Origin of the sequence: Amycolatopsis sp. MtRt-6 (assembly GCF_017308975.1) — a bacterium.
Taxonomy (GTDB): Bacteria; Actinomycetota; Actinomycetes; order Mycobacteriales; family Pseudonocardiaceae; genus Amycolatopsis.
Genome location: NZ_JADWPD010000026.1, coordinates 1 through 57,671 on the forward strand (window position 1 = coordinate 1; position 57,671 = coordinate 57,671).

Below are 57,671 nucleotides of genomic sequence, written 5' to 3' on the forward strand. Positions count from 1 at the left end.
CGAGGGCTTCACCCATCTCCAGGTTCGCCACGCTGGTCCCGGCACCACTTCCTGCCACCACAGGCAACCACCACCAACCCAACACCCCCGACCAGCCACAACCACGATGAAACAACCCCAATGTGGCCTTCGGTGCGTTGAGCGCACCGAAGGCCACCTTGGGTGCGTTGAGCGCACCGAAGGCCACATTGGGTGCGTTGGACGCACCGAAGGCCGCCTTGGGTGCGTTGGACGCACCGAAGGCGGCCTTGGGTGCGTTGAGCGCACCCAAGGCCACCTTGGGGCGCTTGGGACGCTTGAGCCGGGCCAGCGGAAGGCGGACCGGGGCGGAAGGCGGGCGGGACGGCGGGCAGGCTCAGCGCAGCCGGACTTCCAGCGCGACCCGGTGCCGGCCCCGCGGCAGCGGCACCCACTCCGGCTCACCCACCGGCTCCACCGCCGGAAAGCGCTCGAACAAGCTCCGCAACGCCACCTCGGCCTCCAGCTTCGCCAGCGCGACACCCAGGCAGAAGTGCGGCCCCCAGCCGAATCCCACGCTGCCCTCGCGGCCGCCGTGCTCGGCCTGATGGCGGATGTCCGTCGTGTGGGGGCAGGCGAACTGGGCCGGGTCGCGGTTGGCCGCGCCGAGGACCGCCTGGACCGGGTCGCCCGCGCGGATCCGGGCGCCGCCCAGCACCATGTCCGTTGCCGCGTAGCGGAGGCGGGCCAGCTGGACCGGGCCGTCCGTGCGGACCAGCTCGCGCACCGCCGCCGGCCACAGCTCGGGCTCGGTGCGCAGCAGCGCGAGCTGGGCGGGGTCGCGCATCAACGCGAGTGCCGCGTTGGACAGCATGTGCGCCATCGTCTCGTGTCCGGCGAGCACCAGGAACACCACCAGCGCCACCGTGTCGACGTCGGTCAGGCCGTCCTGGGCGACGACCTCGCTGAGCAGGTCCTCGCGCGGGTCCGCCCGGCGCCTGTCGACCAGGTCGTGGCAGTAGGCGAACATCTCGCCCAGCGTCGGCGTGATCCGCGCCGGGTCGCCGTCGACCAGCACCTTGCCCCAGCGCCACCAGGCCGCCCAGTCCGGCTTCGGCACCCCCACCAGCTCGCACACCACCGCCATGGCCAGCGGGTAGGCGTACTCGTCCAGCAGGTTCGCCGTCGCGCCGAGGCCGTCGAGCAGCTCGTCGACGATCTGCTGCACCCGGGGCCGCAGTGTGGCGACGCGGTTCGCGCCGAAGGCGTGGCTGATACTGCGGCGCAGCCGGGTGTGCTCGGCGCCGTCGAGGCTCAGCAGGCTCGCCCGCAGGTACGGCAGGTGCTCCGGCGGTGTGCCCAGCGCGAGGAGCGCCTCCTCCTGCGTCTGCGCGCCCCGGCCCGGCAGGCCGGCCGGATCGTTGCGCACGGCCGGGTCCGCCAGCACCGCGCGGACCTCGGCGCTGCCGGTGACCAGCCAGCCCTCCCCGCCGTCCGGCAGCCGGGCCCAGCAGACCGGCCCGGCGGCGAGGACGCGGTCGTAGCCGCGGATCGGGTCGGCGAGGACGGCCGGGTCGCGGACGTCCACCACGGGTTCGGACATGAGGCTCCTCAGCCCTTGAGCGGGCCGCCGTTGATCGCGACGCGGTGGCCGAAGCGGGTGTGCGGGTAGTAGTCGTACGTCGCGTGGTGCTGGACGCAGCGGTTGTCCCAGAACACCAGCGTGTTCGGCTCCCAGCGCACGCGGCAGGCGAGCATCGGCCGGTTCGGCACCATCGAGAACAGCAGGTCGAGCACGGCCTGGCTCTCGTCGGCCGACAGCTGCGGGATGCGCGAGGTGTAGGCCGGGTTGACGTACAGCAGCGGCCGGTCGGTCTCCGGGTGCCGCACCACCACCGGGTGCTCGCTGACCGGGGGCTCGTAGCCGTCCGGGATCTTGTGGCCGCGGAAGGCGTGCGCGCCGTCGTGGATCGCGGTCAGCCCGGCCAGCAGCTCCTTCAGCTTCGGCGACAGCATGTCGTAGGCGAGGTGCATGTTCGCGAAGAGCGTGTCGCCGCCGCTGCCCGGCTCGGGCACGCGCGTGATGTGGAGCATCGAGCCCAGCGACGGCTCGGCGTCGGCGGTCCCGTCGGCGTGCCAGCCGTTGCCGAACACGTTCGCCGACTCCGGCGCGGTCGCGACCTCGAGGATGTACGGGTCGCCGTGCTCGGGCGGCGGGTTCACCGGGCGCAGCTCACCGAACGCCGCGGCCAGGCGCTTGTGGTCGTCGACCGAGATGTCCTGGTCGCGGAACACCAGCACGTGGTGGTCGAGGAAGGCCGTCTTCAGCTCGGTGAGCTGCTCGTCGGTCAGCTCCCGCGTCAGGTCGAGGCCGGTGACCTCGGCGCCGATCACCGGGGTGAGGCCCCGCACCGCCAGCGTCCGGTAGCCGCGCGCCGGCCGCGTCGTGATCCGCTTGACGGCGTCGAGTTCGTACTGCTCCATGGTTTCCTTTCCTCCGTGGGTCTCACGGTCCGATGGCCGCGGCCACCGCGGTGACGTGCGGTGTGCGCACGATGCCGTAGTGGGTGGCGGGCAGCGCACGCCAGTGGCTCGGTTCGGGCAGCAGCGCGCGCCAGCCGTCACGCTCGGTCACCGGCAGGCCGGGTTCGGGTTCGGCGGCGAGCCAGACGTGGCTGGGGGTCGCGGCCAGGCGGGGCAGTTCGTGTCCCGCCATGCTCTCCAGGTTGGCCCGGCAGGCGCGGGCGAGCCGCCGGGCGTGCTCGCCCGCGGTGCCGCCGGACGCGCCGAGTTCCCGCTCGAACACCGTTTCCACCTGCGTTTCGCTGTAGTCCGCGGCGCTCGCGCCGGGCGGCGGCGGGTCGATGAGGTGCAGGGCCCGCACCGGTTGCCCGGCCGCCTCGGCTTCGGCGGCCATGCCGGCCGCGACCCAGGCGCCGAACGACCACCCGGCCAGCTGCCGGACGTGGCCGGGGAACCGCTGCGCCAGCGCCGCGTGGTAGCGGCGGGCCCGGTCCACTATGGACCATCCGGGTGGTTCGGGCCTGCTCAGCGCCGGATCGGCGATCACGCAGACGCCGAGCGCCGGGTCCAGGGCTTCGACGAGCGGGCGGTAGGCGTGGACGTCCCCGCCGACCGGGTGCACGAGGCAGACGACTTCGCGGCCCGCCCCGGCCCGCCAGACCTGCACTACGACGTCGCCCGTGTCGGCGGCTTCGGCGAGCTTGGCCAGCAACGCCGCCATCGTCACCTCCGGGCCGAGCCAGGCGAGGTCGAGGTCGACACCGTAGAGGCGTTTCACCGAGTCGACGACGTCCAGCAGCGTCAGGGAGTCGGCACCGAGGTCGTACAGCGGGACGTCCGGGTCGAGCTCCGCGACGCCGAGGAGGGCACGGACTTCCTCGGTCAGGTTCGCTTCGGCCGGTTTGACCGCCGGGGTGGTGTCGCGTTCGTGGAAGGCGCGGGCGGTTTCGAGGCCGGTGGTCGCGATGAGCACCTGCGGCAGCCCGGAGGCCAACGCGCGGGCGAAGGTGCGCCGTCCCTCGGCGTCGTGCAGGCCGACGGCCAGGTGGGCCTGGTGCCGGGCGTCGGTTTCCCGGGCGGTGACGGCCATGCCGGTGTCGCGCCAGACGTCCCAGCCGATCGAGAGCCGGACGGTCGGGCCGTCCCGGTGGGCCAGGGCGTCGAGGAACCCGTTGGCGGCCGCGTAGTCCAGCTGGCCGATCCCGCCGAACTGCGCGGACAGCGACGAGCAGTAGACGGCGTAGGCGGGCCGGTCGCGTTCGACGAGCTGCTCGGTGAGGAGGGCCCCGGCGAGCTTGACCGCCTGCGTGCCCGCGCCGCGGGTGGCGATGAGCCCGCCGTCGGGGACGCCGGCCGCGTGCACGATCCCGGCGAGCGGGCCGGGCACGTCGGCGGCGGTGATCTCCGTGAGGTCGGCGGCGAGCAGGTCGACGCGGTCCGCCCACGGCTTGAGCGCCTCGGGCAGGAAAGGACGGCGCGCCAGCAGGATGACGCGGCCGGTCGTGCGGGTCAGGAGTTCTTCCGCGACGGCCGTGCCGATACCGCCGGTGCCGCCGAGGACGAGGTGCGTCCCGTCGGCGGCGACGAGCTCCCCGGCGGTGACGGGGGCGCTGTCCTGGGCCCACCAGAAGCCGTTCCGGAGGGCGACCCGCTCCGGTGGGGGCGGACCGGTGAGCAGATCGGCGAGGGGGTTCAGCTCCGGGCCGGGGAGGTCGACCCAGTGGCCGGGCACGCCGGTTTCCTGCGGGCCGACGGCGGTGACCCCGGCGAGCAGCCCGGCCTCCGGGCGGGTGACGGCGGTGGTCGCGGGCGCGGCGCCGGCGGAGACCCACCACGTCCTCAGTGGACGGTCACGCGCGGCCCGCAGGAGCGCGGCGGGCGTGTCGAGGCAGGCCCAGGTCGCGTGGCGCACGGACGTTTCGCCGAGCGGGCCGGTGATGCCGAGCGGGAGGGTGTGGAGCCAGTCGATCCCGGTGTCCGGGAGGGCGTCCAGGACTCGGCGCAGGTGGGTGGTGTCGGCGGGGTCGGCTTCGAAGGTGTCGGGGCCTCGGCGGGCGAAGTGGTCTGCGGTGTGGACGCGCACGACACGCGGGTAGGCGGCGTCGAGGGCGGGTGCGGTCAGCGGGCCGTCGCCGCTGACGACGAGGGTGCGGTCGGTGCGGGTCGCGGTCGTGGCCCGGCGCAGGCGCACCCAGGTGGGCTGGTGCAGCCACTCGGCTTCGGGCAGCCGCGCGGTGGCTTTCCGCGGGAAGTCGAAGTCCCGCGCGTCGAACGCGGGCGGCGGGAAGTCCCACGGCGCGGGAGCAGGGGACTGCCCCCAGTCGACGACGGCGCCGGTCGCCCAGGCGGCCGCCAGGGCGGCGGGCTCCGGCGAACTCGCGGCCGAGCGGTCTGCCGCGACCTCGGTCGGGACTTCCCGGGGCTCGGCCGTGCGCAGCCACTCGACCGCCGTGGCCGCGTCCTCGCACGCCGCCGCCAGGCGCCAGGGACCCTCCGGGCGGCCCGACTGCAGGTGGCGAAGCACGTCCACATAGGACGACGGATGTGCGGCCAGGTAGTCCGCCACCCGGGCCGCGGCCAAGCGCAACGCCGTCGCGCTGCGGGCCGAAAGCACCACGCACCGCACCGGGTCCGGGCGGGCCGGCGGTACCGGGCGAACCGACTCCAAGACCACGTGGGCGTTCGTCCCGCCGATGCCGAAGCTGCTCACCCCGGCCACCCGCGGGCCCGCGGGCCAGGGTTCGGCCGACGCCGGCACCCGGAACGGCCCCAGGTCCAACGCCGGGTTGGGGGCGCGGAAGTCCACGGTCGGCGGCAACACCCCGTGGTGCACCGCCAGTGCCGCGCGGATCAGCCCCACCACCCCGGCCGCCGCGCCGAGGTGACCGATCTGGCTCTTCACCGACGAAAGCGCGCACGCCGACACCTCGGGCATCGCCTCGCGCAGGGCCGCGACCTCGATCGGGTCGCCCAGGCGGGTGCCGGTTCCGTGCGTCTCCACGTAGCCGACGTCGGCGCCCGAACGCCCGGCCCGCCGCAGCGCGGCCCGGATCGCCGAACGCTGCCCCGCCGGGGACGGCGCGCTGTAGCCCTGCTTCACCGCGCCGTCGTTGCTCAGCGCCGACCCCGTGATCACCGCGTACACCGTGTCGCCGTCGCGACGGGCCGCCGAAAGCGGCTTCAGCACGACCACGCCGACGCCGCTCGCGCCCACCGTGCCGTCCGCGTCGTCGCTGAACGGGCGGCAGTGCCCGTCCGGCGAAAAGATGTGCTGCGGCCGGTACCGGTACCCCTCGGCCAGGGTGACGTCGACGAGCACGCCGCCCGCCAGCATCACCTCCGCCTCGCCGCCGCGCAGCATCCCGGCGGCCTGGTGGACCGCGACCAGCGAACTCGAACACGCCGTCTGGGTCGTCAGCGCCGGACCCGTCAGGTCGAGGTGGTAGGCCACCTTCGTCGCCAGGAAGTCCTTCTCGTGGTGCAGGGCCAGCTGGAAGCCGTCCGGCAGCGCCGCCGGGTCGGCCTCGCGCAGCAGCTCCTGGAAGTATGTGTTCTCGCCGCAGCCCGCGATCAGCCCGACACCGGCCCCCGACGTGATCCCGGCGTGCGACAGCGCCTCCACGCACGCCATCAGCAGCTGCCGTTGCTGCGGGTCCATCAGCGCCGCGTCGCGGTGGCTGATCCCGAAGTACGCGGGGTCGAACGCCAGCGGGTCGGCCAGGAGACTGCGCGCCCCGACCAGGCCGCCGGCGGCCGGGAACTCCTCGATGCCACGCCGGCCCGAGACGACGAGGTCCCAGAACGCCGCCAGGTCCCGCGCGCCGGGCAGCCGCACCGCCATGCCGACGACGGCCACCGGCTCGTCGGTCGCGGACCGGGAAACCGCGGCCGCCGCGGCCGGGCCGCGCTCCAGGTGCCGGGTCAGGTCCCGCAGGGTGACGTGCTCGAAGAGGTCGGCCACCGTGAAGCGGTAGCCTGCTTCCGCGCAGCGCAGGTGGAACCGCATCAGCGACAGCGAACTGGCCCCGGCGGCGAAGAACGTCTCGTCGGGACCGATCGGCGTGCCGGTCACCTCCTCGAACAGCGCCGCGAGCTCGCTCGAGGGCCGCGTGGCCGTCCGGTGCAGGTCCGTGCCCGCCGTGCGGGGAGCGGCGTCCCGGTCGAGCTTCCCGCTCGGCGTGCGCGGCAGGGCGGCGACGACGCGGAAGCGGTCGACCCGCGCGTGCGGCGGCAGCAGCGGCACGAGGTGGTCGGCCAGCTCGGCCGCCGACGGCGTCCGGCGGCACTCCAGGAACGCGGTCAGCCGGCCGTCTTCGGCGGCGACGACGGCGTTGACGACGTCCGCGTGCCGCAGCAGCGCCGCCTCGACCTGCCCGAGTTCGAGGCGGTGCCCGCTGAGCTTGACCTGCCGGTCGGCCCGGCCGTCGAAGTGCAGCAGCCCGGCGCGGTCGAAGTGGGCGAGGTCGCCGCTGCGGTAGTACAGCTCGGGCAGCTCGGTGAACTTCTCCGGCGCCGCGTCGCCGAGGTAGCACCGGTTCGCCGGCAGCCCGCCGATGAGCAGCTCACCCACCTGCCCCGGCGGCAGGGGCGCGCCCCCGGCGCCGGCGACCCGCAGGACCGCGTTCGCCACCGGACGGCCGATCGCGGGCCGGTCGGGCCAGTCCGCGCTGTCGCCGTCGAGGGTCAGCGCGCTGACGACGTGGGTTTCGGTCGGCCCGTAGTGGTTGTGCAGGCGCGCGCCGGGCAGCCCGGCGAACCAGCGGCGGATCGCCGGCGTGCACACCAGCTGCTCGCCGGCGGTGATGACGTCCCGCAGCCGCGCGGGGTACCGGCCGAGCCGGACGCCGTGCTCGGCCAGCAGCTGCAAAGCCACGTACGGCAGGAAGATCCGTTCGATCCCGGCCGTGTCCAGCTGGGTCAGCAGCGCCGGGACGTCGTGCCGCCACTCGGGGCGGATCAGGTGGAGCCGGCCGCCGCCGCACAGCGTCGTGAAGATCTCCTGGAACGACACGTCGAACGACAGCATCGAGAACTGCTGGGTCGCCGCGGGCGGCGCGGCCTGCCACTGCAGCAGGTTGGCCAGGGTGGCGTCCGGGACGCGCACGCCCTTGGGCACGCCGGTCGAGCCCGAGGTGAACAGCGTGTAGAGCGGCCGGCCGGCGTGCCGCGCCGGGACGTCCGGCACCGGCCCGCCGGTGAGCGTGACGAACCGCCGTTCGACGTCCGTGTCCAGGGTTTCCCCCGGCGCGAGCAGGACGCACCGCGGCCGGACGCGGTCGAGCATGACGCGCAGCAGCTCCGGCGGGTACGCGGGATCCAGCGGCACGGCGGTGATGTTCAGCCGGGCCAGCGCCAGCAGCGCGACGACGTGTTCGGCCGACGGCCGGAAGTACAGCGCGATGTCGGTGGCGTCGGCGGGCAGGGTGGCGGCGAGCCGGGCCGCGTGCGCGTCCAGTTCGGCGTAGGTCAGGGTGGTGTCGCCGGTCAGTGCCGGCGCGCCGGGCGTCCGCGCGACCTGCCGCGCGAAGCCGTCCGCCACGGTTTCCCACGTCAGTGCGGCGTCGGCGCCACGGCCGTGGTCGCGGTGGTCCGGGATCCGGGCGTCGCCGTGCAGGGCGCGGTCGAAGACTTCGCCGAGGGCCGTCGCCTCCGCTTCGGTGAAGTGGCCTTCCCCGTACTCCCACAGGCAGTCGAAGCCGTCCGGCCGTTCCACGACGGACAGCGTCAGCGCGCACTTCGCCTCGGCCGCCTCGATCCACTGTGGACTGACCGTGCACCCGGGCAGGCGCAACGCGCCGAAGTCGGTGTTCTCCAGGACGAACAGGTAGTCGAAAGCCGCGTACCCGGGATCGAGGTCGGCGAACGCGACGTCCTGGTGGTCCAGGGCCGATCCCGCCGCTTCGCCGAGCCGCCGCAGCTGGGTTTCCAGGTCTTCGTCCGGGGCCACGGCCAGCGGCAGCCGCACGGTGTTGGCGAACATCCCGACACCGTCTTCGAACTCCCGCACCGGCCGGTTCGCGACCGGTGCGGCGATCCGCGGCCGGGTCCGCCCGGTCACCGCGTACAGGCTCCAGGCGAACACGCCGAGCAGGAGCTGGAACCGCGTCAGGCCCAGTTCACCGGCCCATTCGTCGACGCGCTCTCGGTCGATGCGGGTCGTGTGCAGCCGCCCTTTCAGCGACGCTTCGCCGAGTGGCTCGGCCTCGTCGGACCGGTCGGTCAGCTGGGCGCGGTAGGCGGGGGAGGCGAACCAGCGGGACTGCCAGGCGGCGAAGTCGAACGGCGTGTGCGCGCCGGGCCGTGGTGGCTCGCCGGACAGCTCGCGGAAGAGGACGTTCAACGACCAGCCGTCCACCGCGATGTGGTGCAGGCACAGCAAAAGCGTCCCGTCCGGGCGCCAGGCCGCCCGCAGCAGCCGGCCCGACGCGAGGTCGAAGGGCGCGGTGAAGAAGCCGTCGCCCGGTTCGGTCCACGGGTCGTACGGCGCTTTCGCCACCTGCCGCAGGCCGTCGGGCGTTGCCTCGAAGGCGGTGCGCAGCGCCGGGTGCCGCGCCACCAGCCCGCGCACGTCCCGGCGCAGCGCGTCGACGTCGGGCGAGCCGGTGACGTGGAAGGCGAGTGGCACGTGGTAGGCGGTGGAAGCCGGATTTCGCTGCTGGAGCAGCCAAAGCCGTTGCTGTTCGCTGGTGGCCGGCGCCGCGGTCGCGGTGGTCGGCGGGCCCGGCTCCGGGTAGGCCGCCCGGCCCGCCGCCGAGACCGCGGCGGCGAGATCGGCGAACGTCCCGCGTTGCACCACCGAGGGCGCGAGGTCCGCGCCCCAGCGCTCCCGGAGCGCGAACCGCAGCCGCAGCGCCTTGAGCGAGTCGCCGCCGGACCGCAGCCACGTGTCCAGCGGCCGCGTGTCCGAAACCCCGAGTACCTCTTCGACGACGTCGAGGACTTCGCGTTCCCACGGGGTCGCTTCGCCGCCGGTGTCCGGCCGCCACGCCGGGAACCCGCCCGCCAGCAGCGCGGCTTCGTCGACCTTCCCGTTCGCGTTGCGGGGCAGCTCGCCGACGCGGAAGACGTGGTGCGGCCGCATGTAGGCCGGCACGGTCTCGGCCAGGTGCGCTTCGAAGTCCGCAAAGGACAGTTCACCGGCGACGACGAAAGCGAGCAGCTCGGCCGTGGCCGCGCGGCGCACGGCCACGTGGACCTGGCGGATCTCCGGGTGGCCCAGGAGCCGCTGTTCCAGCTCGCCCGGCTCGATCCGGAACCCGCGGACCTTGACCTGCCGGTCGGTGCGTCCGACGTAGGCATAACGCCCGCCCGGCAGCACGCGGACCAGGTCTCCGGTGCGGTAGAACCGCGCGCGGCCTTCGTCCAGCCACGGCAGCCGGACGAACCGCTGCCCGGTTTCCGCGGGCAGGCCGCGGTAGCCGAGGGCGACCCCGGCGCCGGAGAGGTACAGCTCGGCGACCTCGCCTTCGACGGCCACGCGCTCGTCCGGCGTGACCGCGACCGCGCCGGTGCCGGGCAGCGGACGGCCGATCGGCACGACGTCCCCGTCGAAACCGCGTGGGATGGCGTAGCTGAGCGCGAACGTGGTCGTCTCGGTCGGGCCGTAGCCGTTCTGCAGCCGGGTCGGCGCGTCCGGGTTGGCCCGGTACCAGCGGCGGATCAGGGGGGCGTTGAGCTGCTCGCCGCCGATGACGACCCGCCGCACGGTGGCGAAGGCGCCCGGCACGGTCTCGGCGACCGCGTTGAACAGCGTCGCGGTGACGAACATCGTGTCAATGCGCTCGCGGACCAGCGCGTCGGCGAAGGCCCGCGGATCACCGACGGTGTCCTCGCCGAGGATCACGCACGTGCCGCCGGTCAGCAGCGGCACCCACACCTCGAAGCTGATCGCGTCGAACGCCGGGTTGGCCAGGCAGGCGTACCGCGTGCCGTGGTCGAGCCAGCCGGGTTCGGCCAAGCGCAGGACGCCGGCGTCGCGGACCTCGACGCCCTTGGGCCGCCCGGTCGTGCCGGAGGTGGAGAAGAGGAACGACGCCGGCGCGGGCTCGGCGGGCACCCCGGCTTCCGCGGGCGTCGAAGCGGGCAGGTCGGCTTCGATCACCGCGACCGCACCCGCGTCGGCGAGGATGACCTCGCGGCGCGCGGGCGGGCTCTGCCGGTCCAGCGGCACGACCTGGCCGCCGAGGCGCAGCACGCCCAGCATGGCCTGCACCAGCTCCAGCGAGCGCGGCAAGGCGACGGCGACCGCGTCACCCGGGCGGACACCCTGGCGCGACAACGCTTCCGCGACGCCGGCGGCCCCCGCGTTCAGCTCGGCATAGGTCAGCCGGCGGTCGCCGTCGGACACGGCGAGGGCGTCCGGGTGCCGCAGGGCCCGGTCGTGGACGCGGCGGGCGATCGACGTCATCGGGCCGCCAGCTCGGCCGTGATCACCTTGGCGACCAGGGGGAGCGCGTCGCTTTCGAGCATGTCCCAGTGCCCGCAGCCGGCGGGAACCACCTCGAACCCGCCGCGGGCGCGGCGGCGCCAGAACGCCACGGAGCCGGGAATCGGGTCCTCGCCGACGGCCTGCACGAACACCACGCGCGCGGCCGTCTCGCCGGGGTCGTGGTCGCGTGCGGTCCGCCGGTTGTGGTTGTAGGTGCGGTGGTAGCGCTCGATCTGCGCGTCCTCGATTCCGGGGTACATCCCGTTGAAGCGGACCAGCTTTTCGCGGAACTCGGCCGCGGGCACCGGCTCGATCGCCGCCTTCGCGGCCGGGTCGTCGGTGGCGGTGGTGTCGAGCAGGACGACGCTGACCCGCGGATGGTGTTCCGCGAGCCGGCGGCCCATCTCGTAGGCGACCAGCCCGCCGTAGGAAAGTCCACAAAGGACCAGTGGCTCGTCCGGCCGCGGGTCGACCAGCCGCAGGTACTCCTCGGCCATCGCCTCGACGCTCGGCAACGGTTCCTCGCCGGGGTTGAGGCCGGGGGACTGGATGCCGACGACACCGGTGTCCTCGGGCAGCAGCGCGCTGAGCGGCAGGTAGCAGAACGCGGTGCCGCCCGCCGGGTGCACGCAGACGACCCGGCCTTCGCCGGCGCCGCGGCGGAACTCGACCAGGCTGCCGCTGCCCGGCGGGCTGTCCGCGCGCAGCAGCGCGGCCTGGGCCTCGACGGTCGGGTGCAGGATGACGTCCTGGATCGGCAGCTCGCGGCCGAACTCGGTGCCGATCGCGTGGGCGAGCTTGATGGCCGAGATCGAGGTGCCGCCGACGTCGAAGAAGTCGTCCGAGACGCCGATCTCGGGGTGCAGCAGGAGCGTGCGCCAGATCCGCAGCAGCGCGAGTTCGACGTGGTCGCGCGGGGCGGTGGTGTTGACCGGGTTGGTCGACGCGCTCGTGCGGGCGCGCGCCAGGACGGCGTCGCGGTCGAGCTTGCCGTTGCGGCTCAGCGGCAGCCGGTCGAACTCGGCGAAGACGGACGGGATCATGTAGTCCGGCAGCCGGCCGGCCAGCGCGGCCCGCCACTCGTGCGGGGTCCGGCCGCCCCTGCCCGCGACACCGGCGACGAGCCGCGGCTCGCCTTCGCGGTCGACCAGCACGGCGGCCTCCCGCACCCCGGGGACGGCGAGCAGCGCGGCCGTCACCTCGCCGGGTTCGATCCGGAAGCCGCGCAGCTTGATCTGGTCGTCGCGGCGGCCGGCGTACTCGGCGGCGCCGTGGGGCCGCCACCGGGCGAGGTCTCCGGTGCGGTACATGCGCTCGCCGGGCGTGAACGGGTCGGCCACGAACCGCTCGGCGGTCGGTCCCGGCCGGTGCAGGTAGCCGCGGGCCAGGCAGTCGCCGGCCAGGAAGACCTCGCCCACGACACCCGGCGGCACCGGGCGCAGCCGGTCGTCCAGGAGGTACAGCCGCGAGCCGGGCAGCGGCCGTCCGATCGGGGCCGGGCGGTCGACGGGCTCGGGGTCGAAGTGCGCGGTGGCGTAGAGCGTGGCTTCGGTCGGTCCGTAGCCGAAGCAGATCCGCAGGCCCGGCAGGGCGGTGGTGAGCCGGGCGAGCGCGGCGTCGGGCAGCGGTTCGACGCCGGTCAGCAGCTGCCGCAGCGCGAGCCCCCGGACGCGGGAGGGATCTTCGTCGATCCACCGGACGTAGGCGGGCGGCAAGAACGCCTGGACCACCTGGTGTTCCCGCAGCCACGCCATCAGCGCCGCCGGATCGGGCCGGACGTCCTCGGGCACGACGTGCAGCACGGCACCGGTCGTCAGGGGCAGCAGCAGTTCGTGCACCGAGGCGTCGAAGCCGATGCTCGACCACGCCGACGTGGCCTCGCCGGGGGTCGCGCCGAAGCGGTCGAGCCACTGGTCGAAGAGGGCGAGGACGCTGCGATGGGTGACGGCGACCCCCTTCGGGCGCCCGGTCGACCCCGACGTGTAGATCACGTAAGCGGTCTCGCCGGGGTCGGTCGTGACCGGTCTGCGCGTTTCGCCGCCGTCGGCCTCTTCGATCTCTTCGGCCTCGAGGACGAGCACGGGACGCGCGTCCTCGACCATCGCGGCCCGCCGCGCGGCCGGTTGGGCGGGGTCGAGCGGCAGGTAGGCGGCCCCGGCCTTCAGTACCCCGAGCACGGCGACCACCAGCTCGGCGGACCGTCCACTGTGGATGGCGACAACGTGCCCGGGCCCGGCCCCGCGGGCACGCAGGGCGTTGGCGAGCTTCGTGCTGCGGCGGTCCAGTTCCCCGTAGGTGAGCGTCCGGTCGTCGCAGACGAGCGCGGGGGCGTCCGGGGTGGCATCGGCGTGGGCGGTGAACCGGTCGACGAGCCCACCGGGACGCCGGGTGGCGCGGGGAGCTGTGGTGAGGATCTCGCGGCGCTCGCGGTCGTCGAGGAGTTCGTAACTCGCGATGGTGGCGTCCGGCCGGGTGGCCAGCTGGTCGAGCAGGCGGACGAGGTATCGGCCGTAGCGTTCGGCGGTGGCGTGGTCGAAGAGGGCGACGGCGTAGTCGAGGTGCCCGCGTACGTCGCCGTCTTCATTGGCCAGGTTGAGCGCGAGGTCGAACTTCGCGGGCGCGTCCTCGACGTCGAGGGGGGCGACGGTCACGCCGGGCAGCTCGAGGAGGGCGTGCTGCGTCGGCACCCAGGCGAACATGGTCTGGAACAGCGGAGTGTGCGCCGGACTGCGCGGCGGGTTGACCAGCTCGACAACGCGTTCGAAGGGCAGTGCGGCGTGGTCGATCGCACCCCGCAGGGCGGCGCGGACGTCCTTGAGCAGCGCGGCCCCGGTGCGGTCGCCGGACAGCTTCGCCCGCACGGCGAGGGTGTTGACGAAGAAGCCGAGCGTGGAAGCGTTTTCGTCGCCGCGATTGCCGGTGGGCACGCCGACAACGATGTCAATTTGCGTGGAAAGTCGGTTCAAGAGGATGAACCAGCAGGTCAGGATGGTGGAGTAGAGGGTGACACCGTGCTCGCGCGCGGTCGACTTCAGCCGCGCGGTGAGATCGGGCCCGAGGGCGATGGGTACCCGAGCGCCCCGGAAGTCCTGCCGCGCGGGGCGCGGCCGATCGGCGGGCAGGTCGAGCACCGGAGGGACGCCGCCGAGCCGTTCCCGCCAGTAGGCCTCGTGTGGTTCCGGACCGTCGCCGGCGAGCCAGGTTCGCTGGGCCACGGAGTGCGCGCGGTAGGGCTGCGCGGGCGGCAGATCGGCGGTGGTGTGGTTCAGTTCCGCGGCGTAGAGGAGACCGAGTTCGCGGAGGAGGAGGGTGCGGGACCAGCCGTCGAAGACGATGTGGTGGACGGTGATCAGCAGGATGTGGGTGTCCGGGAACTGTCGGTGGTCGCCGGTAGCGTGGAGACCGGGGGGCGCCCCCGCGAGCAACCGAGCCCGCGCCAGCGGCGCCCGCGTCAGATCGAACGGCGCCAACGCCTCCCGCCGCCGCAGTTCGGCTGTCTCCTCCGGGCGCCCCGTGACGTCGCAAACCACGCACGGAAACCCATACCCGGCAGGCTCCACCACCTGCACCGGCCGGCCGTCCTCGACGACGATCCGGGTCCGCAGCGCCTCGTGCCGGCCGGCCAGTGCGTCGAAGGCCCGCTGCAGGGCCGCACGGTCCAGCGGCCCGCGCAGCTCGAAGGCCATCGTCTCGTTGTAGGCCGGCCCGGCACCGTCCAGCTGGGAAACCGTCCAAAGGCGCTGCTGACCGGACGACAGCGGGGCGGACACGCGCATGGACGGCCTTTCCGGGGCGGGGCAGGGCAAATGGGGCGAACCAGGCCGAGTCGGGGAAACGCTCTCTGTCTTGCGCCAGTTAACACCACACCATCGGGTGAAGACAAAAAGTCTGCCCGGAAGTCCCTTCACCGGTGGGAGATCCGGCCGAGCGAACCCCGATGTCGCGAATGAGTCATTCGCGACGTTCGGACCCGCCTCAGGCGTGGGAGTCCGTCCAGCCCGTGTGGAGCCACGCAGCGAGATCGGGCGGTGCCAGCTCGGCCACGCGCCGGTGGTAGTGCTCGACGGCGGCCTCGTCGAGCAGGTCGTGCCACTGGCCGCTGGTGCCGGACCGGAAGAAGCCCGTGTTGCTGCGCCACAGCTTCGCGTCGACGCCGGGGGCCAGTTCGTCGGCCCGGCTCCGCATGTGGTCGAACGTCGCCGCCGCGGCGAGCTGATCGAGCCGTTGCGAGGAGATCGACAGCACCGCCGCCAGGCGCCGCAGCTGGCCGGGCAGGTCCGCTTTGAGGTCCGCGTAATGGAACAGGGCCACCCGCGGCTCGTCGCGGTGGTCCCAGAACGTCCGCACGTGGTGGACCAGGTTGGCCAGGCTCACCCCGAACCCGTCCGATTCGGGCGTGGGCTCCGCGTCCGCCCACAGCCGGAACCGCTCGAGCGGGTCGGCCGGGGGCGGGGCGACGACCTGGAGGCCGCCCGCGGTGATCGCGTCGGGGTGGATGTTGGCCGCCGCGTGCTCGAACGACAGCATCGCGTCCCGCGGGTCACGGCCGACGCAGACGTACGTCACCCCCGGCTCGGACGGCAGGCCGTCGAGCGGGGTGTGCGTCTTGACGAACCGCCGGTGCTGCTGTCCTTCGAGGTCGGCCAGGATCGCCGGGGTGTCGTACGTGGTCGCGTCCAGCCACGGGGAGAGCTCGGTGAGCGGCCGCGGGAGCTCGGCGGTGTCGAACACCAGCAACGCGCACAGCATCTGCATCCACGTCGTGCCGCACTTCGGCGGCGTGCTGATGACGATGTCGCCGGCGCGGAACCGGAAGCCGGCCCACAGCGCGCTGTCGGACACCACTGTGCGGTACCGCCGCAATTCGCCCATTCCGGCCACCCCCGGGCCAGAATCCCACGGTTCGGGTCGCCGAGGCTATCCGCGAGCCGGACTAATCACCAGGCCGGCGTGAACTTCACCGGCAGCGCCGCCAGGCCGCGGAACAGCGGTGACGGCCGCCAGGCCAGCGTGTCGGCCGGCACCGCCAGCCCGACGTCCGGCAGCCGGTCGAGCAGGACCTCGATCGCCGCCCCGGCGATGACCTTGGCGATCTCCTGGGCGGCGTACGGGCAGCGGTGTTCGCCGTGGCTGAACGACAGGTACGCCTGGTTGCCGGTCGAGGCCTGCGGGACCGGCCGGACGAGCGGGTCCTGGTTGGCCGCGGCGAGCCCGAGGATGAGCAGGTCGCCCTTGCGGATCTGCCGGCCGCCCAGCCGGAGGTCGTGGACGGCGAACCGGCCCGGGAAGTTCTGGGTCGGCGTGTCCTCCCAGAGCACCTCGTTCAGCGCCTGGCCGACGCTCCGGCGGCCGCCGGCCAGTGTCATCGCGAAGCGGTCGTCGGTGAGCATCAGCCGCAGGGTGTTGCCGATCCAGTACGCGGTGGGCAGCTGGCCCGCGTTCATCAGGTGCAGCAGGTCCTCGGTGATCTCCTCGTCGGCGAGCGCGGCCGGGTGGGCCAGCAGCCGGGAGGTGACGTCCGGCCCGGGGTCACGACGGCGGGACTCGACCAGCCGCCGCACTCTGTCCCGGACGCGCGCGTACGCCTCGTTCGCGCCCTCGCCGGCGGCGTGCGTCCGGTAGACGTCGCGGACCAGGTCCGCGGTCTCCGCGTCCGGCACGCCGATCATCCGGGCGACGACGGGCAGCGGTATCCCGTCGGCGTACTGCGTGATCAGGTCGGCCTCGCCGCTCCCGGCGAAGGCGTCGACGAGCCCATCGGCCACCTGCTCGGCCCGCGCGCCGAGCTCGAACTGGTCGACGGCGCCGAGTGCCTCGTCGAGCGCTTCGGCCCGCCGCCGGTGCTCGGCGCCCTCGGCGAACATCATCGTGGGCTGGTAGGCCAGCAGCGGCAGCAACGGCCAGTCGGGCGGGACGCGGTCCCAGGCGTTCCAGCGTCGCGAGTCGCGTCCGAAGACCTCCGGGTTGCTCACGACGTACTGCACCTCGCGGTAACCCAGCACCAGCCACGCCGGCACGTCCCCGTCGAGCAGCACGGGGGCCACCGGCCCGTGCGTGCGCCGCAGCTCCGCGTAGAGGTCCGCGGACGTCTGCTGGAACCGCGGCCCGGACAACGGCGTGGCGAGGGCGGGCTGAGGGGTGCTCATGACGCGGTCTCCCGGGCGGAGGACAGGGCGAACAGGTGGTGGACGAGGGAAAGCAGGACGGTCTTGCTGGAGTCGCGCCGCCGGGCGTCGCAGTCGATCAGGGGCACGTCGGCGGACAGGTCGAGGGCCTGGCGCACCTGGTCGAGGGAGTGCTCCGGCTCGCCGAAGTTGTTGCGGGCCACGATGAACGGCGTCCCGTGGTGTTCGAGGCGGTCGATGGAGTACCAGGAGTCGGCCAGCCGGTGGGTGTCCACCAGCACCACGGCCCCCAGCGTCCCGGCGAACAGGCGGTCCCAGAGGAACCAGAACCGTTCCTGGCCCGGGGCGCCGAACAGGTAGAGCACCATCTGCTCGTTCAGGCTGATCCGCCCGAAGTCGAACGCGACCGTGGTGGTGGTCTTGCCGGGCGAGGCGCCGTCGTCGATCCCGACGCCCGCCTGCGTCATGGTTTCCTCGGTGCTCAGCGGGCGGATTTCGCTGACCGAACGGACCATGGTCGTCTTGCCGACCCCGAACCCGCCGACGATGACGATCTTCAGGCCCTCCCGGGCGGTGCTCGGCAGCGGGGTACGGACGTCCTGGTCAGAGCTTCTGCAGTCCAACGAGTACCTGCTTCAGGGTTTCGAGATCGGGCAGATCGGTGTCGGCGGGCGCCGGGGAGGGGTGGCGGGCGGTGACCCGGCCGGTGTCGAGCAGGTCGCACAGCAGGATCTTCACGACGCTCACCGGGAGGCCCAGCTCCGAGGCGACCTCCACCAGCGCCGTCGGAAGCCGGCACAGGCGCAGGATCTTGACGTGCTCGGACTGCATGCCCGGGACCGGATCGCCTTCGCTCACGATCAGCGTCACCAGGTCCAGCGCGCTCTCGTTCGCGCGGCTGCGCCCGCCGGTGACGGTGTACAGCCGGTCCGGGTCCTCGCGGCGGAGGTGTTCCCGGGTCATGTCACCGGGCCGCGCGGGGCGGGGCGGTCAGGTGTTCGCCGAGCTGCTCGACGAGCTCGTTCATGGTGTGGCCGATGTGGCCCACGTCCGCGTCGTCGGCGGCGATCACGGCGAGGTGGGCGCCGGCGCCGGCCTCCACGATGAACAGCATCCCGCCGTGGAACTCCGTCATGGACTGGCGTACGCCGCCGGTGCCGTCGCCGAACTCGATGGACGTGCCGTACGCCAGGCTCTGGATGCCCGAGGCGATGGCGGCCAGCTGGTCGGCCTGGTCGATCGTGAGCCCGCGGGTGTGGCAGAGCTTGAGGCCGTCCTTGGACAGCACCAGGGCGTGCCGGGTCCCCGGGGTCTTGCCCAGGAGGTTCTCCAGCAGCCAGTCGAGGTCGTGCTCCGTGGTGTTCATCGGCTGTCCTCCGAGGCAGCAGAAGGGCGGGCTTCCCGGCCGGCCGCGTGGAACGCGCTGAACCGCGCGCCGGCGTCGGCACGGGCCGGCGCGGGGCTCGCCGCCGGTGCCGGCACCGGCTTGGGTGCGGCTGCCAGCGTCTGCCCGCGACGTCGTTGCGGCAGCCCGGAAGCGCCACTCTCCACTTCGGACACCGCGGGCGCGGGAACCTTGGCGGGCGGGGTGGCTGCCGCCGTGGGGATCGGCGCGTCCGGCTCGGGCTGGGTGATCAGCAGCCGGGGGATCATGACCACCACGCCGGTGCCGCCTCGCGCGGACGGCCGGAAGTGCACGGTCAGGCCGTGCTTGCGCGCCAGGCACCCCACCACGGCCAGGCCCAGCCGGGTGCCGGACAGCGTGGTCAGGTCCAGCGGCTCGGCGGACACCGCGCGCACGGCACGCTCCAGCGCCGCCGGGCCCATGACGAGGCCGCTGTCCTCGATCGTGACGACGACGCCCGCGTGCACCTCCTCCACGTACACGTGCACGTCCTCCGACGGCGGGGAGAAGCTGGTGGCGTTGTCCATCAGCTCGGCCAAGGCGTGCATGACCCCTTCGGCGGCGTACCCGGCGACCGCGACGGTGCTGGTCGAGTGCGTCCGGACCCGCTGGTAGGCGCTGATGCGCCCCATCGCGCCGCGCAGGATGCTTTCCATCGTGATCGGCTTGGTCCAGCGCCGGCCGGACCGCGCGCCGGTCAGCACCGCGATGCTGTCCGCCAGGCGGCCGGCCTGCGCGGTGCGGTGGTCCAGTTCGAGCAGGTCGCCGAGGACGTTTTCGTCGTAGCGGCCTTCCATCTCCCGCAGGTCGGCCAGCATGCTGGTGGCCAGCGCCTGGACGCGGCCGGCGGCGTTGGCGCAGGCCGCCATCGTGGCCGCGCGCATCCGCTCGCTCCGGCCGATCTCCTGCGCGATCGTGTCCAGCAGGCGCCGGTGGGCGTCGCCGGCCGCGCCCGGCACTTCGGCGAGCGCGGTGTCCACCGACGCGCCGTCGCGCACCCGCCGGACCACGGCGGGCAGCGTGTCGTCGGCGAGCCGCGCGATCTCCGTGTCCAGCGCCGTGATCCGGCCGCGGTAGTGGCGGGCGGTCCGCATCCAGTGGGCGGCGACGGTGACCGCCGCGCACACCACGGCGGCCGCGATCCCGCCGTACCAGGCCACGAACGTCCGGTCCGCCGCGGACACCCCGGCTGTCATCCACCACACCGCCGCACCGGTGACGACCACGGCGACCGGCAGAACGGAGCGGGCGGGCAAGTGCACTGACATCGATCAGGTCCTCGGGGCTTTCGGAGACAGGACAACGGCGCGGCGGAACCCGGAAATCGGGCTGCGCCGGGGCTTCGCGCGGATTCGGGAAAGGGCAGAACGAGCGGCGGGCTCCTCATTCCCCGGCGACCGTCGCCTGGGGCGACGACGACCCTAGCGCCGATCTTTCCCATCCGTAAGAGTCAATCTTCGTCGGCACAACTTCGCCGGCCGCCGTCGATTCAAGTCAATTCCCAACGGGGTGCTCCGCCTATTGGTGAATGGCGGGGAATGGGTCACCGGGCGCGATTCGGCCGCCCTCGCGCAGGTGACCTCTTCCGCGCACGGCATGTGAGCGCTAACATACTGCTCGCACCGGGCCTGAGCAGGTCGGCAGCGTGATCGAGGAGGACACAGGCATGCGCGGGTTCCGGATCCTGGTCTCGGTGTTGCTGATCGCGGTGGCGCTGGCGGCGCCCGCGGACGCCGGTCAGTCGCGGTACGCCGGTTACCTGTTCACCTACTTCACCGGCGAGGGCACGCCCGACGGCGAGCAGGTCTACTTCGCGTTGAGCCAGGGCAACGACCCGCTGCGGTGGCAGGCGCCCAGCGGCACCCCGGCGTTGCGGTCCACCGTCGGCACCCAGGGCGTGCGGGACCCGTTCGTCATCCGGTCACCGCGGGGCGACCGGTTCTACCTGATCGCGACGGACCTGCGGATGTACGGCCGCGACGACTGGGAGCAGTCGTGGCGGCACGGCAGCCGCTCGATCGTGGTGTGGGAGTCGGCGGACCTGGTGCGGTGGAGCGCGCCGCGGCTGGTCCAGGTCATGCCGGAGACCGCCGGCAACGTGTGGGCGCCGGAGGCGTTCTACGACCCGGCGCGCGGGGCGTACGTGGTGTTCTGGGCATCCAACGTCTACCCGGCCGACGACCCCGGCCACGTCACGACCTCCCACAACCGGATGATGTACGCGACCACCCGGGACTTCCGCACCTTCAGCGAGCCCAAGACGTGGTTCGACCCGGGGCATTCGGTGATCGACTCCACGGTGATCCGCCACGACGGCAGGTACTACCGCTTTTCCCAGGACGACCGCGGCCCCGGCGGCGGTGGCTCGACCCCGTGCGGCCGGTACATCACCGAGGAGAAGTCCCGGGCCCTGCTGAGCCGCGGCTACGACCTGGTGAAGGAGTGCATCGGCAAGGACGCGATCGTCGGCGGCGAGGGCCCGCTGGCGTTCCGGTCGAACACCGAGAAGAAGTGGTACCTGTTCATCGACGAGTACGGCGGCGCCGGGTACCGGCCGTTCGAAACCACGGACCTCGACTCCGGCGACTGGCGGCCGTCGGCGAACGCGCAGCTGCCCGGCAAGCCCCGGCACGGCACGGTCCTGCCGGTGACCCGCGCCGAGTACAACCGGCTGGCCGCGGCGGCTCGCCCGTGATCCGGGAGGTGCGGTGCCCCGGCGCGCGGTGATCGTGTCGATCGTGGCGTCGCTCGCGGTGGCCGCGACGGTCGTCGTCCTGGTGGCGACCCGCGCGGACGGCCCGGCCCCGGCCGAAGCGGCGGCCAGGGCGACCGCCGCCGCCGTGATCGGGACGGCGGCCACCACTGCGCCGCCGCCGACGACCGCCGCGGCCTCCTCTTCCGCCAGTGCCACGCCTTCGACGTCCGCGCCCGCTCCGACGTCCGCGGCCGCGCCGCTCGCCGGACGGATCGAGCCGGGCGTGACCCGCTCCGGCGTGGCGACCTTCTACGACACCGACGGCACCGGCGCGTGCGGGTACGACGCGAGCCCGGACCCGTTGAACGCGGCGATGAACGTCGCCGACTTCGAGGGATCCCAGGCGTGCGGGGCCTACGTCGAGGTGCGGGCGGCCAACGGCGCGAGCGTGACGGTCCGGATCACCAACCTGTGCCCGGCGCCGTGCCGGGTGGGGCAGCTGGACCTGAACCCGAAGGCGTTCGACCGCCTCGGGGCGCGCAACCTCGGGGAAATCCCGGTCACTTGGAAGCTGGTGAGCCCGCCGTCGGTGGGGAAGATTTCCCTGCGCTACAAGGACGGGTCGTCCCAGTACTGGTGCGGCATCCAGGTGATCGGCCACCGCAACCCGGTGGCCCGCCTGGAGGTCCGCGTGGGCAGCACGTGGAAACGGCTGCAGCGCACCGACTACAACTACTTCCTGTCGGAGAACGGCGCCGGCTGCGGCGGTGCCGTGGCGGTCACCGACATCCACGGCGAGCGGCTGGTCTTCGACCCGCTGCCCGTCAAGGCCGGCGTCAGTCAGCCGACCGCACGGCAGTTCGCCCAGCGCTGAGCGCTCAGTCCTCCCCGGCGGTGGCCGACAGGAAGGCCGCGAGGTCGTCGGTGAACCGCAGGAGCAGGTCGTAGAAGGTCCGGCGGTCCTCCGGTGCCCAGCCGGACAGCGCGTCGCCGAACCAGCCGAGCAGGGTGGTGACGTACCGGTCGGCGATCTCGGCGCCGTCGGGGGTCAGCTCGACGAGCCGGGCGCGCCGGTCGTCGGGGTCGGCCAGGCCGCGCACGAGGCGGCGCTTTTCGAGCACGTGCAGGTGCCGGGTGACGTGCGGCCCGGCGACCTGCATGCGCTCGGCGATCTCGCCGACGCGCAGCGCCTTCCCGGTCATGTGCAGGGCGAGGATGATCGACAGCCCCGGCCGGTCGAGGTCGGCTCCGATCCGCTTCATCGCCCGCTCGCCGAGGCCGCTGCGGTTCATCAGGTTGCCCAGCTGCATCAGCCGCGGCAGCACGGCACGCAGGTCGGACACGTCGCCGGCGTCTGTGTCGGCCATCACACCCCTATAGATAGCTAACTTAGGTATATAGTCGGTCTGGGTGGAGTTGATCGCGAGGATTGTCGCACCTCCGCTTTGGATACCTAACTTAGCTATCGGAGAAGTCATGAAGAAGGTCCTCATCTCGGGCGCGAGCATCGCCGGCCCGGCTTTGGCGTTCTGGCTGCGGAGCGCCGGCTTCGCGGTGACCCTCGTGGAGAAGGCGCCGGAACTCCGCGCCGGCGGCTATCCCATCGACATCCGCGGCACGGCACTGGACGCCGTCCGGCGGATGGGGATCCTGCCCCGCCTGCGGGAGCAGCACATCTCGACGCGGCGGCTGACGTTCCTCGGCGCAGACGGCGGCGAAATCGTGTCGCTGGCCCCGGACGCGATCATCGGCGGCACCGAAGGCGAAGACCTCGAGCTCCGCCGCGGCGACCTGATCCGGACGCTGTACGACCTGGTGCGCGACGACGTCGAGGTCCGCTTCGGCGACACGATCGAAACCCTCACCGACGACGCCGACGTCACCTTCCGCAGCGGCCGCCGGGAAACCTACGACCTGGTGATCGGCGCCGACGGCCTGCATTCCCGCACCCGGGAGCTCGTCTTCGGCCCGGAGGCGCCGTTCCACCACTATCTCGGCTACAGCTTCGCCGGGTTCACCATGCCCAACGACTTCGGCCTCGTCCGCGAGGGGCTCACGTGGAGCACGCCCGGCAAGGGCGCGGCGCTGTACGCGGTGCTCGACAGCGAGGAGGTCCACGGCTTCCTGGTCTTCGCCCGGCCGGAGCCGCCGATCGAGGCGTTCCGCGACCCGGAGGCTCAGCGCGACCTCATCGCCCGCACCTTCGACGGCGAAGGCTGGGAAATCCCGCGCATGGTCGCGGCAATGCGCGAAGCGGGGGACTTGTTCTTCGACGTGATCAGCCAGATCCGCATGCCGCGATGGTCGGCGGGCCGCGTCGCCCTCGTCGGCGACGCGGCCCACGCGCCATCGTTCCTGACGGGTCAGGGCACGAGCCTCGCCCTCGCGGGCGCGTACGTGCTGGGCCACGCCCTGGCGACGATTCCGGACCACACGGCGGCGTTCGCCGCGTACGAGAACCGGTTGCGGGGCTTCGCCGAAGCCAACCAGGCTTTGGTGAGCGAAGGCCAGGCAACGTTGTTCCCGGCAACGGCGGAGGCGCTCGAGCACCGCAACACCGCACTCCGGCAGCTGACGACGGCGCCGCCGAGCCCGCCCCGGCCGGAGCACTCGGCGCTGACCCTGCCGGACTTTCCGGTGCCGGTGCGGTGAGACTGGTCCCGCGCCGGCAGCGTCAGGTGGCCGGCTGCGTGATTGCCGGATAGGTGCGTTCGACGACGCACAACTGCGTCGTGGCGTACATCGCCAGCGAGCTGCCCACGCATTTGCCCGCCGGCCCGCTTTCCGCCGAGGCTGCCGCCGTCGTGCCGGACAGGACTCCGGTCGTCAATGCCAGCGCGGCGAGCGCGGCCGTGATCCGTCGCATGGTGTTCCTCCTTCGTGGAGCCGGTTTCCGGTTGCGGGAGGCTGCCCCGAATTCCGGGGGACGAACGGGATCGCCGCCGATGGCACCGGCTCGGGTGACCCCCACACGGACCTTCCCGGCCGCCGCCGCGGCAGCCCTTGGCCGGTGGGGCACCAGTACGCTGAAGCGAATGAGCACGGTATCCACCCCGGAGCAGTCGATGGTCGAAACCCGGCACCAGACCCGGTTGCTGACCCTGCTCCGCGACGACGGCCCGATGTCGCGGGTCGAGCTGGGGGAGAGACTGGAGCTGCCGCGCGCCCGGGTCGGTGCCGAGGTGGCCCGGCTCGCCGAAGTCGGGCTCGTCGAAGCCGCCGGGCCGTCGGCCAGCCGGGGCGGGCGGCGGTCGACGCTCGTCCGGCTCGCGGGGGAACTGCGGGTGCTCGCCGTCGACGTCGGTGCGACGTCGGTCGGGGTGGCCGTCACCGACGCTTCGTGCGAGGTGCTCGCGCACGCCGTCGAAGACTGCGATGTGCGGCAGGGGCCGCACCCGGTGCTGCGGCGGGTCGCCGAGCTCGCGGCGAAGGTGCGGGACGAGGCGCCGGGCCGGCTGATCGCCGCGGGCGTCGGGCTGCCCGGGCCGGTCAGCTTCGCCGAAGGGATGGCCGTCGCGCCGCCGATCATGCCCGGCTGGGACCGGTTCAACGTGCGCGACCACCTCGGCGGGCTCTGGGGCTGCCCGGTCGCGGTGGACAACGACGTCAACGCGATGGCGCTCGGCGAGCGGCACGCCGGGGTCGCGCGCTCGACCGACGACCTGATGTTCGTCAAGATCGGCACCGGGATCGGCTGCGGGATCGTGCTCGGCGGCAAGGTCTACCGCGGGGTCGCGGGCACCGCCGGCGACATCGGGCACATCCGGCTCGACGACTTCGGCCCGACCTGCGCGTGCGGCGAGGTCGGCTGCCTGGAGGCCTACTTCGGCGGCGCCGCGCTGGCCCGCGACGGGCTGGCCCTGGCCCGCAGCGGCCGGTCGGCGCACCTGGCCGAGGCGGCCGCCGAACGCGGGGCCGTCACCGCCCGTGACGTCGGCCGGGCCGCCGCGGCCGGCGACTCCGGGGCGGTCAACCTCATCCGCGACGGCGGACGGCGGCTCGGCCAGGTCATCGCCTCGCTGGTCTGCTTCATCAACCCCGGCATGGTGGTGATCGGCGGCGGCGTGGCCCAGCTCGGGCACCAGCTGCTCGCCGAGGTGCGCAGCGCGGTCTACCGGCGCTCGCTGCCGCTGGCCACCGGAAACCTGCCGATCGTGCTGTCCGAGCTCGGCGAGACGGCGGGCGTGATCGGGGCCGCGTGGTCGGCCACCGACCGGGCTTTCACCCTCAGCAGCTGAGCCAGTCCGATCACAGAACGTTGCTGAACGCGTCCACAATGTAACGTCAAGATCGAACAGACTTTTGTATGTTCGAATCGAAAGTCTGTCCGGTTTCGCACGTCTATCCGGGTGAAAACCGCACTTCGTCCCCAGGTATCACCTTGACGAGTGATGCCAGTCACCCTACTTTCGCTGCCTGAGCGACAAAGTGCGTTCAGTAGCCAGCGCAAGATGGGGGCACCGTGGCCGTCACCCGAACGAGGCAAGCCGATTCGGCGAGCCCTCGTACGGCGAATCTGGCCGCGGTCCTGCGGGCGCTGCGCACCGGCCCCCTCTCGCGCACACAGCTGGCTGCCCGCTCCGGGATCGCCAAGTCCGCGGTGCCCGGCCTGCTCGCCGAACTCGCCGAGCGCGGCCTGGTCCGGCCCGCCGGTGTCCGCCCCGGCAACGGACGGCCGAGCCGGCTGGTCGAACTGCACGGCGAGGACGCCTACGCGCTGGCACTGGGCGTCGAAGCCGACCGGCTGTCGGCGCTGGTCACCGATCTGTCCGGCCGCGTCCTGGCGGAGGGAACGGAGACCGTCGACGTCGCCGCGCTCGGGCTCCACGCCGGGATGGACGAGCTCGCCCGCCTCGCCTGCCGGGTGCTGCCCGGTCCACCGGTCGGCGTCGCGGTCTCGGTGCCCGGGCTGGTCGACTCGGCCGCCGCCGTGCTGCGGTTCGCGCCCGCGCTGCGCTGGCGCGACGCGGAAATCGCCGGCCTGCTGGCGGCCCGGCTCGCCCTCCCGGTCGACGCCGTGGCCGTCGACAACGAAGCCAACCTCGGGGCACTGGCCGAATCGGTCGCGGGCGCCGGCACCGAGCTGTGCTACCTCGGCGGCGGGACGGCCGTCGGCGGCGGGTTCGTCTCCGGCGGCACGATCCTGCGCGGCGCGCGCGGCTTCGCCGGCGAGGTCGGGCACATCGCCGTCGACCCGTCCGGCGAGCGGTGCCCGTGCGGCCGGACGGGCTGCCTGGAGACGAAGGCGAACCTGGCCGCGGTCCTGCGCGCGGCCGCGGCCCCCGGCGACCCGCTGCACGATCCCGCACCCGGCGTCGAAGGCCGCGTCGCCCTGCTCAAGGACCGCGTCCACCGCGGCGACCAGCGCGCGGCCACGGCGGTCCACGAACTGGGCGTCGCGCTCGGCATCGCCCTGTCCACTGTGGTCGACGTGCTCGACCCGGACGTCGTCGTGCTCGGCGGCTACTTCGCCGAACTGGGCGAGTGGCTGGTCGAACCGGTCCGCGTCGAGCTCGCCGCCCGGCCGCTCGGCCAGGCCCGGGTCGTGGCGTCCGGGCTCGGCCTGCGGGCGCCGCTGCGGGGTGCCGCGCACCTGGCGGCCGAGCGGCTGTTCGCGAATCCGACGCTCGTCGAGGAGGCCACGGTATGAGCGAGCTTGCGAGCGAATCATTCAACACTGCGCTTCCGGCTCAGGCGGCACCGAGCGCCAGCGAGGTGTGCGCATGAGTCTGCTTTCCGTCCGCGGCATCGTGAAGGAGTTCCCGGGCGTCCGCGCCCTCGACGGCGTCGACCTCGACGTCGAACCCGGCGAGGTGCACTGCCTGCTCGGCCAGAACGGCGCCGGGAAGTCGACACTGATCAAGGTCCTCTCCGGTGCGCACCGCCCCGACGCCGGGGAGATCACCTGGCAGGGCGAACCGGTGTCGCTCGGTTCGCCGGTCGACGCGCTGCGCCTGGGCATCGCCACCATGTACCAGGAGCTCGACCTCGTGCCCGGGCTTTCGGTGGCGGACAACATCTTCCTCGGCCACGAGCGCGCCCGCTTCGGCTTCACGCGGATCTCCCAGGCCCGGGCCGAGGCCGCCCGCCTGATGGCGCGGCTCGGGCACCCCGGCATCCGGCCGTCGACCGAGGTCGGCAAGCTTTCCGCCGCGGGTCAGCAGCTGGTGTCGATGGCCCGCGCGCTCGCCCACGACGCCCGGCTGCTCGTCATGGACGAACCGACCGCCGCGCTGGCCGGCGAGGAGGTCGACAACCTCTTCCGCATCGTCGGCGAGCTGACCGCCGACGGCGTCGCCGTCGTCTACATCTCGCACCGCCTCGAAGAACTGCGCCGGATCGGGCACCGGGTCACCGTGCTCAAGGACGGCCGGACCGTCGGCACCGGCCTCGACGCCGCCGCGACGCCGACCGCCGACCTGGTCGCGTTGATGGCCGGGCGCAAGGTCGAGACGGTCTTCGGGCCGCGCCACGACGGCCACGGCAGGCCCGAGACGGCCCTCGAGGTCGCGAACCTCACCCGGCAGGGCGAGTTCGAGAACGTGAGCTTCACCGTCCACGCCGGCGAGGTCGTCGGCATCGCCGGGCTGGTCGGCTCGGGCCGCAGCGAACTGCTCGAAACGATCTTCGGCGCCCGCAAGGCCGACCGGGGAACCGTGGCGGTGGACGGGAAACCCGTGCGGTCCGGCGACGTGCTCGCCGCCGTCAAGGCCGGCATCGGCCTCGCGCCCGAGGAACGCAAGAGCCAGGGCCTGCTGCTGGACCTGCCGGTGGTGCACAACGTCACCCTCGCCAGCCTCGGCCGCTACGCGAAGCTCGGGTTCACCGACCGGTCCCGGGAACTGGACGGCGCCGGCGCGAGCCTGCGGCGCCTCGACCTGCGGCCCGCCGATCCCCGGCGGATCGTCCGCACGCTGTCCGGCGGCAACCAGCAGAAGGCCGTGCTCGCGCGGTGGCTGGTCCGCGGGTGCCGGGTGCTGCTGCTCGACGAGCCGACGCGCGGCGTCGATGTCGGCGCCCGCGCCGAGCTGTACCGGCTGATCGACGAGCTGGCCGCGACCGGCGTGGCGATCGTGCTGGTGTCCAGCGAAATCCCCGAGGTGCTCGGGCTGTCCGACCGGGTGCTGGTGCTGCGCGAGGGCCGTGTCCTCGCCGACCGGTCCTCCGCCGGGCTCACCGAGGCCGAAGTGCTCGACGTGATTCTCGAGGGGAGCGCGGCATGACCGACACACAGGCACCGCCCCAGGAAGCGCTGCCCGCCGAACGGAAGCGGTTCACCTTCTCCGCCGACCCGCGGCTGCTCGGCCTGGTGGCCGTGCTCGTCGTGCTGTGCCTGGTCGGCCAGTTCACCCGGCCCGAGCTGTTCTTCACCGAGAGCAACATCTCGACGATCCTGCGGCTGGCCGCGGCGATCGGCGTGGTGAGCGTCGGAATGACGTTCGTCATCATCAGCGGCGGCATCGACCTGTCCGTCGGCTCGATGGTCGGCCTGGCCGGGGTCTGGCTGACGACGCTGGCGACGCAGTCGTACGGACCGTGGGTGATGGTCCTCTGTGGACTGGCGGTCGGCCTCGGCTGCGGGCTGGTCAACGGCGTCCTGGTCGCCTACGGCAAGGTCGTGCCGTTCATCGCGACGCTGGCGATGTACGTCTCGGCCCGCGGGCTCGCCGAACGGATCAGCGGCCGCCGCACGCAGGTCGTCGCGGACCAGGACTTCCTCGCCTTCTTCCGGGGCGGCTTCCTCGGCATCCCCACGCTGATCTGGCTGTTCGCGCTGGTCTTCGCGGTCGGCTGGGTCGTGCTCAACCGCACCACCTTCGGACGGCGGACGTACGCGGTCGGCGGCAACGCCGAGGCGTCCCGGCTGGCCGGCATCAACGTCAAGCGCCACCTCGCGCTCGTCTACGGCGTGGCCGGGCTGTGCTGCGGGATCGCCGCGCTCATGGTCGTCGCGCGGACGACGGCGGGCGCGTCGACCAACGGCATGTTCTACGAGCTCGACGCGATCGCGGCGGTGGTCATCGGCGGCACGCTGCTGACCGGCGGCCGCGGCTCGCTCATCGGCACGCTCGTCGGCGTGCTGATCTTCACGGTGCTGTCGAACATCTTCACGCTGAACAACCTGGACACCGACATCCAGAACATCGCCAAGGGCGTGATCATCGTGCTCGCCGTGCTCTTGCAGTTCCGGGCCCGGAAAGCCAGGACCGGTAGTCAGTAACCACCGATGGAGGTCACCATGGCCGAACAACCCTTCCTCGGGCGCCGGGGATTCCTGCTGGGCGGGGCCGCGGTCGGCGCCGGCGCGCTGCTGGCCGGCTGCACGTCGAACACGCCCGCGAACTCGGAGTCGAACGCGCCGGTCGCCAACGCGGGCAACAACGCCCAGCCGGGCAAGCCGATCACCATCGGCTTCTCCGCGCCGGCCGCCGACCACGGCTGGATCGCGGCGATCACCAAGAACGCCAAGGCCCAGGCGCAGAAGTTCAGCGAGGTGACGTTCAACGCGACCGAGGGCACCAACGACGTCAACCAGCAGATCTCCCAGGTGGAGACGCTGATCAACGCGAAGGTGAACGTCCTGGTGATCCTGCCCTTCGACGGCAAGGCGCTCACCGCGGTCGGCCAGCAGGCGATGGACGCCGGCATCCCGGTGATCAACCTCGACCGCGTCTTCGACACCCCGCTCGCGTACAGAACGTGGATCGGCGGCGACAACTACCGGATGGGCGTCAACGCGGGCAACTACATCGCCGCGGAGCTCAAGAAGAAGAACGTCACGAACCCGGTCATCGGCGAGGTCGCCGGGATCGACTCGCTGCCGCTGACCCAGGAACGCAGCAAGGGCTTCAAGGACGCACTGGGCCGGGCCGGGTTCCAGGTCGGCCCGCGCGTGTCGGCGCAGTTCACGTCGGAGTCGGGCGAGCAGCAGACCGCGAACCTGCTCCAGGGCGCGCCGAAGCTGGACGCGCTGTGGAACCACGACGACGACCAGGGCATCGGCGTCAACGCGGCGATCGACACCGCGGGCCGCAAGGAGTTCATCATGGTCGGCGGCGCCGGGTCGAAGAACATGATGAACCTGATCAAGGCCGACTCGTCGCCGATCAAGGCGACCGTGCTCTACAGCCCGTCGATGGCCTCGACGGCGGTCGCGCTCGCCCGGCTGCTCGGGCAGGGCAAGGGCATCGGCGACCTGGCCGAGCACGACATCCCGGCCGAGATCACCACGTATTCGGCGGTCGTGACGAAGGAGAACGTCGACCAGTACCTCGACGTCGGCTTCGACTCCTGACCGATTCTTCCAGCTACGCCAAAGGAGGGGTATGAGCCCGGGACGGGAAACGATCGGGATCGGCATGGTGGGCCACGCGTTCATGGGTGCGGTGCATTCGCACGCCTGGCGCAGCGTGCACCGGTTCTTCGACCCGCCGCTGGTGCCGCGGCTCGCCGTGCTCGGCGGCCGCGACGAGACCCGGGCCAAGACCGCCGCGGAGAAGTTCGGCTGGGAGGACGTCGAGACGGACTGGCGCAAGCTCGTCGCCCGGGACGACGTCGGCCTGGTCGACGTCTGCACCCCGGGGGACAGCCACGCCGAGATCGCGATCGCCGCGCTGGACGCCGGGAAGCACGTGCTGTGCGAAAAGCCCCTGGCCAACTCGGTGGCGGAGGCCGAAGCGATGGCGGAGGCGGCGCGGCGGGGCCGTGAACGCGGGGTACGGGCCATGGTCGCGTTCAACTACCGCCGGGTGCCCGCGCTCGCCCACGCCCGGAAACTCGTGGCGAGCGGGGCACTCGGCGAGATCCGGCACGTGCGGTCGGTGTACCTGCAGGACTGGCTTTCGGACGCCCGGGCGCCGATGACCTGGCGGCTCCGCAAGGAGTCCGCCGGGTCGGGGGCCCTGGGCGATCTGGGCGCGCACATCGTGGACGCCGCCCAGTTCGTCACCGGCGACGTGATCACCGGCGTCTCGGCGCTGACGAACACGTTCGTCACGCAGCGGCCGGCCGAGCACGGCGGCACGGACGAAGTCACGGTCGACGACACGGCGTTGTTCCTGGCCCGGCTGGCCGGGGGAGCGGTGGCGACCTTCGAGGCCACCAGGTTCGCGCTGGGCCGCAAGAACGCGATGCGGCTGGAGGTCAACGGCTCGAAGGCGAGCCTGGCGTTCGACTTCGAGTCCATGAACGAGCTGCAGTGGTACGAGGGCACCGGCACCGAGGCCGGGTTCCGGCGCATCCTCGTCACCGAGCCGCAGCACCCGTACGTCGGCGCGTGGTGGCCGCCGGGACACCTGCTCGGCTACGAGCACACGTTCACCCACGAGGTCGCCGACTTCCTGGACGCCATCGGCGCGGGCACGGACCCGGCGCCGGGCTTCGACGACGGCCTGCGCGTCCAGCGCGTGCTCGACGCCGTCGAAAAGAGCGCTGCCGCACAAGCGCAATGGACACCGGTGGAGGAGACATGAGAGAGCTTGCGAACGAATCATTCAACACCGCGCTTTCGGCTCAGGCCGCACCGAGCGTCAGCGAGGTGTGCGCGTGAGCCGTCCCGTCACGTTGTTCACCGGCCAGTGGGCCGACCTGCCGTTCACCGAGGTCTGCAAGCTCGCCTCGGAATGGGGGTACGACGGCCTGGAGATCGCCTGCTCGGGCGACCACTTCGAAGTCGACCGCGCACTGTCCGAAGAGGACTACGTGCCCGGGCGGCTGCGACTGCTCGCCGACCACGGCCTCAAGGTCTGGGCGATCTCGAACCACCTCGTCGGGCAGGCCGTCTGCGACGACCCGATCGACCACCGGCACCAGGCGATCCTGCCGTCCCGGATCTGGGGTGACGGCGAACCCGAGGGCGTCCGGCAGCGGGCGGCGGCCGAGCTGGCCGACACCGCGCGGGCGGCGGCGAAGCTCGGTGTCGACACCGTCATCGGCTTCACCGGGTCGAAGACCTGGAAGTACGTCGCGATGTTCCCGCCGGTCACACGCGATGACATCGATGACGGTTACGCGGACTTCGCCCGCCGGTGGAACCCCATCCTGGACGTCTTCGACGAGGTCGGCGTCCGGTTCGCGCACGAGGTTCACCCGTCCGAGATCGCCTACGACTACTGGACGACCCAGCGCGCGCTGGCAGCCGTCGACCACCGGCCGGCGTTCGGGCTGAACTGGGACCCGTCGCACTTCGTCTGGCAGGACCTCGACCCGGTCGGGTTCATCCTCGACTTCGCCGACCGGATCTACCACGTCGACTGCAAGGACACCCGCAAACGCTTCGACGGCCGCAACGGACGGCTCGGGTCGCACCTGGCCTGGGCGGACCCGCGGCGGGGCTGGGACTTCGTGTCCGTCGGCCACGGCGACGTCCCGTGGGAGGACTGCTTCCGGGCGCTGAACTCGATCGGCTACGCCGGGCCGATCTCCGTGGAGTGGGAGGACGCCGGGATGGACCGGCTCCGGGGCGCGGCGGAGGCGGTGAAGTACGTCCGCGAGCACCTGTTCGACAAGCCGTCGGCGGCCTTCGACGCGGCTTTCAGCAACCAGAGATGAGGGAGTTCCATGTGCGGTGAGCAAGCTCAATCTCTCTCCCGGCGGACCATGTTGGGCGTCGCCACGGCGGCGCTCGCCACGGTCGCCCTCCCCAGTGTCGCGGACGCCGCCACGGCCCGGCGCCGGGTCCCGCTGGACAAGATCAGCATCCAGCTCTACTCCCTGCGGTCGCTGCTGCAGAACGACCCGGAAGGCACGCTCTCCGCGCTGGCCGACATCGGCTACCGGAAGGTCGAGCTGGCCGGGACGTACGGCCGCAGCGCGACCGAGTTCCGCGCCATCCTCGACCGCTGTCACCTCAAGGCGTCCTCGACGCACGTCGGTATCGACGGCGACCTGGACAAGACCATCGCCGACGCGAAGATCCTGGGCAACTCGCTCGCCAACGTGCCGTACGCGAACTTCGCCACCATCGCGGAATGGGAAGCCTTCGCCGGGCGGCTCGACACCGCCGCGCTCGCCTTCCGGAAGGCCGGGATCCAGCTCGGCTACCACAACCACGCCCACGAGTTCGCCCCGATCGGCGGCGTCCGGCCGTACGACGTCCTCACCGCGAAGACGGACAAGCGGACCGTGCACCTGGAGGTCGACCTGTTCTGGGCGGTGACCGGCGGCGCGGATCCGGTGCGGCTGTTCCGGCAGCACTTCCCGCGCGTCACGCAGTACCACGTCAAGGACATGACCCCGGACGGGCAGATGACCGACCCCGGCACCGGCGTGATCGACTTCCGGCGCGTCTTCGCCGCGTCCTGCCACACCATCCGCGAGTTCATCGTGGAGCACGACCAGCCCACCGACCCGCTGAACACGGCGAAGGTCGGCTTCGAATACCTCCGCACCGTGCGGTTCTGAGAGCCCCGGGGGACTCGACATGCGAATATCACGTCGGTCGATGCTGGCCGGGACCGCCGCGGGCGTGCTCGCGCCCGCGGTCGGGGTGGCGCCGGCAGCGTCGGCCGCGGGCCTGACCCGCCAGATCACCATCTACGCCGAAGCCCTGCCCGGCGGCCTCTACGGCTACGGCCTCGAACCGGGCAAGGCCACCATCCCGGGGCCACTGCTGGAGGTCTACGAGGGCGACACCCTCGAGATCGAGCTGGTCAACCGCACCGACAAGCGGCTGTCCATCCACCCGCACGGCGTCACCTACGACACCGGTTCGGACGGCGCCCCGCTCAACGCGTCGTTCAACAAGCCCGGCGAGACGCGCACCTACACCTGGCGCACGCGGACCCGGTACGACGCCGGCGGCGGGTTCTGGATGCCCGGCAGCGCCGGCTACTGGCACTACCACGACCACGCGATGGGCACCGACCACGGCACCGCCGGCCTGGCGCGCGGGCTCTACGGCGGGCTGATCGTGCGCAAGCGCGGCGACCTGCTGCCGAGCAAGCAGTACACGGTCGTGTTCAACGAGATGATGATCAACCACGCGATGGCGCCGGACACGCCGATCCTCGAGGCGCGGCTCGGCGAGCGCGTCGAGTGGGTCTGCATCGGGTACGGCAGCCTGCCGCACACGTTCCACCTGCACGCGCACCGCTGGGCCGACACCCGCACCGGGATGCTCAGCGGCGCGGATGACAACGCTGCCATCGTCGACAACAAGAACCTCGACCCCGGCAGCTCGTTCGGTTTCCAGGTGATCGCCGGCGAAGGCGCCGGGCCAGGGGCGTGGATGTACCACTGCCACGTCCAGACCCACTCCGACGGCGGGATGGTGGGCCTGTTCCTGGTCCGCAACGCCGACGGCAGCCTGCCCGACGGCGCCCAGGACGCGATCGACCGGTTCAAGGAGCACGGCCACACCGGGCACGACACGAACCCCGACGCCCGGACGCACTCATGAGGAGGGGAGTCATGAAGAGACGTTGGTTCGGCAGGCGCGGCGCGGTCGTGCTCGCCATCGGGTCCGTCCTCGCGGCCGGAGCACCGCTGCTGGCGATGCCCGTGGCCCAGGCCGCACCCGCCGCGAACGTGCCGGTGAACGTGCTGGTCTTCCACGGCGCCGCGGCCGGCCAGAAGGACCCGGTCGTCCGCGCCTCGGACGCGATCGCGCGGCTGGGCGCGGACAACGGCATCACCGTCACGGCCTCGCAGGATCCCTCGGTGTTCAGCACCACGAACCTGGCGCGCTACCGCGGTGTCGTGTTCCTGTCCGCGCAGGGCGTCACGCTCAGCCGGGAGCAGGAAGGCGCGCTGCAGGCGTACATGAAGGCCGGCGGCGGGTTCCTGGGCATCTCCGACGCGGCCCGCGCGCAGGACTCGTCGCAGTGGTTCACCGGGCTGATCGGCGCGCGCCCGGTCGGCGCCCGGCCCACGCCCGAGGCGGTGGCCGCGGTGACGGCGAGCGGGGAGAACCCGCCGAACGAGACCAAGGAAAAGCTGGCCGACAACAACGAGAACACGAAGTGGCTGACGTTCGCGGCGACCGGCTGGGCGGCGTACAAGATGGCCACCCCGGTCGCGATCAGCAGCTATTCGCTGACCTCGGCGAACGACTTCGCGGGCCGGAACCCGAAGAACTGGACCCTGCAGGGCTCCGCGGACGGCAGCACCTGGACCGACCTGGACACGCGCGCGAACGAGACGTTCACCGAGCCGTTCCAGACCCGGACGTTCACCTTCGCCAACACCACGGTCTACCCGAACTACCGGCTGAACATCACCGCGAACGCCGGCGAGCCGATCATCCAGCTCGCGGACCTCAAGCTGTTCAAGGACACCTCGACGACCCCGCCGCCGCCCGAGCCGGCACCGCAGCAGGCCGTCGTCGACGTCCTCGACGCGAAGCACCCGGCCACGAAGGGGCTGCCGCAGAACTGGACGCGGACCGACCGCTGGCTCAACTGGGAAACCAACCCGGTCGGCACGGTCCACACCGTCGCGCAGGTCGAGGAGAAGGGCTACCAGCCGGGGGTCGGCGCGAACGGCGCCTTCCACCCGATCTCGTGGTGCCGTGACTACGACGGCGGCCGGTCCTTCTACACCGGCATGGGCCGCACCGAGGCGTCCTACGGCGAAGGGCAGTTCCGCGACCACCTGCTCGGCGCCCTGCGCTGGACCACCGGCATGGTCCGCGCCGACTGCCAGGCCGGGATCGCCGCGAACTACAAGGTCGAGCGGCTGACCGGCAAGAACGCGGCCGGGCAGCTCGACCAGATCGGCGAGCCGCACGGCCTGACCATCGCGCCGGACGGCAAGGTGTTCTACATCGGCAAGGCGGCCTGCCCGACCGGGCCGGTGGTCAGCTGGGACGACCCGAACGTCGGCCTCGGCTGCGGCACGATCCACCAGTGGGACCCGGCGACCAAGAAGGTCAAGCTGCTCACGACGTTGCGCGTGATGGGCAACCGCGGCAGTGGCGACGAGCTCGTCAAGAACGAAGAGGGCCTGCTCGGCATGGTGCTGGACCCGAAGTTCACCGAGAACGGCTGGTTCTACGCCTACTGGATGCCGCACGAGTCGATCGACCGCGACAAGCGGATCGGCAAGCGCACGATCTCGCGGTTCACCTACAACGCGGCCGCGCAGACGATCGACCAGGCCACCCGCAAGGACCTGATGTCCTGGGACGTCCAGATCCACAGCTGCTGCCACGCCGGCGGCGGCATGGCGTTCGACAAGGACGGCAACCTCTACGTCGGGTCCGGGGACAACAACTCCTCGGGCGGTTCGAACGGCTACTCGGGCAACAACTGGACGCTCGAGTACCAGGGCCTGTCGTTCCAGGACGCGCGCCGCACGGCGGGCAGCACGAACGACTACGGCGGCAAGATCCTGCGGATCCACCCGGAGCCGGACGGCACCTACACCATCCCGCCGGGAAACCTGTTCGCAGGAGGGCCGCCGGACAAGACGCGCCCGGAGATCTACGTGATGGGCGTCCGCAACATCTCGCGGCTGCAGATCGACCCGGTGCACAACTGGATGACCGCGGGCTGGGTCGGCCCGGACGCGCCGTCGCCGAGCCCCGAGCTCGGGCCGGCGAAGTACGAGACGGCCACGATCATCACCGAGGCCGGCAACCACGGCTGGCCGTACTGCATGGGCAACCGGCAGCCCTACCGTGACCGCAGCAGCACCAACGCCGCGGTGCTCACCGGCTGGTACGACTGCGACAACCCGGTGAACACCTCGCCGCGCAACACCGGCCTGGTGACGCTGCCGCCGATCAAGGACAACATGATCTGGTACTCGCCGGACGGCGGCGGGCCGGTCTTCCCGAAGCGGCCCGGCAGCTCGATCCCGACGTACAACGCGGCGGACGCCACCTACACCCAGCCGTACCTGCGCGGGGGCGGCCAGGCGGTCATGTCCGGGCCGACGTACCACCGGTCGCTGGTGAACACGAACAGCGGTGTCGCGTGGCCGGAGTACTGGGACAACAAGTGGTTCATCGCCGACGAGGCCAACTCGCAGAACCGGGTCGCGGTGACCGTCGACCCGGCCGGGGTGCCCACGCACCAGCCGCCGGTGTTCGCCGAGACGTTCCGGCAGATCATCCCCGGCGGCGCGGGCGACACCCGGGTGCAGAGCTGGATGGACGCCAGGTTCGGGCCGGACGGCGCGTTGTACGTGCTCGACTACGGCAACGGGTTCTTCTCGCTGGACCAGAACCAGAAGCTGCTGAAGATCAGCTACACCGGCGGCGCGCCGACGCCCGCCCCGGCGGCGTCGTCGACCATGGTGCAGAACAAGGCGCTGACGGCGGCGTTCACCGGGTCGAAGTCCGGTGGCGTGTCCTACCGGTGGGAGTTCGGCGACGGCTCGGTGTCCACCCAGGCCGACCCGCGGCACACCTACCCGCGCACCGGCATCTTCACCGCCAAGCTCACCGTGACCTACGCCAACGGCGAAGCGGTGACGACCCGTGCTGCGGTGAACGTCGGCTGCGCGGTGGCCGATCCGGGTCCGGTGGTGACCTTGGGCGACACGCTCACGAAGGTGGTCAACCGCAACGCCGGCGGCGGCTGCACGGTCGACGACTTCCTCGACGACGAAAGCACGTGGACCACGCACGCCGCCTTCGTCAACCACGTCGAGCAGGCCACCGAGACGCTGTCGGACCTCGGTGTGCTGAACGACGCCGAGGTGGCGGAGCTGAACGCGGCCGCGGCGGCGTCGCCGATCGGGAAACCGGGCACGACCGGCTACGACGCGCTGTTCGACGGCACGGCGGAGTCGTTGCGCGGGTGGGCACAAGCGCCGTCGGGTCAGTTCACGCTGCAACCCGACGGGTCCATCCGGGCCGGCGGCGGGCTGGGCATGCTCTGGTACGCCCAGCGGCAGTTCGGCGACTTCTCGGTGAAGCTGCAGTTCAAGGACATCGCGCCGGATCCCGGCCGGGCCAACAGCGGCGTGTTCGTCCGGTTCCCGGACCCGCGGACACCCCTGGACCAGCGGCCGCCGGGCAGCTGCGGCACGGTCGGGTCGGCGCGGACGTCGCAGGCCTGGGTCGCGATCTACTGCGGCCACGAGGTCCAGATCTACGACGGCGACACCGGCGAGCCGCAGAAGACCGGGTCGGTCTACAACTTCGACCCGCGCCCGCTCGACCAGGCGGGGGCGCGGCCGAAGGGCACGTGGAACGAGTACGAGATCAAGGTCGTCGGGCAGCACTACACGATGATCCGCAACGGCGTGGTGATCAACGAGTTCGACAACACGCCCGGGCAGCAGTCGTCGCGCGCGGGTGACCCGCCGACCGACCTGCGGCAGTTCGTCAGCGGGTTCATCGGGCTGCAGAACCACAGCGACAACGACCTGATCGAGTTCCGCAACATCCGGGTGCGGCAGCTGTAGCCCTCCCGCGGCCGGGGGGGGGGGGGGGGGCAACGTGTAAGACAAGGGTGCCCCCAACAACGGCCGCCGGGGGTGGTGGTGTCTTTGTTTTCGTTTTACAACCACCTCCCCCCCCCCCCCCCACCCCTCACTTCAGGAAGGGTCCCCGCGATGTCCCCACGACTGACCGCCCTGCTGCTGGCCGCTTTCCTGGCGCTGCTCGGACTGGCGACACCCGCGGCGGCGGCCCCGGTCCAGACGCTGACCTGGACCGGGAACAACAGCACCACCGAATACGCGTCCGCGCCGACGGGCGCCCTGCCCGGCGAGACCACCATCGTCTTCGAGAACAGCGAAGCCACCGGCAACACGACGGGGATGTCGCACACCCTGACGTTCGACACGACGACACCGGGCTACAACCACGACGTCACCCTGAACATCCTGGCCAACCCGTTCGACCCGCAGAACGGCCGCCACGAGGCCGTCGTGACGCTGAAGCCGGGCAAGTACCGGTACTACTGCACCATTCCCGGCCACACCGCGATGGCGGGGGAGTTCGTCGTCTCCGACGGAACCGGCGACACGACCCCGCCGACCGTGACCGCGGCGGTGACGGGGGACAAGGACCCGTCGGGCAACTACGTCGGGTCCGCCACGGTCGCGCTGACCGCGACCGACACGGGATCCGGTGTGGCGGCGGTCGAATACCAGCTCGACGGTGGCACGTGGACGGCCTACTCGGCGCCGGTGGTGGTGTCCGCGGTGGGCGCGCACATGCTGCACTACCGGGCTCGGGACGTCGCCGGCAACGAGTCCGCGGAAGGGATGGCGCACTTCACGGTCGTCTCGCGGCCGGGGGACACCACCGCGCCCGTGGTGAGCGCGGCGATCACCGGCACGCAGGACGCGTCGGGCAACTACCTCGACGTCGCGACAGCGCGGATCACGGCCACGGACGCCGACTCCGGCGTGGCTTCGGTGGAGTACCAGCTCGACGGCGGCGCCTGGACGGCCTACACGGCTCCGGTCGCGGTGACCGCGCCGGGCGCGCACATGCTGCACTACCGGGCCACCGACGTCGCGGGGAACGTCTCGCCGGAGGGCATGGCCCACTTCACGGTGGTCAGGAGCGACACGACGGCCCCTGTCGTTTCGGCTTCGGTGGCCGGCACGCAGGACGGCGACGGCAGCTACGTCGGCAAGGCGACGGTCACGGTGACGGCTTCGGACGCCGGTTCCGGCGTCGCCGCGGTGGAGTACAAAGTGGACGGCGGCGCGTGGACTGCTTACGTGGCACCGGTTCCGGTGTCCGCGGTGGGCGCGCACACGGTGGGCTACCGCGCTCGCGATGTCGCCGGCAACGCCTCCGCGGAGGGCTCGGTGTCGTTCACCGTGGTCGCCGGCGGGGACACCACGGCGCCTTCGGTCGCGCTCCAGGTCACCGGGAAGCAGGACGGCGGCTGGAACTACGTTGGCTCGGCGACCGTGACGGTGACGGCGTCCGACGCCGGGTCCGGAGCAGTCCTGATCGAGTACAAAGTGGACAGTGGCGCGTGGACCCGGTACACCGCACCGGTGGTCGTGCCGGCGCTCGGGGCGCACACCGTGCGGGCCCGGGCCACCGACGTCGCCGGCAACGTCTCGGCCGAGCTGACGGGAGCGTTCACAGTGGTCGCGGCCCCACCGCCGCCGGACGCCTGCCCGTCGTCGGACACCCGGGAGACGGTGGTGATCGGCGGGGTCGACAGCCAGGTGGCGAACACCGACACCGGCAACGGCTGCACGATCAACGACGTCATCGACGAGAACGCCCAGTACGCGTCGCACGACCGGTTCGTCAAGCACGTGAAAGCGGTGACGCAGGAACTCGTGGCCAACGGCGTGCTGTCCTCGGGCGACCGCAACCGCATCGTGACGGCGGCGATCGAGTCGGGTGTGGGCGGCGGCGGTTTGGCACCGGCGGACGGGGGTAAGCAGAAGTCCCCGGCCCGCGACTGAAAGAAGTGACCGATGCCCGCGTTGACCCGCGTCCTCGGAGCGGTGACCGCCGCCTACAGCGCCACGATCATCGTCGCGCCGCGCGTGCTGGCCAAACCGTGCGGCCTGACCACTCCGGCGGGCGGGGTCACCGCGGGCGTTCGCACCCTGATCGCCGGCATCGGCGCCCGCGACGCGGCCATCGGCCTGGCGATGCTGCTCGCGCCCGAGGGCAAGCCGCTCCAGGTGGCGCTGGCGGCCCGGGTGGCCGCCGACGCGGCGGACGCGGTGGTGTTCGGGACCGGTCTGCCGGACCGGTCGGCACGGCCGAAGGTGGCGGCGTTCGCGGTCGGCTGGGCGGCGCTGTGCGCGGCGTCGGCCCTGGTCCGCTGACGGGCTCAGCCGTCGGTGAACTCGTGCGTCCCGGGCCGTCCCCTGCGGACCCGGTGTCCCACATGTACTTCTCGTGCAGGCGGCCGGCGCACGATCGCCGACCACGCGTCGGCCATCACGAACAGCTGCCGGTCGCCGGTCCGGCCGGCCCGTTCGCGGTGCGGGCGGCCGTGGCCGGCGGTGCCGTCCCCCGGCACCGCCGGCCGGCGGATCAGAAGACCTTGACCGAGAGCGTCTTGTCGTTCATCTGGTCACCGACGTAGGAGACGTCGCCGGTGCGGTCGAGGCTCGGCGCGCCGGAATCGGCCCAGCAGTTGATGCGCGAGAACAGGATCCACCGGGTGTTGGACCGCACCGAAGAAATCGTCTTCTGGAAGTAGGTCGGGAGGTTGAAGCACCGGCCGCCGTCGCCCGGGTCGTAGAACGAAGAGCAGCAGTAGTTGGCGTTGTCGAAGAACTCGGCGTAGGTGGCCGTGGTGGCGGCCTGGGCCGAGCCGGTCGGGATGAGCGTTGCGGCCGCGAACGCGGCGGCGAACACAGCTATCCCCTTGGTGCGAGAACTCATGCTTGTTCCCCTTTGTTGTCGGAAAAGAAAGACCGCGTCGAGAGCGCGACTGCGCGTGAAACCCCCGTATCAACGCGATCGGGGTCGATCATGGCAGCGGGATTTCGGGAAGGTCAACCGGCCGGGGGCCATGATCACTCGTTTGTCCGAATCATCCGGTTGCGCGCCGTCAGACCTCCGAGGCCGACGAGTGCTCGGCCGCGAACCGGGCCAGCTCGGCGCGGTCGCGGACCGAGGTCTTCATCAGCAGGGCCGCCACGTGCTTCTCCACCGTGCGCGGGGAGATGTGCAGGCGCGCCGCCAGCGCCTTGTTGCTGAGCCGGAACGCCAGCAGCTCGAAAACTTCGAACTCGCGCAGCGTCACGCCGATCGCGCGCAGGCTTTCGGGCACCCGTTCGGTTCCCGTGCGGCGTTGCTGCACGGACGCGCCGGCCCGGCGCAGCAGGGCGCGGCACGCGCTGGCCACCGGGATCACGTCGGCGCTGTGGAAGTGGCTTTCGGCTTCGCGCAGCCATTCCGCGGGCTCGCCCCAGCCGTCGTCGACGGCGGGCTCCGCGGCCAGGCGCAGGCCCAGCGGGCGGGCGACGCCGAACGGGCCGGCCGCCTGTGCCGCGCGCCGCATCGCCGCGGCGGCGGCCTCGGGCGCGTGGTCGCGGCCGTGCAGCACCGCCTCGGCCAGCAGCACGAACTGGCGGTTCCAGCGCATCCCGCCGGCGGCACCGCCGGCGACGCGCCGGTGGTCGGCCCAGGCGGCGTCGCCGGCGATGACGTCCAGCAGCAGCTTCAGGCCGTGGGTGCCGGCGAGGTGGAACGTGCTCTGCTGCCGCGCCTGGTCGGCGGCGAGCGCCTCCAGCTCGCCACGGGCGGTGTCGCGGTCCTCCTCCAGCAGCGAACAGAAGACCTGGGCCAGCCCGCGCGCGAGCGGCGCCTCGGGGCCGGAACCGCCGCCGCCGCGCCGGAAGTCGCCGAGCGCGGCCTCCATCGTCCGGCGGTCGCCGCGGTGTCCCGCGAGCACCGCCTGTGCCATTTGGACATACCGGCTGACGGCGAACAGCTTGATCCGCGACGCCTCCGCGTAGCACGCGTCGAGCCGCGACCCGGCCTCCGCGAACCGGCCGCACAGCACGGAATGCAGGCCCAGCACGGCTTCCGCGTTGTAGGCGAGGCTGATCCCGCCGGTGCGCAACGCCTCGGCGCGCGCGGTCTCGAGCCCGGACGGGTCCGCTTCGGACAGCCAGGCGTTGCCGCCGAGGCCGACCAGCGCGTAGTTGCGCCAGTTCGTCAGCCGGTGCTCGGCGGCGCTGTCGAGCATCCGCCGGAAGCACTCGTCGGACTCGGCCATGTCCCGCTCGCGCACGACGAACCCGACCGCGTAGAGCGCCTGGCACGCCGTGGCCGGCGAGCCGATCCGCTCGGCGCCGTCGACCGCGCGGCGGCCCAGCTCTTCGCTGCGGCGCACCCGGTCGGGGGCCGGCCCGGACATCGAGAGGTAGGCGTCGACGGCGTCCACCGCCACGGACTCCTCGTCGAGCCCCGTCTCCGGCAGCAGCGCCCGCGCCGCGGCGACCTGCTCGAAGCCCTCCGCCCAGCGGCCGGCGACCTGCGCCGCCCACGCCAGGCGGACGTGCACCCGGATCTGGCGCGCGGGATCGCGGCCGTCGGCGGGCCGCAGCGAGCGGGCGACCTTGACCGCGCGGTCGAACTGCCCGGCCTCGGCCAGCGCGAACAGCAACAGCTCCAGCAGGTCCCGGTGACGGCCGGACTGCTCGGCACCGCGGCCCGCGTCGTCGCCGAGCAGGTTCACCGCGTGCTCCAGCACCGCGATCGCCGACCCCGGCGCCCCTTCGGCCAGCGCGCGTTGCGCGGCCTCGCGGTAGAGGTCGGCGGCGGCCCAGCGGTCACCGGCGCCCAGCCGCAGCGACGCGGCCAGGCTGCACAGCTCGCCCGGCAGCTCGGGGTGCAGCTCCACCACGGCGTCGGCCGCCTTCGCCGACAGCGCCACGCGTTCGGCCGGGTTGAGCAGGGTCAGCAGCGCTTCGGCGGTGAGCGGGTGGCGGAAGGCGTACCAGTCTTCGCCGCGTTCGTCGGTGGTGAGCAGCTGGGCGGCGACGGCGGACTGCAGGTGGCCGAACAGGCTGCGGTCGTCCAGCTCGCTCACCCGCTGCACCACCGAAAGCGGGAACCGGCGGCCGAGCACCGCGGCGATGGCGAGCAGCTGCTTGCCGCGTTCGCCGAGGCGGTCGGCGCGGCGGGTGATGATCGTGACGAGCGTCGAGGGCACGGCGCTGCGGCCGTGCCCGGTGAACCGCCAGCCCGCGGCGCCGTTCACCAGCTCGCCCGCCGCCACCATGCTGTGCAGCAGTTCCTCGACGACCAGCGGGTTGCCGGCGCTGTCGGCGAACAGGCGCTCGGCCACGTCGGCGGACACCTGGTCCGGCTCGGCGCCGAGCGAGGAGGCCACCACGTCGCGCACCTCGGCGGGGCCGAGACTGTCCAGTGGCATGAGGAAACCCTCGCCGCGCCGGGTGACGGCGTAGGCCGCTTCCAGCGCGGGCGAGGGTTCGGCGCGCAGGGTGGCCAGCACGACCACCGGTTGCGTGCGGACGTTGGCGGCCAGGTACTCCACCACGGCCAGGGTTTCCACGTCGGCGTCCTGGAGGTCGTCGACGACGAAGAGGCAGCCGCGGCCCGCGCCGGCCAGCCCGGTGAGCCGCAGCGTCGCCTCGGCGAGCACGACGAGCGAGGAGTCGCCCGCGGTGTCGGCGCCGGCGGCCCAGTCCGGGATCAGCCTGCCCAGCACCGACCGGTACGGCCCGAGCTGTTCGACCAGCTCGCGACCGCCGCCGGTGCGGGCGAGGGACAGCAGTGCTTCGGTGAGCGCCCGGAACGGTACGGCGGGCCCGGTGGTGCTGCCGCGTCCCCGCAGCACCACCAGTCCCGAGTCCAGGGCGTGCCCCACCGCTTCGGCGGCGAGCCGGGTCTTGCCGATACCGGGTTCCCCCGTGACGAACACGGCCGATCCGGAAGAGCGGCGAGCGTCGTGCAACACCCGCCCGATCTCTTCGATCTCCGTTCCTCGGCCGACGAGAGCGGGGGCACGGGTGCGCATGCGCCAACCTTAGAGACCGGACTCACGAATTCGGTGGTTTTCCGGTGGAGGTTCCACTGTTCGGACGGCAGGATTGGCGTTGTTGTCACGCTTTGTGCCGTAGTGAGCACGTCACGCGTGCGTGTGGTTGCTCACCACGGTGCTGATGTCCATCGTGACCATCGCGGCACTGGCCACGCCGAGGGTCAGCCCGGCGAGAATCCCCGCCCGGACACCGATCTTCGTTCTGACAGCGGGTGCGGCCGCCCCGAGCGGGCTGCCGGCCTCCGCGGCGGCGGGGGTCGTGTCGAATTCGGCGGCGGTGGTGTCGTTACGCATCTTCACTCCCGAGATGAGGTTTGTTTCGCGGTTGTTTCCCAGTAAGGCCCGACGGTTCAAGCAGGAGAACCGACGGAACCCGTTCGGCAAAACCGACCCGCAACAACCCGAAACCGATACCCCCGGTTCCGGTCAGCAGACCGGGACTTGCTACTCCGTGCGGAGTACCGCACTGGAGCCCGTGCCCTTCCACCGCGCCCACGAGGCGCGAAGTCGCCCTCCGCAAGGCGGAGACCGACGGTTCGTGGCCCTGTCCGGCCAGCACCACGAGTGCTTCGAGGGTGCCGAGCTCGCCGTGGCAGAGCGATTGGTCGACCGACGGCGGCCGGGCGGCCACCGCGGCGGAGAACGAGTCCGCCGCGCGTGCGGCGGAGCGCGGCCCGGCAAAGCCCGGCGTGGCGGCCATGGCGAGCACCCGACCGGCCAGGCCCGAGCACCAGCCGAGATCGACGGCGGCCGGGTTTGCCGTGGTGGCGCCGGTTTGGCCGAGGGCCCAGTCGCCGGCCGCCGGGTCTGCTGCGGTGGCACCGGGTTGGCCCGGGTGCCGGCTCAGGTTGCCGGTCATGGGGTCTGCTGTGGCGCTGGTCCGGCGCGGGTGCCGGCCCGTGCTGCCGGCCGCCGGGTTCACTGCGGTGGTGCCGGTTTCGCCCGAACGCCGGCTCCGGCCGCCGGCCGCCGGGTCCGCTGTGGTGGCGCCGGTCCGGCCGAGGGCCCAGTCCACACCCGCGGCGCCCCAGAGGAAGCCGGGTGCGGTCGGGCGTGGGGTGCCGGCGAGGCGCCGGGCGAGCGTGGCGGCCAGCGCGGCCGCTTCGGGCAGCCCGCTTTCCGCGTACACCGCGTGCATCGCCGCGAGAGCGCCCGCGGTGCCTTCGCCCACCCCGGCCGGCGCGGCCACGTCGGCGGCGGCCGTCGCGGCGATCGCGGCGGGCAGGCAGGCGGTGAGCGCGCTGTCGCCGAGCAGGGAGGCCAGCCGGGCCAGCGCGTAGCAGATTCCGCCGAGGCCGAAGAACCCGCCGGAACCGACTTCGCGGGCCAGCTCGGGGTGCTCGGCGAGCACCTCGACGAGCACCGGCAGCGTGCGCACGGCCTTCGCGGCCAGCTCGGAGTACCGCGCGGTGCCGGTCAGGTCGCCGAGCTGGGCCAGGAACAGTGCCGTGCCGCAGTAGCCCTCGGCGAGCCCCGCGCCCATCGGCAGCACCAGCCAGTGCCGGCCGTCCAGGAGCTCGAGGCCGACCCAGTTGGCCCGGCCTTCGTCGTGGGCCGCGCGGGCGACGAGGTCGTCGCCGATGGCGGAGGCCAGCGCGAGCAGGTGCTGGCTGTCGGGCACGACGGCGGCCACCGCGCCGGGCAGCGGCGCGCCCGCACTGTGGCGGACCTCCGGGCGCCGGGTGGCGAGCGTGGCTTCGACGAACCACTCCTGCTCGCGCAGGTCCTCCGCGCACAGCTGCGCGATCTTCGCGCGGGCCTGGTCGAGGCCGCTCGCGGCCAGCAGGCCGGGCAGCACGGCGCCGGTGCCGGTGGTGACGTCGACCGAGTCCGCGGCGGCGGTGAACACCGGCACGTCGCCCGCGCACAGCTCGGCGATCTCGTGGGGCACGAGCGCGGGCAGGTGGGCCTTCCCCTGGTCCTCGGCGAGCGCGGCGAACGCCTCGGGCCGGGCGGCGCCGGCGGTGAGGTGCGCCGGGTGCGTCGCGGCGGTCAGCAGCGTCGCGTACACCTGCGTCGGCCGCATGACGAGCCGGATCTCCTCGCCCGCGAACCCGGCCAGCGCGCCGCCGAGCAGCTCGGCGCGGCGGTCCACCAGGGACTCGTAGGCGGCGCGGAAGCCGCTCAGCAGGCTCTGCCGGTACATCCCGGCGTCGACTTCGGCGCCGGCGAGCACCGGGCGGTTCGCGCCGCCGGCGTAGGGCCGGGGGCCGTGGGCGAGGCGCATGTCGTCGGTGCCCGCACCGGTCCAGTGCGGCACTTCCCCGGGGCTCTGCTCGCCGTTGCCGCCGCCGAACGCCGACACGTCGAGGGCGCCGTGTTCGCCGAGCATCAGCGTGGGCAGCAGGGCGGTGCGGGCCACCGAGCGGTGCAGCGCGGCGGCGGCCGGGTCGGGCCCGTTGCGGGTCAGCGCGGTGAACGCGGGGTGGAACAGCGTCTCGACGTCCACGAGCATCGGCTGGTCGCCGCACGCCACGAGGTTCTCGCAGTGCATGTCGGTGGCATCGAGGGCGTAGAGGAGGGCGAGCAGCGCGCCTTGCCTGCGGTAGAAGAGCTCGACGCCGGCCTGGTCGGCGCACGGCCGCGCGGGGACGTACTCGGCCCAGCCGTAGCCGTCGCGGGCCAGCACGCCCAGCGGGCGCGGCGCCAGCCCGGGCCGCTCTTCGGCGAACCAGCGCAGCAGGTCGCCCCACCGGGCGAGCAGCCCGAGCGGCCGCGGCTTGTAGACGAGCCGCCGTCCGTCGGCGAAGCCGAGCAGCGCGACGGCGCGGCCGCCGGAGTGCACGTCGCCCGCCCCCAGCGTCAGTTCGCTCAGTTCGGCCGAGCTGCCCGCGAGCAGGCCGTCACGCAGGGCGGCCCGGTCCGCGGCGAAGCGCGTGAGCAGTTCGGCGACGGCGTCGACGGTGCGCAGGCAGGTCTGGGCGAGCAGCCGCGCCAGCAGCGGGTGGCGGCCCAGCACCTCGGTGAGGTGGCCGCGGCCGCCGAGCAGGCGCAGGAAGTCGACAAAGCGGTCCCGCCCGGTGGCGCCGCGCAGCAGGCCGGCTTTCCCGGCCGAGTGCAGTTCCACCACGAAGGTCCGGGCGGCGAGCGCGGTGAGCTGCCCGCAGAGCCAGGTCTCGACCCCGGCCCACAAGCGCTCGGCGGCGGGCACCCGCGCCACGAGCAGCTCGCGGGTGGCGGCGGCGAAGGGCAGCACGGCGTGCCGGAAGACGCGATCACCGCCGGCCTCGACGGGAGCGGGCCAGTCGCCTTCGACGGGCAGCGAAGCCAGCACCTCGTCGGCGAGCAGCGCCCAGGCGGGCCGGTCGCCACCGGCCTCGCCGGGAAGGCGAGCGGCGGTCCACCAGGCCGGTGCCTCGTGGGGGGCCTGCTCGGGGCGCTCTACTGTCTGGCTCACGCCGAGAAGATTCGCACTCAGGGAGATGCGCGTACATGGGTACTCGCTACCCAGATTGGGTCCCCTGCGCCGGGTGGGGGAAGGGCTACGGCCTCCCCGCGGTCGTCGATACGTCGAGTAAGGCCAGGTCACGCCGGTGCACGGCCCGCACCGGCACGGTCGTGGCCAGCGCCGCGACGTGACCGCCGGGAACGGCGAGCGAGCGCAGGTGCACGGGTTCGCGCGGCCAGCCCGGCACGTCCGAACGGGCGAGTGGCCCCCGCACGTCCACCCGCGCGGGGGCGGCGGCCAGGCCGAGGCCGGCCAGTTTCATCGCCGCCTCCTTGCGGGTCCACGCCGTCAGCAGCCGGCCGGTCCGCTCCGCCGGGTCCGCCGCCGAGAACTCCCGGTGCTCCGCGGCCGACAAGACCACGCCCGCCAGCCCGGCGGGGTCGGCCGCCGCGGCCGGGGCCTCGACGTCGGCTCCGATCAGGCCCGCCGACGCCGTCGCGAGCAGCAGCAGGCTTCCCGTGTGGGAAACCGAATACGCCGGGGCGCCGGCCAGCCGCGGCCGGCCGTGCCCGGGGTCGCCGCAGTGCTCGCAGGACCGGTCGGCCACCACTGCCGCCGGCGGGACACCGGCCGCGAAGGCACCCCAAAGCCGTTGCAGCGCACGAGAAGTCACGAAAACGTCCGCGGCCGGGGACGCGGCCAGCCGGGCCCATCGAGCGCGCTCGGCGTCGTCGAGCAGGCCAACCCACTCCGGCCGGGGCCGGATCGGCACCAGCCAGACGTCGACGTTCACGGCGCCTGCGGCAGCAGCAGCGCCGCCCGGGGTGCCGGAAGCTCCTCCGACGGCGAACCCAGCTCCGTCAGCAGGTGCGCGACCGCCGCCGCCAGCTGGTCGTCCTCGCCCGGCAACAGCCGGTCGGGCGCCGGGACCACCGCCAGGTCCGGCTCCACGCCGTGGTTCTCCAGCGAACCACCCGCGTCGCCGAAGCGGTAGCGGAACTCGGGCTGGGTGGTGACCGTGCCGTCCACCAGCCGGTGGCGTGGCCAGGTCGCGATCACCCCGCCCCAGCTGCGCCTGCCGATCAGCGGACCCAGCCCCAGCGCGCGGAACACGTGCGCGAAGATCTCGCCGTCGGACCCGGTGTGCTCGTTGAGCAACGTCGCCATCGGGCCACGGGGGGACTCCGTGGGGTACGGCGCCGTCCCGCTCCAGCGGCCGTGCTCGGTGCCGGTGCGGCGGCGGGCCAGCCGGTCGAGCAGCAGCGGCGACACGTGCCCGCCCGTGTTGAACCGGACGTCCACGATCAGGCCGTCGCGGTCGAGCTCGGTCAGGAACCCGCGGACGAAGTCGGCGTACCCGGCCCGCGTCATGTCCGGCACGTGCAGGTAGCCCAGCCGCCCGCCCGACACCGTCCGCACGTACGCGCGGTTGCCTTCGGTCCAGTCCAGGTACCGCGCCCGCGCCTCGCCGGCGCACGCCCGGACGACCACGCGGTGCTCGGCGCCGGCCCGGCGCACGGTCAGTTCCACCTCCCGGTCGGCCTGCCCGACCAGCAGCTCGCCGGGACCCGGCGGGCCGACGCGGCGGCCGTTGACCGCGACCACGGCGTCGCCCGCCCGGATGTCGGCGCCGAGCCGGGCGCACGGCGAACCCGCCTTCGGGTTCCACGGGTCGCCACGCAGGATCCGCGCGATCCGCCACGACGAGCCGTCGGGCGGGGTGTCCCAGTCGACGCCGAGGAAGCCCTGCGCCTCGTCCGGCCCGGCGCGGTACTCGCCGCCGCGTTCGAACGCGTGGGACGTGCCGAGCTCGCCGTGCAGCTCCCAGATCAGATCCGACAGCTCCGCACGGCACGACACCAGCTCCGCGAGCGGCGCGTACCGGTCGTACACCGCATCCCAGTCGAGGCCGGACATCCTCGCGTCCCAATAGCCTTCGCGCTGCAGCCGCCACGCCTCGCGGAACATCTGCCGCCACTCCGCCGACGGGTCGAAGGGGACCTTGACGCGCCCGAGGTCGACCCAGCCGGTGGCCGGGCCCGGCTCTTCGCCGTCGGGCGGGTCGCCGGCGACGTCGGCGCGCAGCACCCGCAGCCTGCTGTCGGTGCGGTGCAGCACGACGTCGCCCCGGACCTCCAGCTCGTCGACCGCGCCGAGGCAGCCCGCGGTGACGCGGCCGGTGCCGAGGTCCACCAGCGACACCGTGCCGTCGCCGCCCGAGTCCGGGTGCGCCGGGTCGGGCGCGGACAGGGGCACCGACAGCAGGAGCACCTTCCCGGGCAGCGCCGCGATGTCGCTGTAGCGGCCTTCGGGCACCGGGAACGCGGCCACCCGCCGGGAGATCCCGTCGAGGTCGATCTCCACCCGGCCGTCGCCGCGCGGGGCGGGCAGTGGCGGCCCGGGCACGGCGGCCCGCGTCTCGAACGGCGACTCCGCGTCCGCCCGCAGCGTGATCAGGTACGGCCGGGAGCCGAACGGGAACCCGACCTCGAACTGCACCTGGTCCAGCTCCGGCGTGAGGTCGCGCTGGCCGAGGAAGTACAGGTACCGCCCGGACGGGTCGAACGCCGGGCGCGCGTCGCGCACCACCGGCTCGGTCACCCGGTGGGTGCGTCCGGACGCGGTGTCGGCGAGCTTGATCGACGACGTGCGCGGCGACTCCGGGAACGTGTAGGCCAGCCACCGGCCGTCGGGCGACCAGGCGAGGTCCTCGATGCGCTCGTGCTTGCTCGCGTCGAGCAGCCGGGGCCGGGGGAGCACGTCGGCGGTGTCCACGATCCACACGCGCTGGCGGCTGGTCGCGAAGGCGACGAGCCCGGAGGCGGGGGAGGCGGTCAGCTCGGTGATGTGCCCGACGCCGCCGGCCACGAGCGCCGGGGCGTCCTCGCCGCCCTCGGCGTCCATGAGCACGATCCGCTCGTCCGGGCTCTCGTCGGCGGCCACGGCGACCAGCTGCCGCCCACCGGCCAGCCAGCGCAGCAGCCGGTAGCGGACGCCGTCGGCGCTGCCGTGCCCGCGGACCGGCCCGGACCAGTGCGCGAAGGTGAACGCCTTGCCGCGGGCGGTCACCGCGAGCCGGGTGCCGTCGGGGGACAGGCGCGCGCCGTCGAGGTACTCGCCCGCGGGGGCGAACCGGCGGCCGCGCTGCGGGGCCGCGCCGCCGAGGTCGACCTCGACCGGCCGCGCGCCGCGGTCGTCGAGCAGGTGCAGCCGGGCGCCCGCGGTGTAGACCAGGCGGGTGCCGTCGGTGGTGAGCCCGCGCGCGTAGTGGTCGTGGTGGTCGGTGTGGCGGCGCAGGCCGGTGCCGTCGGGCAGGCACGAGTAGACGTTGCCGATGCCTTCGTGGTCGCTGATGAAGTGGACGCGACCGCCGGCCCAGCACGGGTCGGCGACGTTCCCGGGCAGCGCCACCAGCGGCGTGAACGGCCCGGTCTCGTGCTCGGCGTACCACAGCTCGCCGGTGCCCCCGCCGCGGTAGCGCTTCCAGCGCGCGGGATCCGCGGTGTTGCGGCCGACGACGACGCCGGCACCGAAGGCGATCGTGTCGGCCGGGCCGAGCCGCAGCGGCCGCGCGGGACCGCCGGCCGCCGCCACCGAGAACAGGCGCGCGCCGAAGCCGGACGGCTGCTCGGCGTCGGTCGCGTAGAGCACTTCGCCGGTGTGCGGGTGCCAGCCGACGGTGACGCAGCGCCCGGCCTGGTGGGTGAGCCGTCGCGGCGGGCCGCCCTCGGCCGGCATGACGTACACCTCGGCCGGGCCGTCGTAGGTGCCGACGAACGCGATTTCCGTGCCGTCCGGGGAGATCCGCGGCCGCCGGGCTTCGCCGGGACCCGCGGTCAGCCGGTGCGCCCGGCCGCCGGCGGCGGGAACGGACCACAGGTCGTCCTCGCACGTGAAGTACAGGGTGTCGCCGGCGACCGCGGGCGTACGCAGGTACCCGGCCCGCCCGCTCACGACCGGGCCTCGATCCGCTCGCGGATCCGCTCGGCCAGCTCCCGGCGGCGTCGCTCTTCGGACGCCTGGTGCCGCTGGACGTCCTCATCGGACAGGGTCCAGTAGCACGCCGTCCGCCACTGCCCGACGGTGTGGGAGTCCCGTTCGCACCGGACCTGGTGCTGGGCTTCCAGGGCTTCGGCGGACAGGAACATGGTGTTGTGCGTGAGGACCTGGTTGACGATCACGCGCATGTTGAGCTCGTCGCGCAGGTGCTTGTGCACCGCGTAGACGGCGAACGCGCCGAGCCCGCGGTCGCGCGGCAGCACGCCGAAGGACAGTTCGCAGCACTGGGCGCGCCAGTCGATCGAGGTGATCCACGCGAACCCCATGACGCGGCCGTGCGGGCCGCACACGGTGAAGATGCGCTTGGTGCGCTGCTCCTCGGCGATGGTGCGCAGCTGCCGGGCCGCCAGGCCGCCGTCGGCCGAGCCGACGGCGAAGTCGGTGAGGTTGGCCGTGAACCGCGCCTCGCGCAGCAGTTCCGTGCGCAGCGGGACGTCCTCTTCGGTGAAGTGCCGGACGGTCACGATCGGCATGGCTCCTCCTTCACCAGGACCAGGACGTCGTGGAACTCGTGGCCGGCGTAGTGGTGGCCGGGCAGCACGCCGGTGCGGGCGAACCCGGCCCCGAGGAACGCGGCGGCCCCGTCCTCGGGGACCAGGGCGACGAACGACGTCCGGCGCTGGTAGGTGGTGAGGTGCCCGAGCAGCGCGCGCACCGGCTCCGGGCCGGCGGACGTGCTCGAGACGTAGGCCTGGCGCGGCTGCGCCCGGTTCGGCACGCAGCCGACCACGGCGCCGCCCGCGGCGTACACCTGGGCGCCGCGGCGGGTCAGCTCGCGCACGAGCAGCGCGTCGTTCTGGGTCACCGGGTCGGTGCCGAGGAACCCGCGCGCGGCGTCGCCGGCGCGCCGCAGGCCCTGGGCGGCCTCGGCGGGCGAAAGCGGCCTCAGCTCAGTCATGGCGGATCGTCCCCCAGATCTCCCGTGTGGCGGGTGCGCCGTCGAACCAGGTGGCGGCCGGGACGACCGCCTCGCGCCGGAACCCGGCCGCGGCCAGCGCGGCCGACCCGGGCCGGGCGGCCGGGGTGACCCAGCCGTGCAGGCGCCGCAGGTTCAGCCCGGTGAAGCCGTGCTCGACGGCGGCCCGCAGTATCGAGTCCACATCGGACAGTGCGCTGTGGACGCCGATCTCGACGCGGGCCCGCCGGTGCACCCAGTCGATGCCCGTGTAGCGGACGAAGGCACCGTCGGTGACGCACAGTTCCTCGTCGTCCCCGGCGGGCGGGGGCACCTCGGTCGGGCCGGCGAGCGCGGGCCAGTCCGCCAGGGGCAGCCCGAGCAGCTCGCCGGCGAGCCAGGGCCCGCTCAGCAGGTCGCGGTCGGTGCCGCGGTATCCGCGCAGTTTCATGACTCCGCCCAGACCTGGGAGAAGAAGACCGTGCCGCGCCGACGGCCTTCGTGGGTGGTCACGCCGGCGAGCGTGCCTTCTTCGGTGAGTCCGGCGGAGCGCGCGAAGGCGAGGCCGGCGGGGTCGAACTCCGGGAACCGGACCGACAGCCGCACCAGCTCGTGGCGCCACCGCAGGGCGCGCACGATCTCGCGGTAGGCGTCGCGCCACCAGTGCGCCGGGGCGTCGGAACGCAGGCGCAGGTGCAGGACGTAGTGGCAGCCGTGTTCGCTGCCCTCGTTCTCGAGCGCGTACAGGCCGAAGGGCTCGCCGTCGGCGCAGAGCACGCGGGTGTCGTCGCCGAGGAGCCGGTCGATCTCCCACTCCGGCCGCGTGCCGGGCCGGTCGGTGCGGAAGAAGAAGCCGGGGTCGGCGAACAGCGCGAGCACGTCCGCCCGGTCGGCGTCCGCGCAGTCGCGGGCCGACCAGCGCGGCAGCGCACGGTCCACGGACGGCGCGGCGGGCGCGATCGAGGTCATGGCCCCTCCCGGGCTGGTGGAATGCGGGTAAAGCCCGCGGGCACGGCACTTTCACGAGAAAGCGCCGCGCCCGCGGTGGCCACAAGCCGGGCACTTTCACGGGAAAGTGCCCGGGTCGGGCGGCGGCACCTTCACGGGAAAGTGCCGCCGTCCCGCCGGGTGTCACGCCTCCTTGGCGGCGACCTTCGAGGCCTCCTTGGCCGCTTCCTTGGCGGCCTCCTTGGCGGCGACCTTCGACGCGACCTTGCTGGCGACCTTCGAAGCTTCCTTCGACATGAGTGCTCCTCATTCCGTTGACGGTATTTCCCCGCGGATCCGGTCGGCAGTTCCTGCGTTCCGGCGGGGCCAACCCAGATTCACCGACGAACCGTTGCGGGTCAAGGAAAACCCCGACCCACCCGGTGTCATGTTCGTGCCACGGAGAAAGTGCCACCGCCGGGGGCTAACCATTTCCGCCGAAACCGCCCACGATCGGCGTACGACGATTCGGTTGGAGGCCCCCGTGGTGAAAAGCGCGAACCTCTGCTGGGGACAGCACCACCACCTGCTGCGGTACCTGCGGGTGCCGGCGCCGTCCCGGCACGAGGCGCACATCGGCACCAGCTACCCGCTGCCCGCGGGCTGCACGGTCGCGGCCGTCCGCACCGCGCTGACGCACCTGGTGCGCCGGCACGAAGTCCTGCGCACGGTCTACGACCTGACCGGCACCGCGGCGGACGGGCGTGCCTGGCCGCGCCAGCTCGTGCAGCCGCCGGCCCCGCAGCCCGTCGTCGAGGCGACCACGGAGGACGCCGTGGACGTCATCGCGCGCCTCACCCGCACTCCGTTCGATCTGGCCCGCGAGTGGCCGATGCGGGCCTGCGTGGTCACCACCGGCGGCCGGTTGGCGCGCCTGCACCTGGTCTTCAACCACCTGGCCTTCGACGACGTCGCCCTCGACCGCCTGGCCGCCGAGCTCGACGAGCTCCTGGCCGCGCGCACCGAGGGCCGGCCCGCGGTGCTGGACCCGGTCGAACACCAGCCGGTGGACCTCGCCCGCTTCGAGGAGAGCCGCACCGACGCCGACATCGAACCCGCGCTCAGCCACTGGCGCGAGATCGTCAAGAAGCTCCCCGCGGACGTCTTCTCGAAGCGCCGCAAGGATTCCGAGGCCGCACACAGTGCTTCCTTCACCGTGCCGACGCTGCTGTCGGCCGCCCGGGCGATCGCCGCGCGCGAGCACGTGTGGCCCTCGGCCGTGCACCTGGCCGCCTATGCCGTCACGCTCGCCGCGTACACCGGCGAAACGCTGGTCGCGCACCGGATGTACACGAGCCAGCGGGACGCCAGCGGCTTCGGCGGCGCCGTCACGTGCCTGTCCTACCCGACGCCGGTGCTCGCCGACCTCGGCGGCGATCCGCGGTTCTCGGCCGTGGTCAAGGCGTCCGCGACCCGCGTGAGCGAGGCGATGACGCACGCGCACGTGCCGTACGACCGCGTGTACGAGCTGATCGCCGAGGAGGGCGTGCGCGTGGTCGCCGAGCTGAACTTCCTCGACAACGCGCCGCGCTCGTGCCGGGCCAAGCGCGACCGGTACGCGGTCAACGCGGCCCCCGCCGACTGGGCGCAGGCCGGCTCGGACAGCTACTTGCGCGTCTACGAATGGGCCGATGGCATCACCCTCGCCCTGCAGGCCCTGGACGCCGTCATGGACGCCGACGCCGTCGAGCAGTTCCTGCGCGGCTACGCCCGGCTCGTCGAAGCGCACCGCGACCCCGGCACCGACCTGCGGGTCAGCGAGGCCGCCGCGCTCCTCGGGTTCACCCCGGCGGAGCCACCGCGGGCCGGCACCCGAGTACCCGAGCGAACCGGAACCGCGCCCGCCGAGCGCGTCCTCACCGAGGTCGTGGCCGAAGTCAACGGCATCGAGCGCGTCGACCCCGCCCGCAGCTACCTCGGCGCGGGCGGGCGCGTGCTGCGCCTGCCCCGCGTGGTCGAAGCCCTGCACGAGCGCGGCTGGTCGGCCGGGCTCGTCCCGTTCACCACCGCCCGCCCCCTGGCCGCGCTCGCGCACGAGCTCGTGCCGTCCCGCGGCTGAGCCGGCAGAAGAGGAGGAAACCATGTCCCTGCTCGAAGCACCCCGCCTGGAACGGGTGGCGTCGTTCGTGCCGGAGACGAGCCTGCCGGTCGCCGAGCTGGCCGGCCCGCTCGGCCTCGACGCGACGCAGCTGCGCTTCTTCACCCGCTTCCTGGGCCTCGACCGCGTCGCCGTCGCCGACGGCCTCGACCTGGCCGACCTGCTGGCGGGCGCGGGGGAGCGCGTGCTGGCCGGGACGGACCGCGGCTCGGTCCGCTTCCTGGTCCACGCGCACACCATGCAGCACGTCGCCGTCGCCACGCCCGGCCTCCTCGAGGACGTGCGCACGCGGCTGCGGCTGCACCGCGCGACCGCGTTCAGCCTGTCGCACCTGAACTGCGTCGTCGGCATCCACGCCCTGCACGTGGCGCGGTCCCTGCTGGCCACCGCGGCGCCGGGCGACCGGGTGCTCGTGCTGACCGGCGACAAGGTGCTGATGCACGAGGCCCGGCTGATCCGCGACACCACGATCCAGGGCGACGGCGCCGCCGCGGTGCTGCTCGGCCCGGACCCGCGCGGCGACCGCGTCCTCGGGCGCGCGCTCACCGTGCTCGGCGAGTTCTACCGCGGCATCGACTGCGACGAAGCCCTGCAGCTGCGGTACAAGCACGTCTACCCGGACGCGCTCGCCCAGGTCATGCAGGACGCCCTCGACGACGCCCGGGTCGCCCCCGCGGACATCGCCGTCATCCTGCCGCACAACGTCAACAAGCTGTCGTGGAAACGCATCACCGGCGCGCTCGGCGTGCCGCGGGACCGCGTGTTCCTCGACAACGTCGGGAAGTACGCCCACTGCTACAGCTCCGACCCGTTCATCAACCTGGCGGCGGCGCGCGCGGACGGGCGGGTCGACCCGGGGGACCTCGTGCTGCTGGCTTCGGCCGGCCTCGGGGCGACCTTCGCGGCGGCCGTCGTCGAGATCGGAGAAGGGAACCAGGGATGAATTTCGTGGCACGGCTGAAGAAGGACCTCACCGGCGACGCCGGTGCGCGGTTCGTCTTCGTCAACAACTTCGAGGTGGAACGCAGCTGGGCGGTGGGCGAGCCGAAACTGCCCGGCGCCGGCATCTCGTTCGCGGGGGCCACGGTCAACCGCATGGAGGAGATGGGCGCGCTGCTGGCCGGCGAGGGCGACTTCGTGGTGCTCAAGGCACCCATGGACGCCGCGTTCGCCGGCTACCTCGCGCGGATCGGCGCGGCCGACGGCACGACGCTGATCGCCGAGCACAACGACCCGGACGCGATGGTGACCGAGGACGCCCTCGGCTCACCGGAGCTGCTGGGCAGGCTGCGGGAGCTGGCCGACGGCAACACCTACCTGATGCCGCTGGGCATCTCGGCGTCGGAGGAGGCCCTGGCCAAGGAGTCCGGGCTGCCGCTCGCCGGCTCGACCGCGCAGATCTGCAAGGCGGTCAACGGCAAGGTGTTCAGCCGCGGCCTGGTCGACTCGCTCGGCCTGCGCCAGGTACCCGGCCGGGTGGTGCACACGGTCGGCGAGCTGCGCGACGCCCTCACCGCGCAGCTGGCCTTGGGCGGCCGGGTCGTGGTGAAGGAGTCGCTCGGCGTCTCCGGGCGCGGCATGGTCGTCGTCGAGGACGAGCGCGGCGCGAACCGCCTGCTGCGCCTCATCGAGCGCCGCGGCGCCGACGCGCCCGCGAACCTCGTGATCGAGTCCTGGATCGAGCACGCCCAGGACCTCAACTACC

Annotated in this window: 41 protein-coding genes (1 of these 41 running past the window's edge); 18 read left to right on the forward strand and 23 right to left on the reverse strand. The window is 73.0% G+C overall.

Annotated elements, in window-relative coordinates:
- From I4Q55_RS34435 to I4Q55_RS34485, 11 genes are all read right to left on the reverse strand, one after another.
- Positions 1 to 271 (reverse strand): hypothetical protein (locus I4Q55_RS34435; protein ID WP_206794045.1); only part of this gene is annotated, 271 nt, incomplete at its 3' end.
- Between the two features lie 84 nt (positions 272 to 355).
- A complete protein-coding gene (locus tag I4Q55_RS34440) occupies positions 356 to 1,561 on the reverse strand; it encodes a cytochrome P450 (protein WP_206794047.1) in 1,206 nt (401 codons plus the stop codon).
- Between the two features lie 8 nt (positions 1,562 to 1,569).
- The gene (locus I4Q55_RS34445; RefSeq protein WP_206794049.1) at positions 1,570 to 2,442 is read right to left on the reverse strand and encodes a TauD/TfdA family dioxygenase; all 873 of its coding nucleotides are present in this window, start codon (positions 2,440 to 2,442) and stop codon (positions 1,570 to 1,572) included.
- 22 nt (positions 2,443 to 2,464) lie between these two features.
- On the reverse strand, positions 2,465 to 10,888 hold the full coding sequence (locus tag I4Q55_RS34450) for an AMP-binding protein (protein WP_206794051.1): 8,424 nt from the start codon (positions 10,886 to 10,888) through the stop codon (positions 2,465 to 2,467).
- Complete coding sequence (locus I4Q55_RS34455; RefSeq protein ID WP_242547320.1) at positions 10,885 to 14,685, reverse strand: amino acid adenylation domain-containing protein; 3,801 nt, start codon at positions 14,683 to 14,685, stop codon at positions 10,885 to 10,887. The genes I4Q55_RS34450 and I4Q55_RS34455 overlap by 4 nt, the downstream gene beginning before the upstream one ends.
- A 199-nt stretch (positions 14,686 to 14,884) precedes the next feature.
- Positions 14,885 to 15,781, reverse strand: a complete 897-nt coding sequence (locus I4Q55_RS34460; RefSeq protein ID WP_206794053.1) for a sulfotransferase domain-containing protein — start codon at positions 15,779 to 15,781, stop codon at positions 14,885 to 14,887.
- A 65-nt stretch (positions 15,782 to 15,846) separates the two neighbouring features.
- Positions 15,847 to 17,055: a cytochrome P450 gene (locus tag I4Q55_RS34465; protein ID WP_206794055.1), complete on the reverse strand. Its 1,209-nt coding sequence runs from the start codon at positions 17,053 to 17,055 to the stop codon at positions 15,847 to 15,849.
- Positions 17,052 to 17,549 carry an ATP/GTP-binding protein gene (locus I4Q55_RS34470; protein WP_242547327.1) on the reverse strand — a complete coding sequence of 166 codons (498 nt, stop codon included), beginning with the start codon at positions 17,547 to 17,549 and terminating at the stop codon, positions 17,052 to 17,054. The genes I4Q55_RS34465 and I4Q55_RS34470 overlap by 4 nt, the downstream gene beginning before the upstream one ends.
- 88 nt (positions 17,550 to 17,637) lie before the next feature.
- A complete protein-coding gene (locus I4Q55_RS34475; RefSeq protein ID WP_206794059.1) occupies positions 17,638 to 17,997 on the reverse strand; it encodes a DUF742 domain-containing protein in 360 nt (119 codons plus the stop codon).
- 1 nt (position 17,998) lies between these two features.
- On the reverse strand, positions 17,999 to 18,400 hold the full coding sequence (locus I4Q55_RS34480; RefSeq protein ID WP_206794061.1) for a roadblock/LC7 domain-containing protein: 402 nt from the start codon (positions 18,398 to 18,400) through the stop codon (positions 17,999 to 18,001).
- The gene (locus I4Q55_RS34485; protein WP_206794063.1) at positions 18,397 to 19,707 is read right to left on the reverse strand and encodes a sensor histidine kinase KdpD; all 1,311 of its coding nucleotides are present in this window, start codon (positions 19,705 to 19,707) and stop codon (positions 18,397 to 18,399) included. Before I4Q55_RS34485 ends, I4Q55_RS34480 begins: the two co-directional genes overlap by 4 nt.
- Positions 19,708 to 20,105: 398 nt before the next feature.
- Between I4Q55_RS34485 and I4Q55_RS34490 the strand changes: the two genes are divergently transcribed.
- Both I4Q55_RS34490 and I4Q55_RS34495 read left to right on the forward strand, forming a co-directional pair.
- A complete protein-coding gene (locus tag I4Q55_RS34490) occupies positions 20,106 to 21,134 on the forward strand; it encodes a glycoside hydrolase family 43 protein (RefSeq protein WP_206794065.1) in 1,029 nt (342 codons plus the stop codon).
- 13 nt (positions 21,135 to 21,147) lie between these two features.
- On the forward strand, positions 21,148 to 22,008 hold the full coding sequence (locus I4Q55_RS34495; RefSeq protein WP_206794078.1) for an expansin EXLX1 family cellulose-binding protein: 861 nt from the start codon (positions 21,148 to 21,150) through the stop codon (positions 22,006 to 22,008).
- 4 nt (positions 22,009 to 22,012) lie between these two features.
- On the opposite strand, the gene I4Q55_RS34500 is transcribed toward I4Q55_RS34495, so the two are convergent.
- Entirely contained in the window at positions 22,013 to 22,501 is a 489-nt protein-coding gene (locus I4Q55_RS34500) for a MarR family winged helix-turn-helix transcriptional regulator (RefSeq protein ID WP_206794080.1), read from the reverse strand.
- A 109-nt stretch (positions 22,502 to 22,610) separates the two neighbouring features.
- Here I4Q55_RS34500 and I4Q55_RS34505 point away from each other — a divergent pair, with 109 nt between their 5' ends.
- Entirely contained in the window at positions 22,611 to 23,786 is a 1,176-nt protein-coding gene (locus tag I4Q55_RS34505) for an FAD-dependent monooxygenase (protein ID WP_206794082.1), read from the forward strand.
- Positions 23,787 to 23,808: 22 nt separating this feature from the next.
- Here I4Q55_RS34505 and I4Q55_RS34510 read toward each other — a convergent pair whose 3' ends face one another.
- Positions 23,809 to 24,000, reverse strand: coding sequence for a hypothetical protein (locus I4Q55_RS34510; protein WP_206794084.1), 192 nt, complete (start codon positions 23,998 to 24,000; stop codon positions 23,809 to 23,811).
- Between the two features lie 199 nt (positions 24,001 to 24,199).
- Between I4Q55_RS34510 and I4Q55_RS34515 the strand changes: the two genes are divergently transcribed.
- The 12 genes from I4Q55_RS34515 to I4Q55_RS34570 all read left to right on the forward strand — a co-directional run bounded on the left by I4Q55_RS34515 (position 24,200) and on the right by I4Q55_RS34570 (position 40,841).
- Positions 24,200 to 25,372, forward strand: a complete 1,173-nt coding sequence (locus I4Q55_RS34515; protein ID WP_206794243.1) for an ROK family transcriptional regulator — start codon at positions 24,200 to 24,202, stop codon at positions 25,370 to 25,372.
- 224 nt (positions 25,373 to 25,596) lie between these two features.
- A complete protein-coding gene (locus I4Q55_RS34520; RefSeq protein ID WP_206794085.1) occupies positions 25,597 to 26,784 on the forward strand; it encodes an ROK family transcriptional regulator in 1,188 nt (395 codons plus the stop codon).
- A 73-nt stretch (positions 26,785 to 26,857) separates the two neighbouring features.
- Positions 26,858 to 28,357: a sugar ABC transporter ATP-binding protein gene (locus tag I4Q55_RS34525; protein WP_206794087.1), complete on the forward strand. Its 1,500-nt coding sequence runs from the start codon at positions 26,858 to 26,860 to the stop codon at positions 28,355 to 28,357.
- Complete coding sequence (locus tag I4Q55_RS34530) at positions 28,354 to 29,355, forward strand: ABC transporter permease (protein WP_206794089.1); 1,002 nt, start codon at positions 28,354 to 28,356, stop codon at positions 29,353 to 29,355. The genes I4Q55_RS34525 and I4Q55_RS34530 overlap by 4 nt, the downstream gene beginning before the upstream one ends.
- An 18-nt stretch (positions 29,356 to 29,373) precedes the next feature.
- Complete coding sequence (locus I4Q55_RS34535; protein ID WP_206794091.1) at positions 29,374 to 30,429, forward strand: substrate-binding domain-containing protein; 1,056 nt, start codon at positions 29,374 to 29,376, stop codon at positions 30,427 to 30,429.
- 31 nt (positions 30,430 to 30,460) lie between these two features.
- Entirely contained in the window at positions 30,461 to 31,606 is a 1,146-nt protein-coding gene (locus I4Q55_RS34540; protein WP_206794093.1) for a Gfo/Idh/MocA family protein, read from the forward strand.
- Positions 31,607 to 31,679: 73 nt separating this feature from the next.
- Positions 31,680 to 32,684 carry a sugar phosphate isomerase/epimerase gene (locus I4Q55_RS34545; protein WP_206794096.1) on the forward strand — a complete coding sequence of 335 codons (1,005 nt, stop codon included), beginning with the start codon at positions 31,680 to 31,682 and terminating at the stop codon, positions 32,682 to 32,684.
- Between the two features lie 9 nt (positions 32,685 to 32,693).
- The gene (locus tag I4Q55_RS34550; protein WP_206794098.1) at positions 32,694 to 33,536 is read left to right on the forward strand and encodes a sugar phosphate isomerase/epimerase; all 843 of its coding nucleotides are present in this window, start codon (positions 32,694 to 32,696) and stop codon (positions 33,534 to 33,536) included.
- A 19-nt stretch (positions 33,537 to 33,555) separates the two neighbouring features.
- Positions 33,556 to 34,533 carry a multicopper oxidase domain-containing protein gene (locus tag I4Q55_RS34555; protein WP_242547322.1) on the forward strand — a complete coding sequence of 326 codons (978 nt, stop codon included), beginning with the start codon at positions 33,556 to 33,558 and terminating at the stop codon, positions 34,531 to 34,533.
- The gene (locus I4Q55_RS34560) at positions 34,530 to 38,489 is read left to right on the forward strand and encodes a ThuA domain-containing protein (RefSeq protein WP_206794100.1); all 3,960 of its coding nucleotides are present in this window, start codon (positions 34,530 to 34,532) and stop codon (positions 38,487 to 38,489) included. Before I4Q55_RS34555 ends, I4Q55_RS34560 begins: the two co-directional genes overlap by 4 nt.
- Positions 38,490 to 38,639: 150 nt before the next feature.
- On the forward strand, positions 38,640 to 40,469 hold the full coding sequence (locus I4Q55_RS34565; protein WP_206794102.1) for an OmpL47-type beta-barrel domain-containing protein: 1,830 nt from the start codon (positions 38,640 to 38,642) through the stop codon (positions 40,467 to 40,469).
- A gap of 12 nt (positions 40,470 to 40,481) precedes the next feature.
- Entirely contained in the window at positions 40,482 to 40,841 is a 360-nt protein-coding gene (locus I4Q55_RS34570) for a hypothetical protein (protein ID WP_206794104.1), read from the forward strand.
- A 211-nt stretch (positions 40,842 to 41,052) separates the two neighbouring features.
- Here the strand turns inward: I4Q55_RS34570 and I4Q55_RS34575 are convergent, their stop codons facing one another.
- From I4Q55_RS34575 to I4Q55_RS34620, 10 genes are all read right to left on the reverse strand, one after another.
- On the reverse strand, positions 41,053 to 41,406 hold the full coding sequence (locus tag I4Q55_RS34575) for a hypothetical protein (RefSeq protein ID WP_206794106.1): 354 nt from the start codon (positions 41,404 to 41,406) through the stop codon (positions 41,053 to 41,055).
- 169 nt (positions 41,407 to 41,575) lie between these two features.
- Complete coding sequence (locus I4Q55_RS34580; RefSeq protein WP_206794108.1) at positions 41,576 to 44,515, reverse strand: LuxR family transcriptional regulator; 2,940 nt, start codon at positions 44,513 to 44,515, stop codon at positions 41,576 to 41,578.
- Between the two features lie 111 nt (positions 44,516 to 44,626).
- The gene (locus I4Q55_RS34585; protein WP_206794111.1) at positions 44,627 to 44,833 is read right to left on the reverse strand and encodes a hypothetical protein; all 207 of its coding nucleotides are present in this window, start codon (positions 44,831 to 44,833) and stop codon (positions 44,627 to 44,629) included.
- Complete coding sequence (locus I4Q55_RS34590) at positions 44,826 to 47,936, reverse strand: type 2 lanthipeptide synthetase LanM family protein (protein WP_206794113.1); 3,111 nt, start codon at positions 47,934 to 47,936, stop codon at positions 44,826 to 44,828. Before I4Q55_RS34590 ends, I4Q55_RS34585 begins: the two co-directional genes overlap by 8 nt.
- An 85-nt stretch (positions 47,937 to 48,021) precedes the next feature.
- Positions 48,022 to 48,720, reverse strand: a complete 699-nt coding sequence (locus tag I4Q55_RS34595) for a 4'-phosphopantetheinyl transferase superfamily protein (protein ID WP_206794115.1) — start codon at positions 48,718 to 48,720, stop codon at positions 48,022 to 48,024.
- Positions 48,717 to 51,881: a S41 family peptidase gene (locus I4Q55_RS50315; protein ID WP_206794117.1), complete on the reverse strand. Its 3,165-nt coding sequence runs from the start codon at positions 51,879 to 51,881 to the stop codon at positions 48,717 to 48,719. Before I4Q55_RS50315 ends, I4Q55_RS34595 begins: the two co-directional genes overlap by 4 nt.
- Positions 51,878 to 52,459: a GNAT family N-acetyltransferase gene (locus I4Q55_RS34605; protein ID WP_206794119.1), complete on the reverse strand. Its 582-nt coding sequence runs from the start codon at positions 52,457 to 52,459 to the stop codon at positions 51,878 to 51,880. Before I4Q55_RS34605 ends, I4Q55_RS50315 begins: the two co-directional genes overlap by 4 nt.
- A complete protein-coding gene (locus I4Q55_RS34610) occupies positions 52,447 to 52,884 on the reverse strand; it encodes a hypothetical protein (protein ID WP_206794120.1) in 438 nt (145 codons plus the stop codon). The genes I4Q55_RS34605 and I4Q55_RS34610 overlap by 13 nt, the downstream gene beginning before the upstream one ends.
- Complete coding sequence (locus I4Q55_RS34615; RefSeq protein ID WP_206794122.1) at positions 52,877 to 53,332, reverse strand: GNAT family N-acetyltransferase; 456 nt, start codon at positions 53,330 to 53,332, stop codon at positions 52,877 to 52,879. Before I4Q55_RS34615 ends, I4Q55_RS34610 begins: the two co-directional genes overlap by 8 nt.
- Positions 53,329 to 53,850: a hypothetical protein gene (locus tag I4Q55_RS34620; protein ID WP_206794124.1), complete on the reverse strand. Its 522-nt coding sequence runs from the start codon at positions 53,848 to 53,850 to the stop codon at positions 53,329 to 53,331. Before I4Q55_RS34620 ends, I4Q55_RS34615 begins: the two co-directional genes overlap by 4 nt.
- 502 nt (positions 53,851 to 54,352) lie before the next feature.
- Between I4Q55_RS34620 and I4Q55_RS34625 the strand changes: the two genes are divergently transcribed.
- The 3 genes in view from I4Q55_RS34625 to I4Q55_RS34635 are tightly spaced (at most 22 nt apart) and all read left to right on the forward strand, a layout consistent with a single transcriptional unit that may run on beyond the window.
- On the forward strand, positions 54,353 to 55,927 hold the full coding sequence (locus I4Q55_RS34625; protein ID WP_206794126.1) for a condensation domain-containing protein: 1,575 nt from the start codon (positions 54,353 to 54,355) through the stop codon (positions 55,925 to 55,927).
- 22 nt (positions 55,928 to 55,949) lie between these two features.
- Positions 55,950 to 56,909 carry a 3-oxoacyl-ACP synthase III family protein gene (locus tag I4Q55_RS34630; RefSeq protein WP_206794127.1) on the forward strand — a complete coding sequence of 320 codons (960 nt, stop codon included), beginning with the start codon at positions 55,950 to 55,952 and terminating at the stop codon, positions 56,907 to 56,909.
- Positions 56,906 to 57,671 carry the 5' portion of an ATP-grasp domain-containing protein gene (locus I4Q55_RS34635; RefSeq protein WP_206794129.1) on the forward strand. The gene runs 578 nt beyond the window's last position, so the window shows 766 of its 1,344 coding nt (coding positions 1-766); the start codon lies at positions 56,906 to 56,908; its stop codon lies off the right edge, out of view. Before I4Q55_RS34630 ends, I4Q55_RS34635 begins: the two co-directional genes overlap by 4 nt.

Coding starts and splice junctions, on each gene's coding strand:
- I4Q55_RS34620 (WP_206794124.1), bottom strand. CDS start 53,850: ATGACCTCGATCGCGCCCGCCGCGCCGTCCGTGGACCGTGCGCTGCCG.
- I4Q55_RS34575 (WP_206794106.1), bottom strand. CDS start 41,406: ATGAGTTCTCGCACCAAGGGGATAGCTGTGTTCGCCGCCGCGTTCGCG.
- I4Q55_RS34535 (WP_206794091.1), top strand. CDS start 29,374: ATGGCCGAACAACCCTTCCTCGGGCGCCGGGGATTCCTGCTGGGCGGG.
- I4Q55_RS34475 (WP_206794059.1), bottom strand. CDS start 17,997: ATGACCCGGGAACACCTCCGCCGCGAGGACCCGGACCGGCTGTACACC.
- I4Q55_RS34565 (WP_206794102.1), top strand. CDS start 38,640: ATGTCCCCACGACTGACCGCCCTGCTGCTGGCCGCTTTCCTGGCGCTG.
- I4Q55_RS34440 (WP_206794047.1), bottom strand. CDS start 1,561: ATGTCCGAACCCGTGGTGGACGTCCGCGACCCGGCCGTCCTCGCCGAC.
- I4Q55_RS34470 (WP_242547327.1), bottom strand. CDS start 17,549: ATGGTCCGTTCGGTCAGCGAAATCCGCCCGCTGAGCACCGAGGAAACC.
- I4Q55_RS34570 (WP_206794104.1), top strand. CDS start 40,482: ATGCCCGCGTTGACCCGCGTCCTCGGAGCGGTGACCGCCGCCTACAGC.
- I4Q55_RS34485 (WP_206794063.1), bottom strand. CDS start 19,707: ATGTCAGTGCACTTGCCCGCCCGCTCCGTTCTGCCGGTCGCCGTGGTC.
- I4Q55_RS34500 (WP_206794080.1), bottom strand. CDS start 22,501: ATGGCCGACACAGACGCCGGCGACGTGTCCGACCTGCGTGCCGTGCTG.
- I4Q55_RS34530 (WP_206794089.1), top strand. CDS start 28,354: ATGACCGACACACAGGCACCGCCCCAGGAAGCGCTGCCCGCCGAACGG.
- I4Q55_RS34610 (WP_206794120.1), bottom strand. CDS start 52,884: ATGACTGAGCTGAGGCCGCTTTCGCCCGCCGAGGCCGCCCAGGGCCTG.
- I4Q55_RS34585 (WP_206794111.1), bottom strand. CDS start 44,833: ATGCGTAACGACACCACCGCCGCCGAATTCGACACGACCCCCGCCGCC.
- I4Q55_RS34480 (WP_206794061.1), bottom strand. CDS start 18,400: ATGAACACCACGGAGCACGACCTCGACTGGCTGCTGGAGAACCTCCTG.
- I4Q55_RS34560 (WP_206794100.1), top strand. CDS start 34,530: ATGAGGAGGGGAGTCATGAAGAGACGTTGGTTCGGCAGGCGCGGCGCG.
- I4Q55_RS34615 (WP_206794122.1), bottom strand. CDS start 53,332: ATGAAACTGCGCGGATACCGCGGCACCGACCGCGACCTGCTGAGCGGG.
- I4Q55_RS34505 (WP_206794082.1), top strand. CDS start 22,611: ATGAAGAAGGTCCTCATCTCGGGCGCGAGCATCGCCGGCCCGGCTTTG.
- I4Q55_RS34450 (WP_206794051.1), bottom strand. CDS start 10,888: ATGACGTCGATCGCCCGCCGCGTCCACGACCGGGCCCTGCGGCACCCG.
- I4Q55_RS34455 (WP_242547320.1), bottom strand. CDS start 14,685: ATGCGCGTGTCCGCCCCGCTGTCGTCCGGTCAGCAGCGCCTTTGGACG.
- I4Q55_RS34605 (WP_206794119.1), bottom strand. CDS start 52,459: ATGCCGATCGTGACCGTCCGGCACTTCACCGAAGAGGACGTCCCGCTG.
- I4Q55_RS34555 (WP_242547322.1), top strand. CDS start 33,556: ATGCGAATATCACGTCGGTCGATGCTGGCCGGGACCGCCGCGGGCGTG.
- I4Q55_RS34465 (WP_206794055.1), bottom strand. CDS start 17,055: ATGAGCACCCCTCAGCCCGCCCTCGCCACGCCGTTGTCCGGGCCGCGG.
- I4Q55_RS34525 (WP_206794087.1), top strand. CDS start 26,858: ATGAGTCTGCTTTCCGTCCGCGGCATCGTGAAGGAGTTCCCGGGCGTC.
- I4Q55_RS34460 (WP_206794053.1), bottom strand. CDS start 15,781: ATGGGCGAATTGCGGCGGTACCGCACAGTGGTGTCCGACAGCGCGCTG.
- I4Q55_RS34550 (WP_206794098.1), top strand. CDS start 32,694: ATGTGCGGTGAGCAAGCTCAATCTCTCTCCCGGCGGACCATGTTGGGC.
- I4Q55_RS34515 (WP_206794243.1), top strand. CDS start 24,200: ATGGTCGAAACCCGGCACCAGACCCGGTTGCTGACCCTGCTCCGCGAC.
- I4Q55_RS34445 (WP_206794049.1), bottom strand. CDS start 2,442: ATGGAGCAGTACGAACTCGACGCCGTCAAGCGGATCACGACGCGGCCG.
- I4Q55_RS34490 (WP_206794065.1), top strand. CDS start 20,106: ATGCGCGGGTTCCGGATCCTGGTCTCGGTGTTGCTGATCGCGGTGGCG.
- I4Q55_RS34540 (WP_206794093.1), top strand. CDS start 30,461: ATGAGCCCGGGACGGGAAACGATCGGGATCGGCATGGTGGGCCACGCG.
- I4Q55_RS34630 (WP_206794127.1), top strand. CDS start 55,950: ATGTCCCTGCTCGAAGCACCCCGCCTGGAACGGGTGGCGTCGTTCGTG.
- I4Q55_RS34580 (WP_206794108.1), bottom strand. CDS start 44,515: ATGCGCACCCGTGCCCCCGCTCTCGTCGGCCGAGGAACGGAGATCGAA.
- I4Q55_RS34510 (WP_206794084.1), bottom strand. CDS start 24,000: ATGCGACGGATCACGGCCGCGCTCGCCGCGCTGGCATTGACGACCGGA.